The sequence below is a fragment of the Salinibacter altiplanensis genome (assembly GCF_002894645.1).
Taxonomy (GTDB): Bacteria; Bacteroidota; Rhodothermia; order Rhodothermales; family Salinibacteraceae; genus Salinibacter; species Salinibacter altiplanensis.
In genome coordinates this window covers 33,360-80,166 of sequence record NZ_NCQY01000013.1, presented here as the reverse complement: position 1 = coordinate 80,166, position 46,807 = coordinate 33,360, and the positions used below count along the sequence as shown (strand labels likewise).

Sequence of the window (46,807 nt, the reverse complement as noted above, 5' to 3'; positions counted from 1 at the left end):
TGCCGCAGTGTGAAAGCGGTCACCTGTCCGTTATATCGGGTTCACTCCACAGTCTGAGTATCGGACATGAGCTTGACTGAGGATGTCTGTTTGAGCGTAGGCGAACTGTCCCTCCCTTCGTGCGCCCTCTGTAATGGGTAAATATGTAACGTATTTCCTTATATTGTATAATTTACCCATTTAATGGCTCAAGGGGTGGTGATTGACACTTTCCTCACAAAAGGGTGCCACGTATCCTATCGAGGACATGGAGGCCCGGACACCCTTCAATCCGCCTCTCACATGTCTCCTCCGCTGCGAGTGTACAAAACTTGACAGCGGATAAGACCGCCGCAATAGCCCCTATGCGCCGCTGCCTCGGGTGTGCTGGAGAATTCAGGTCCTCGATTGCAGAGGAGCGTTTTACAGACGCGGGTCTAATTTGACAGCTGAGATGTGTAAAACCTCAGCCTGCGCAGTGCGGAGCGAAACGGCGGGCTGCTCAATTACGGTGGCTTGGAACGACTCAGGTAGTTGAGCGAACTGGAGAAGGACAACTTGGTCCCCTTTTGGAAGCGCGCGAAAAAATTGCTGCTTGGGATGGAGGCGGCTGTCAGGTGTCCAGCTTGAGGATCGTTCATGTTCTAATCTTCTGTCGGCCGGAAGTGCGCACGGCGTCAACTCGGATACTGGAACCATCCGCGTGAGGTCAGCGATGACCTTAAAGAGAGGACGGATTCCTACCTGAGTCCTTCGTTGGCCCCCGCGTGAAAATCTTCTTGCAAGGGACGGGGGTAGCGGCCACCTCTGAGTTGACAGATTTACCCGGTTTTTATGTGACTGTAGAGCCTTGGATATTGACCGGCCAATAGTTATATATAGGTCATCATACCCTGTAGCGCGGCAGTGTGAGCGGCAAGGCGTTTGAGGGGAGTTGCATGGAAGTGATACCTAAAAAGTGCATCAGGGCATCTTGGAACGCATGTCGACACTAACTGGTGGCCTACAAAAATACTACAGGTATCTGAAATCAGAGAGCCAGGCAAATTGATACTTAAAAATTTACTACGTGTACTTCTAAGTCCATTTTGTCAATAAATTTAACTATGAGAACATGAAAATCGTATCAGTTGTTAACATGAAGGGAGGTGTAGCGAAGACCACACTCGCCGTCAATATTGCTGACTGTTTGGCGAGAGAACACGACAAAAGTGTTCTTTTAGTGGACATAGACCCACAGTTTAATGCTACTCAGTGTCTCGTATCTGGTGAGGACTACATCGAGAAATTGAGGTCGGGAGGATCAACAGTTGTAGATGTTTTTGACGATAAATCTCGACCAATTGAGAGTGCAGTGGGGGAACAGGAAGTAGAGACACCCAAATCGCTCGATGATATTCATCCATGGAGCATAAAAGATGGGCTTGACCTAATGCCAGGAAATTTAGAACTATATAAACTTGAAATGGCGAGCGGACAGGGACGGGAAAATAGGTTAGACAGGTATATGGAGGAGATTCCAGACGGCGAAAAGTACGACTATGTTATGATAGATACTCCTCCTACGCCTTCAGCCTGGATGGCGAGCGCATTAATCTGTTCCGACGAATATCTCATCCCAGTAAAACCAGACCCTATATCTAAGACTGGTATAGAGCTTCTAAATGGAGTAGTAAACACAATAAAAAATAATCATGGTCTGAACATTTCACTCATGGGATTAGTAATAACAATAGCCAGAAAAGATACCATAGTTTACGAAGAAACACTTGAGTACTTTGAGGATAACCAAAAATGGGAAGACAAACTGTTCAAAAACTCAATTCCCAAAAGAACAGAGGTTGCCAGACGACAAGAGGATCAAGAGACTATTTTAGACTCAGACGATAACGATCTGCAGCAATCCCTCAGGTTTATAACACGAGAATTCATATCGAGGAGCTAACCACCATGGCCAAGCAAGATAAACTAAAGGAGGCACTTGACTTCATTGAAGAACTTAGCTGGCTCCTGTCTTCCTATGGCGGTGAAAATCTCAGCGAAGGTGTTAAGGAGTTGCGCAACCGCCTCGTACACGCAACTGAAGCTGATCGAGCAGTTGGCGACTACACAGCCTCCAATCCGAATAAACATTTTTTGGTCGGTGTACTACCAAGGGTGCTTTCCGATGAGTCCGTATTTCGGCATAATAAAGATGTCGCTCATTTTGCAGAAGACATAATGGATCTAAAGATACCTAGGCACCGAAAGAAGTCGAGGTACGAGATAATAGGCCACATAGTCTGCAAGACGAACAGTCTCGACGATCACGAACTGGGGAATCTCGTAAAAGCACTATCGAAAGTTACTAAAGAAATTGAAGGTGAAAGTGAAATATTTGATGGCAAAAAAGACGAGAACACAGGGTGGAATGAAATAATAAGGAGAATAGCCAACGAATCAGAATAATGAGTCGAAGAATCAAAAAAGACTTCGAACTAAGAGGGTATTATCTATAGACAAGTCAGTCGACAAAAAGTTCAATGTATACCTCAAGGAGCTTATATCTGACCTAAGCTCTTTCGTCTTTTCTTGGATTAATGGTGCTTATAAGTCTGCCTACTGTGTATTACGAAGAAGTATAGAAAGCTTTTTGACTCTTATAACTATTCCTTTTGATCCCACTGTATACTCTACGCCATCAGTAACAAATCTCTTCAGTAGGTGTGAAAACACCAATTTTTACCACGAAGATAAAAACAGGGAGTTGATAAGTGATATAAAATCCGACTATTCTTACCTTTGTGGATTCGTTCACGTCAATCAAAGTAAGGGGACTAGAAACTTGTCGAGCGTTTCCAACTTTCCATCTTTCAACCGTGAAGAATCCGAGAGCATCTGCAACCTTTTCCTTCGACTCTCAAAATATTATATATTCTTAATACTCAGATTAATTACTTCATCTTTTTACGACTTTCACCATACTAACAGAGAGATAATACTGAACTCCCTCGATAAAGAACTTACAAATGAGTTCCAGAGGACAATAGTTGAGCATTCATCTCTTCGCGCTCAGCTGTAAGCGACCCAGTCACGGGAAAAAACCCTGTGGGAGGCAACCAAGACTCCACACACACACCATGGAGCAGTGCATGAGGGGGACCCGGGGAGGCCAATCACCCGGGAGGACAAGTCCCCAGAATAGTAAACTTGACCCAGGTCAGTACTTCCAGAGTCGTGTATGCTTCAATCGTGTATAGGTGAGTCTCCTATACATCAGTTGAACAGGTTGAATACAGTCGTTGATCGGGAAAGCAGGTACAGACGTAAACCATTGGGAGTTCTGGCCTTAGGTTACCATGAAATGGCTCGCAGAAGGAACGTCTCTGGTGCTAAACAGTGTCTTCAGGCGCACTATGATCTTGCACGAAGGCCCCGATTTCTGCTGTGTACAGCGACTGTACACAAGAGTGACAGTCTCGTGGCACGCAGCCCTACGCAGGAACCTCTGAATCCGTCTGAACCGGCTTGAATGACCGGCTGCGCGGATTCAAAATCCGTTGTCCGCAAGGACGTGAGGGTTCAAGTCCCTCCTCGGGCACATTCTCACACACCGTGCAAAGCTACGCCTGTGGGCCGTTTCGCAGCGGCTCGGGAAGCAGGCTCCCCGTTCTGGGAACTTCATACGTGGAACTGCACTGAGCCCCCCTGAGGAGAGCCTGGAGCAAGATACCGTGCGGGTCGCCACGGCCTGGAGAGAGCTCTCTTCCGATTGCGTCGACCAGAGGAGTCGTCTTTGTCCCTCTAGATGGTCGCGGACCTCCCTGCCAACGCTGGTTCCCTCTCTCGGCGAACAAGAGCCCTAGCGCAGAGCAGTACCCCCGGTGCCGCCTTGCCCCATGCATCTTTATCTGGGCAGGGCGTCGACGTTGACGGACGGCGGCTGACGGCCGGAGGCGGGGTCCCCAAACGTCTGGCCAAGCGACACGGAGTCGTCGAAAAACCCGCAGTGTCGCAGGTAAAAGCCCTCCTCTTCCACGCCCCCGGCGAAGTCTTGTCGCAAACCGGACCTCGCCGTTCCATCCCCTGTGAAGGTGGCCTGCTCAATGGCGTGCCAGGTCCCGTCGGTGTCGTGGGCCCAGTGGTCGTGGTAGTATGCCTTCCGCTCAACGTGCCCCGTGCTGGGATTAAAGTTTTCCAGAAAGGAGTACCACCCCTTGTACCACGTGTCTGTCTGGGGGCGCTTGAAACTCGCGATGAGTCGCCATTTTCCCTCCTCCGGGGGGTAGAAGTAGGCCGTGTAGATCGTGCTTCCTTCCCCGTCTGGTGCAGCGCGCGTCAGAAAGCGGTACGTCGTTCCTGCCTCCCAGGAGTACGTCAGATACGACTGTCCCCCCGATCCTTCGCTCCCAAACTCATCGGCCGTCACGTTGTCCCCCTTGGCCACCAACTGCACGCGCAGCGAGTCCGGAATGGACGAGGGATCGTCTGTATCGTGCGGGCTCCAGACGGAAAACAGCACGCGCCGCTCCGCTTCGGCGTTCACCTGGATGCCGAAGTAGCCCTCATTGAACCCGTTGGCCATGTAGTAGGCCCCCACCGGATCTTTTCCCTCCGGCACCGTGATCGCGCTGTGCACCCATTCTACAGTGGCGTCCGGCATGTCATAGTTCAGGTGAACCGAGGGACCGCGCCGAGACCAATAAAAGGCGTTGTCCTCGTTCGACCGCACGGCGTGCACCGTCGTGCCGCGAGGAACCTCCAGCTTCAAATCGGTCGCCTCTACAAACTCGTCTCCCGTTTTCTCTACCCCCGTCAGATCAAAGCGGACGTAGCCGCTTTCCTCAATCTCCGTGTCCCCGAAGGCAACACTGGAGTAGTCGGAATGGGTGACTCGGGCTTCTTCTTCGTGCCCGTCCACACGGAGTCGTACGGTGCTCTCCTCCCCCTCAGGAGCCCGAGCGCGTAGACGAGGCGTCACGACCGTTGGCGTGCGGAGCTTTACAAACACGCTGAACGTGCTCCCACTATTTTTCCACGTCGTGATTCCCTCTTGGCTGACCGCGTCCGGCCCGCTGCCACTCGTCCGATACGCATTGCCCCCCAACGGCACCGACACCGTCTCGGTGCGGTCCAACGACTCTCCTCCCCCGCTCCCCTTCTCGGTGGAGGAATCACACCCGAGAGATGCGAGAGCAAGAAGACCCGTGACCGCGAGAACAGTCCGTTTGTGAGCGAAACGTCTCATGGCGGTAACCCAAAATTAGAAATTCGAGTATGCGTCGGTTCTGATCCCCACGGACAGGGGCAACAAGGTCAGAATGAATCGTCGACATCGCCGGGGCAAACGGCGTCCAGCGCTCGATAGTCGACGTCGAGGGCGTCGAGCCGACGGAGGTGGGCCGACAGGCGCGCCCTCTGCTCAGCGGCCACAGAGCGGTGTGCCATGGCCTAATCGGCGGACTCCATCGGCGACCGTGGGTTCGTACTGTTCTCCGACGCAGTGCCCCCGAACACGTGTGCCTTCCGTGGGCCGCATACGGACGTTCTGATTGTTGCTCCCTTACACAACTGCGCTGCAAAACGGGCGCCCCACGAGGGACGCCCGCCGTCGCTGTTAAAATTCAGCGTCCGGGTCAAAGGAGCGCTCGTCGGTCAGCCAGCGGCCATCCGTGAAGTCCGGAATGCTTACCGGCTCGCCCCCTCGCTCGATGGACCGCTCGGACAGCGGACTCAGCACGCTCCACGTCGCGGCGTCGTAGACGTCGATCGGCGGCGCCACGTCCCGCTTGATCGACTCTACGAGGGCGTTCCGGACGAAGTAGTCCATGCCCCCGTGTCCGGCGCCTTCCGCCTCCTCCTCATGCCGCCGCCAGAGGGCCGCGTCGAACTCCTGCTGGTAGCTTTCCCAGTCCTCCCATCGGTGGGCAGGGCTCCGTCCTTCAATGTGCACGCTCTGGTTGTCGACGGTCCAGAGCCCATCGGTGCCCTGCATCCGAAACCCCAAGGAATACGGCCGGGGCAGGCTGGTGTCGTGCGTCATGATGATGGACTCCCCATTGGCCGTCGTGATCGTGCTCGTCACGATGTCGCCCTGCGCGAAGTCGACGTCGGCCTTCGGGTGATCCGCCCCGTCCTCCTCAACGATGTGGTCGTGCATGCCCCGGGCCTTCGTGGCGGTCGAGGTGAGCCGCTCGAACCGGTTGCCACTGTTGATGTCGAGCCAGTGGGCCACCGGCCCGATGCCGTGCGTGGTGTACAGGTCTCCGTTCCGCTTCGTGTAGTGCTCGGTGCGCCAGCTGGACACCGCCCCCGTGCCCGGCCCGAACGAGGTGGTTTCGTCGAACAGGTACGGAAGGAGGCTGTGCTGATACCCGCAGCGACAATGGATGGGCTCTCCGAACAGTCCCTCCCGGACCATCTTCAGCACGGCCATCACGTCGCGCCGGTAGCACACGTTCTCGAGGAACATGCAGTGCGAACCGGTGCGCTCGGCGGTTCGCACGAGGTCCCAGCACCCGTCCACGGTCGTGGCGGCCGGCACCTCGAGCCCCACGAACAAGCCGGCCTCCATCGCGTCGACGGCCATGGGGACGTGCCAGAGCCACGGCGTGGAAATGACAACCCCGTCGAGGTCGCCCCGAGAAAGAAGGTCCCGGTAGGCGTGCTCCCCATCCCCGTAGCCCTCTGGGCGCGACCGGCCGGACTGCTGAACAAGGTCGAGGGCCCGATCAAGGTTCTCTGACTTGACGTCGCACACCGCCGGAATTTCGACATCGTCGCGCTGAATGAGGCCCCGCAGATGGGACGTCCCCCGCGCTCCCACCCCAATGAGGCCGAGACGGACGGATGGGTCGGGCCCGGGCCGGAAGCCGTGGAGGGGAGACAGGGACACCCCCAGGCCGGCCGCGGCGGTCGTCTGCAAAAATGATCGTCGATCCATGGAGTCAGGCATTGGCGGGGAGTCGTCTTGGTGGGAAGGAATGCGAAGAAAATCGGCAGGGGGCTCTCTCGGGAATTCGGGGATCAGGTTGTTCCCCCGTAGAGGAACGCCGCGTTGTCGTGGTACACCGCCTGTAGCACACTCGGTGGGAGATCGAGGCCAGGGACCCGAACGGGCTCGACCAGTTTGTCCTGGACCGTGATGGACTGCCCGCTGGTCAGATAGGCCCAGTGATCGGCGAGCATCGATTCGTATTCTCTTTTTTCCTGGGCACGCTGTGTCTCGGACACCTGATCGGCCGGGTGCTCAAGGATGACGTCGGTGCCATAGACGATGCGGTCGGCGTGCGTCTTAAAGAAGGAGCGAACCTTCTGACTCGGTTGCGTGACGAGATCCCCAAAGCGTTCGGCGGTGTCGACGAAAAAGTTGTCGTACCGCTCCAGCCGGTCACTGACCATCTCCACGTCGTGGGCCATGCTTCCGAGGTGCGCCCCCACGACGGTGAGGTCCGGATTCTGTTCGAGCCACCGATCCCGGGCGTCCATGACGGTTGTCCAGTCGGGGACGTCGTCCCGCCCGTGCGTGTGGTACGCCGGGTTCTCGTTGTAGAAGCGGTAGTGGGGACTCTCTTTGTCCAGGGGCTGCCAGGCAGCCCGTGGCTCTCCCGTGTGGGCGATCACGGGCACGTCCCGGTCCGCAAGAAACGCCCAAATCGGCTGAAACCGAGGATCGTCGATCTGCACAAACCCCCCGTCTTCGGCTCGCACCTCCAGCCCGATGTCCTTCCATACCTTCACGGCCGTCGCTCCGGCCTGGATGTCTCGGGCAAGCCGGTCGATCACCCGGTCGGCAAAGCCGGGGGCCGTAACGGAGGACGGATCGAAGGTTGTGCACAGATGAAAGCGCTCCGGGTACCGCGCCTTCATGTCCGTCATCGCCTCCCAGCGCTGGTCCATGGGCCGGTCGAAGAGGCCCTCGCCGGTGACGTTGATGACCAGGACCTTCAGGCGCTTCTCCTTCAGGATTCTTTCCAGGAATGCCCGGTCGTGAAACAGGTGGGTGTGGGCATCAAACCTCGGAATGGGTGGAGAGTCGACCATGGGGGATGCGCAAGCAACGTGATCGTCGAACAGCGGTGGTTGCGGGGCGGACGGGCGTCCGTCGATGATCAATCGGAGCTGGGCTGCCCTACTCATTTAGGCCTGACTGGAGACCTCCTTTCGCTCCCTCGTCTGGTCGGCCGGGGGGGGCTCTTCTTCGGGGTCAGAGAAGGACAGATGCGGCCAGAGGGCCCCGATGCCCCCGAGTGCAGCCGTGGCAATGACGGCACAGACGCCCCCGAGAAGGAAGCGGCCGTAGAGGACAAACCCCGTCGCGAAGAGGAGGCCGTAGATCCCAATTGAGCCGAGCAGGACGCAGCTTAGTGCGTAGGGCAGATCCGAAGGCGCGTCCAGGTCCATCTCCGGTTCTTGTTCGCGGAGCGCATCGACGACAGGTCCCCAGCCCGGGCCGCCGGGCCGGACGGTGGTGTAGAATTCGATCAGCGTGTCCTCGTCGGTCGGGCGTGTCAGGAAGGTCACCGCCACCCAGGCACCGGTCGTGATTGCCACAATTGCCAGGAGCCGTTCCCAGTCGGCCAGCCCGCCCCCCATCCAGCCGAAGCGCCCGGCGGCCTGAAGGTAGACCGCGAGGCCGAAGGACACGGCCATGGCCGTCAGCTCGGTCGCGGCGTTGATGCGCCACCAGAACCAGCGCAGCAGAAACAGAAGCCCCGTGCCCGCCCCAATTTGAAGAATGATGTTGAAGGCCTGCAGGGCATTCCGGAGGAGCAGGGCCAGCGCACAGGCCGCAGTCATGAGTACCGCCGTCGCGATGCGGCCGACCCAGACCTGCTGCCGTTCCGTGGCGTCGGGCTCGATGAATCGGGTGTAGAGGTCGTTGACGACGACGGACGCCCCCCAGTTGACCTGCGAGGACATCGTCGACATGTACGCCGCCGCCAGCGAGGTCACGACCAGTCCCAGAAGCCCGGGGGGCAGCAGCGTCATCATGGCCGGGTAGGCCATGTCGTTCTGGACGACCCGGTCGGGGAGGTGCGAAAACTGCGCTCGAAGGGCTTCCAGGTCCGGAAAGACAACCAGCGACGCCAGCGCGACCAGGATCCAGGGCCAGGGGCGGAGGGCGTAGTGGGTCGCCGTAAACAGCAGCGTGGCGCTGACGGCATGTTCTTCGTCCTTCGCCGACAGCATGCGCTGGACGATGTATCCCCCACCGCCCGGCTCGGCCCCCGGATAGTAGGAGGCCCACCACTGCACGGAAATTGGAATGATGAAGGCCGGCATTATCTGCTGCCAGGTCATGGTCTCAAAGGAGGGCCAAAAGGCCATCGCGTCCTGCACCGACGCGTGCGCCAGGAGCCCGTCGAGCCCCCCCACCTCGGGCATCGTGAGCACGTACCAGGCGGCGCCCACGGACCCGATCATCGCCATCGCAAACTGAATGAGATCGGTCAGCAGCACGCCGGTCAGACCACCGAGTGTACTGTAGACCATCGTGACCGACGCGGCGACCACGACGACCGCCACCGGGGAGAGCCCGAGCAGCGCCCCTCCGATCTTGATGGCCGCCAGCGTGACGGTCGCCATGATGACGACATTGAACACGATTCCGAGATAGGCCGCCCGGAACCCTCGGAGCAGCGCCGCCAGACGCCCGGAGTAGCGCAGCTCGTAAAACTCGACGTCGGTGAACACCCCCGAGCGGCGCCAGAGCTTCGCGTAGAGGAAAACGGTGAACATCCCCGTCAGAAGAAACGCCCACCAGGTCCAGTTCCCGACCGTTCCCGTCGAGCGGACGATGTCGGCGACCAGATTCGGCGTGTCCGTCGAGAAGGTCGTCGCGACCATTGAGATGCCCAGCAGCCACCACGGCATCTGCTGCTTCCCGAGGAAGAAGCTGCTGAAGCCCTCTCCGGCCTGCTGGTACACCGCCACCCCGATCCCGAGGGAGACGGCGAAATAGCCGGCCATGATGGCCCAGTCCACGAACGCGAGCTCCATGTCGTACGCGATTTGTTTTAGGGAAGCAGAACGCGCTCGAGGCGATCGTTGAAGTCGATCAGGTTGAACGCGTGGTAATACTTCATCATGGCCTGCTTCACTGTCCAGAGCACGTAGGCCTCCGCGTCACGGTGGCCCTCAAGGTTTTCGTAGAGACGCTGCCGTGCGGCCTGCACCTCGGGGTCCGTCCATATGTACCGGCTTCCCGTACGCACCAGCCATTCTTGGCGATCGTCCTCTAGTTCGTCGAAGGCGCGTCCCTCCTCGTCGGCGTGGAGCCACTTCTTCCATCGTCCGCTTTCGACGACGGCCGTTCGGAGTGCCTCTTTCAGCCCGGACGACGTTCCGATCTTCGCCTCCAGCTCGACCAGATCCATCAGGGCCGCATACTCCTCTTCGGTAAACTCCGGCCCCACGTTGGCCCCGCCCATGCCCGCCAGCGGGTAGTCGTCCGGGTTGTCGACGTAATCGGTGTAGTGCCCCTTTACCAATGCCCCGTAGGACGTTGTGCGCACCGTCAGGTCCCGTGCCGTGTCGGGCTCGAAGTACGAGGTATCGAGGTCGGTCCCCACCTTGCCCACCACAAAGCAGGGCCAGGCGTCCTCGAGCCCACGTGCCCGGAGCCCCGCGTCGAGATCGTCGAGGAAACGCTCGAACTTGTCAAGGTTCGCCAGCCCCCCGTGCACCTCTTCGGTCCCGACCTCGTAACTAATCGGGGGCCGTCCCTCCTGGCGCCGGTACGTCTCGGCGTGCTCGATGAGCTCGAGGGTATGCTCCACGACCCAGTCGATGGGCACCGGCTCGCCGTCCGGGCGGCGCGTGTCCACCGTGGGGTCGATGTGAAGGAGCTCGTAGCCGGCGTCAATGCACGACTCGAGGGACTGCTTCACGGCGCCCATCGTCTCCTCGAACGTGTAGTCTTCAAGGACGTGACGGTCCTTCAGCCAGGGACCGCCGTGGTCCAGGCAGGGAAGGATCGGAACGTCGACGTTGAGGCGGTCGGCCTCCCCATCAACAAACTCGATGAGCTCGTCGTGCGTCCAGCCGGTGTAGCCGCCGTCGCGGTCCACTTGATTCAGCGTGGAGGTAAACAAAAGCGGGGCATTGGCCTCCTGGGCGGCCAGAAGGGCCGCCTTCGTCACGGCCTCCGAGTTGGGACAGATCGCCAGCAGGGAGACCTGTCGCTCGAAGTGGTCGGTCAGCACCTGAATGAGGGCCTTTACCACAGGGGTGTCCGTCGTCTTTAATGTCTGCACAAGCGGGTGCGCAGACCGTGATGTCGAGTGTGCTGTGTCCACTGTTGGGGTACGTCGTGTGTATTCGAAAGAAACGCGTCGGTAGGTCAGCAAGACTCCTCGTCTTTTCCAAAGGCGGATTCCGGATCGTAGACCCGAACCCCCTGCACCGTCCGGTTGTAGAGCGCTTTCTCTTCGGAGGGCTCATCCACGTTGACCCCGCGCCGGTAGGCGGCCACGAGCCCCGCGAGCTGCCCGAAGAGCACCGCGATGTTGTTCTGCTGCAGGGCGGGGACGGCCCCCTCCGGGTCGTAGGCAAAGACCGACAGGTTCTCGGTGGCCCGGAGGTCTGGGCGTTGGGGCGAGACAACGGCGATTTGGGCCCCAATCTCATCGAATGCCTCCTGGTACTGGCGGATGACGTCCACCTCGTACCGCCGCGTGTGCCTGCGGGCGGAGAGATAGAACACAACTACGGAGCGGTCGTCCACGGCCGAGATCGGCCCGTGCCGAAAGGCGAGGGTGTCGTCCGCCCCGGCGAGAATGCCCCCCGCGGTGAGCTCCTGTACTTTGAGCGCGGATTCGGTCGCCGCCCCGTACAGGTCGTTGTTGCCCAAAAAGAATGCGCGCCGCACGTCCCCGGTCATGAACTCATCGATAGAGTCGGGATAGTCGGCGAGAACGGACGCCCCGAGTGCGGCCGTGCGGTCGATCTGGTCGATGAAGGCGTCCATCTCGTTGAGGCGAGCAAGGGCCTGGCTGGCGACCACCATGCTGGTGTACGAGCTGGTCATGGCCAGTCCCTGGTCGTTGGTTTCGTCGGGCAACACGAGCAGGTACACCCGCTCGGGATGGGCCCGGGCAAGTTCTGCGAGGGTCCCGTCCCGGTTGCACGTGATCACCAGATGGCGTCCGTCCGCGTCCATGCACTCCAGCGCCCCCTCGAGCACCGCTTTGCTCTCCGGGCTGTTGCCGGACCGGGCAAAGTGGATCATCAAGGACGGCGCCCCGTCCTGGAAGAAGAGATCTGGGTTGGGGGTTACTCGGGTGGTCGGCCGACTCTCGCAGGCGGCGCCGAACTGCTGACGGAGCAGGTCCACGACCGAGAGCCCCACGTAGTGCGACGTGCCCGCCCCCGTGAGAAGAACACGAGGCGGCGGGTCGTCGGAATAGAGGCCCACCGTCGCCAGAAAACGTTTCAGGGACGGTGCGTGCTCGCGAACCAGGCGGGCGGTCCGTCGCCACATGTCGGGCTGCTGGGCAATTTCACCGGGGGTATGGACCGTGCCCCGGTCCGGATTGGGATGATCGACCATGTGCCGAAGCACACTGCCCGTCGAGACTTCATCCTGTGACTCTGAGACGACCGATGGGGAATTTTCACTCACGTAAGTTTAGGTTCTCACTTGTGGATAGGGATGTCGCGGGTGCGCTCTGTGACGGGCCGGCTGGGGACCGGTCCGGCTATTCTGTCGTGGGCACTTTCGTCCCAGACTGTGTCTCTTGTTGTCGGTGCCCAGGATGGTCCGTCCAGGCGCGTGCGCCCTCGTTTGCCGTCAGCAGGCGATCGACCCTGGGTTTCCCCACCTCCTCCATGAACCGAGTCATCTCGTCGGTGTCCGGGGCGTGCTCGACAATTTCCTTCCACACGGCACGCCCACACAGAAAGCCGCTGGCCCCGGCCTCGTTGGCGAGCCTAAGGGTTTCGACGAACTCATCAATTCCGACCCCTGAGCTGAGGATCACCCAGGGCACCGCAGCGGCCTGGTCGAGGCGCTCACAGGCGCCCTCAACGGCCCGGCGGTCGTAGACGGCCTCCCCCGCCCCGAACGATGCATCCTGGTAGTCCGCCACAAACTTCAGGTCCGCCGGGAACTCCAGCTTCAGAACGTCCACCTGGTATTGCGGATCGGAAAACGTCCGGGCGGCGTCCACGACGAGCTCGGGCCTGCGGCGTGCCTGCACGGCGGCCTCCTGTGCGCCCTCCCCCATCGGGTACGTGACGACCTCCAGGATGAAGGGCAGCCCTGCGTCCTCGCAGCCCGCCCCCACCGACGCCACAAGGTCCTGCTCGTGCTCGTGCGTCTCGGCCGACGCGTCCGGGTGGTGGTAGATCAACAGCTTGAGCGCGTCGGCGCCGCTCGCCAGAAGTCGCTGTGGCGCCCAGTCCGCCAGCAACCGGGAACGCCGCTCCTGTCCCTCCGCCGCCACGTAGCCGGTCTGCTCTCGGGAAAGGAGCACCCCGGTGCACGGCGGCAGCAGGCCTGCGGACGCGGGGTAGCCGTACAGCGGATCGGTGAGCAGGCCGCTGGCCATCGGCGCCACGGCCCGGGTCACAATGCGCTTCACCTGTCGCAACTGCGCCGGACTCACCTCGGACGGATCGATGCCGTGCTGCCGGCCGAACATCCGGCGCAGTGACCCTCGTTGGTCGACCGCGAGCATGGAGAAGCGACCGTCAGAGTCACTGAGGCGCTGGAGGCGCCGATATTTCCCGTGGGATGGGGGAGTTGAGTGCTGCACAATGGGGTCGAGTATGGAAGAACAGTAGCGAACAATGGGCGCGGGGTCGGGGGCCCCAAACCGCGTCGCCCGTTTGGGAAGCGTGAGTCAAGAAGGAGGCGGGACGCTCTCAAGGTGCTCCGCGGCGAAGGACCAGAAGGCGTCTGGGGGATCGAAGGCCGCCGTCCCTCCGGCCGCCTGGGTGGAGTACGCGCCCGTTACGAGCCCAAACCGGACGCATTCCGCGAGGGCCTCGCCCTCCACGTAGCGTCGCAGAAATCCGGCGTTGAAGCTGTCCCCGGCCCCCACGGCATCGACGGGATCCACCCGCGGCGGCGAGAACGACTGGGTGGACGCGTTCGCGCGAACCGTGGCCCCCGCACTGCCACGCGTCGCGACGACCACGTTCGCGCGCTGCCCAAGGCGAGCCAGGGCCGGACCGAGATGCTCCTCGCCCGCGATGCGCCGGGCCTCATCGTCGTTCGGCAGAAACACATCCACGGCCTCGAGCACGTCGAGAATGCCTCCGTCCCACTGTTCGTCGGGATCCCAATTCGTATCGAGGGAGGTCGTCAGGCCGTGCGCCTTGGCACGCCGAAACAGGACGTCCACATCCGACCGAAGGCCCTTCTGGAGATAAAAGGACGACAGGTGCACGTGATTGGCCTGTGCGACGTAGTCCCAGGGGATGTCGTCAATGGTCAGCGCCTCCATGGCCCCGGGGTACGTCATCATTCCCCGATCGTCCCCGTGAGTGTAGATGACGGTCAGGCCCGTGGCGTCGTCCGGGGTGTCGAGCACGTGACGCACATCGATGCCGCGGTCGTCCAGGGCTTCACGGACACGTTCCCCAACGACATCGTCGCCCGTTCGTCCCACGAACCCGACGTCGACCCCGAGCGCCCCTGCGTTGGACGCCAGAATGGCGGAGGAACTTCCCAGGGTGAGGGTCATCCCTTCGGCAAGCTGCTCCTTGCCAAGCTCAGGGAGCGCCTGCACCGACGTTAGAATCAGATCGGCGTTAAGCTCTCCGACCACCACGAGAGAGGGGGAATCCACGTTCGAGCGAGAAGTTTGCATACAAAATGAAAGAGACCCACGAGGCCCTCGACACAACCCCAACGGGCACACATCCCCTTAGGGCCCTTAGGGATTCTGCTGCATGTCGGTCAGCTCAATTTCACGTTCCGGAATGAAGTGCACCACGCGCGGATGATCCGGCGGGATCGTCTGTGTTGCCGGGGTAGTGGAGGCATTCAGGCCGGGGGCGATGTTGGTTTCGGTATGGATGCCCGGGTACGACCGAACCATGTCCCGCCCATTGCGCCAAAGGTCAAGGGGCCGGTGGCCCTCGAAGGCCAGCTCGAGACGACGCTCGCGCAGGACAATGTCTAGGGCCGTCTGGGACCCGCCGAGCTCACTCACCTCGTAGAGCGCATCTCCACTCAGCCCCGCTCGCTTTCGGATCTTGTTCACGTCGCTGAGGGCTTTTTGGTCTCGGTCGAGCTTTGCCCGCGCCTCCGCCCGATTGAGGTACATCTCAGCCAGCCGCAAGATTACGGGAGAGGAAAGCGTCACGTTGCCTCCCTGGCCCGTAAACTTCTTGACGTAATGGATGGGATAGCCATTTCGCTGTTCGACATCGCCCGTGTCGTCGCGCTTCGCTTCGATAAACCCGCGGCGATTGTCGTCGGGATGCTGGTCCAGCAGGTCGCGGTACTCCTTTGAGGCATACATTTCGCCCCACCCCTTTCCCGATGGGCTCGTGTAGTACATCGACCCGATCGCCCCGAAGTCTTTGTTGTCTTCTTCGGTAAACTTGTAGGCAAAGATGGTCTGATCATTTTCCTCCGGCGACCGGGTGGGCCACGTCACGTACTGCGTGGAGTCCTGAATGAGGGCGTATCGCCCGGAGGTGATAACCTCATTCGCATATTCGATGGCCTTCTGATTCTCCTCCCGGTAGAGATGCACGCGCGAGAGCAATGCCTGCGCAACCTCTTCCGAGCCGTAGACATTGGACTTTTTCTGCGTCATAAGGCCCGCCGCCCGCTTCAGATCCTCGACGACAAAGTCGTACACCTCCCCAACGGTATTGCGGGGGGCTTGGGCGTCGGGATCGGGGGACTTGGCAATGGGAATGCCGAGGTTGTCTCGCCCCTGTGCGTAGGGCCGTCCGAAGATATTCACGAGCTGAAAGTGCGCCAGGGCACGCAGGAAATAATTCTCTCCTAGCAGTTGGTCCCGCTCCGCAGATTGTCCCGGCTCCACCTCGTCGATCACCCGATTGGCCCCGTAAATCACCTCGTACCCCAGGGTCCAGACGTTGTCCGCACTCGTCTGATTCTTTTTGTGCCCGAGGGTGTGCGAGTAAAACAGAGGGTCCGTCGTCGCGCCACTCAACGAGACGTTGTCCCCCGGAAATTCTTTCATGTAAAAGAGGTGACGGGCGTAGTGATAGTACCCTCCGCTCACAAAGCGGTTGTAGTTGCCCTGTGTGGCCGCCGTTAAGCCGTCGATCGAGTTCACCGCGTCTTCTGGGGGAAGCCGGTCGCTCGGGTCGACGCCCCCCGGCCCGTCGCAGCCGGTAACGACCGCAAGGAGGATGAGACAGAACAGCATGCGAGGGAGTCGTTGGCCCTGAGGAATCATATCCAGCGTGTCTCTTGGTTGTCTAGGTTCACCGAAGGGGCTTCGGGGATGAAGGGCACCGCGAAGCCCCCTCATCGCAGGATTTGGGCTATGCCCAGCAGGTGCAGTCACAGTGTAGCGTCAGAAGCTGACCCCAAGCCCGAAGATCACCTTCCTACTGATCGGATACTTTGTGCCGGCAACGCCGTCGAGCCCCACCTCCGGGTCCATCCCCGAGAAGTCGGTGAGGGTAAGCAGATTGTCGCCGCTCACGTACACACTCGCCGACTGCAGACTCACCGAGCGGGTCCAGGCGCTCGGGAGATTGTACGACAGCCGCACATTCTTCAGGCGGAGGTAGGTCCCGTCCTCGATGTACCGGGACGATACGTCGTTTGAGTTTCTGTTCCCCCCCGCGACCGGCTTGGGATGGGTGGCCTCATCGCCCGGCTCTTGCCAGCGGCTCCAATCATCCTCGAGCTCCATGTAGTTGTAGGTCAGGTATCCCCCGTCGGAGTCGAAGAGCTCACGGGCACTGTGGTAGACCTTGTTGCCGTACACGAAGTTGAAGAACGTGCTCAGCGTGACGCCCCTGTACTCAAGCGTGTTGCGCAGCCCACCGGTAAAGTCAGGGCTAGCGCTACCGAGCATCTGCAGGGTGGCGTCGTTGTAGTTGCTGGTCAGTTCGGTGTCGACCACGGTCCCCTGATCGTTCGTAATCTTCTTCTCCCACAGGGGCGCTCCGGTCTCCGGATCCACGCCTGCCCACTTGCGCATGTACCAGGTCCGGAGTTCTTCTCCCTCCTCCAGTCGCTGATTGGCATTGGGCGCGTCGGGCACGGGCGCGCCCCCCGCCAGCTCAAGCACCTCGTTGCTGTTGAACCCAATGTTGAAATCCGTCGTCCACCGAAACCCCTCTTGGAAATTGATTGTGGAGAGCGACACCTCAAGCCCTTGATTTCGAACCTTCCCGACGTTTTGAATCTGGCTGGTGTACCCGGTTAAGGAGGACTGCGGGACGTTCTGGAGCAAATCGTCGTTCACTCGTCGGTAGGCGTCAACACTGAGGTCGACGCGGTCGAAGACGCTCACATCCACACCGACATTGGTCTTTCGGGCGATCTCCCAGGTAAGGTCGGGGTTCCCCTGCTGGGTCGGTCGCGCGCCGATTTCCTCGTTGTAGGGCGTCCCGAAGTTGTAGAGCTCGCGCGTGATGAAGTCGCCAATGCTCGCGTTTCCCGTGGTCCCGTAACTGGCCCGGAGCTTCAGCTCTTGAACCTCTTCCCACCCATCGGCAAAAGGCTCATTGTCGAGCGCCCAGGAGCCGGCAATCGAGTAGAAGTTTCCGTACCGGTTGTTTTCCCCGAACTTCGAGGATCCGTCCCGACGAATGGAAACGGATGCGAAATAGGTGCGATCGTAGTTGTAGTTGAACTGACTGAACCCGGAGACGAAGTTGCTTTTTGTGATCGTCCCCTGAACGTCGAGGGCCTCGGCCGACACGTCGAGGGCACGGAGATTGGGAAAGACGCCCCCACCCTCGGCGTCGAACCCGCTGTAGTGGTTGCTCTCGTACTCAAAGCCGACGATCCCGCCTGCATTGTGCTTTCCGACGCTCTGATCGAACGAAAATTGACTGGACGACAGGAGCGTCGTGCTTTCGGCATAGGAATTAAAGAGCTCTCCCTCATTCTCACTGCCGGGCTGGGTCCGGATGTCCCGGTACTGGTCCGCGTCGTCTCGTTGGAGGGTGACCTGATTCGTGGTCTCGAACGACAGCCAGGACAAAAGGCTGTAGTCGAGCTTTAGCGTCCCGTTGAAGTCGTACTGCCGACTCTTGTCCTCATTGTATTGGAGCGGGTAGAGAAAATTCGTGTTGTCCCGCCCCACCCAGTCACTTTCCCGTCCGGTGCGGAGAGAGCCGTCCTCCGATCGGGGTGCGTCCCACGGAAGGTTCGTGTACGCTTCGTAGAGGGCCCCCGTTGGGTTGTTCGTCTCGTCGGTATACCGTCCGTTGAGACGAGTGTCGACGGTGAAGTCCTCCGTGACGGAGTGGCTAACGTTGACTCGTCCGCCGAATTGAGTCAGGGCGTCCTCTTCGAGAGTCCCCTCTTCACGGTACATGTTTCCGGACAGGTAGAACGACGTGTTCTCACTTCCCCCCGTGACGGACGCTTCGACGTTGTTGGTCATGGCCGTCCGGAAGGCAAGGTCTTGCCAGTCCGTGTCTTGACTGAAGTCTTCGCCTGCGTAGGACGATCCGTCCATCTGGTCGTGAAGCCCTTCCAGCTGCGAGCCATCCAGAACGCCAAAGTTGCCCGTCGTCTGCTCGTTGAAGCCAGTGCGTGCCTGAATGCTCACTTCGGTCTCACTCCCCCGCTCCCCCTGCTTGGTGTTGATGAGCACCACCCCGTTGGCGGCCCGGGACCCGTAGAGGGCACTTGCGGCCGCGTCCTTCAGAACCGTCACCGACTCGATGGTATTGGGGTCGGGCAGCACCCCTCCAGAAATGGTTCCGTCGACCACGTAGAGCGGGTCGGCACCAGCACTGATGGACCCCGTCCCGCGAATGCGGATCGAGGGATCGGCCCCAGGGTCTCCAGACCCCGTCGTCACGTACAGCCCTGAGCTCTTGCCCTGCAGCAGACTCGTTACGTCCCCGGCCGTTATGTCTTTCAGGTCGGCTTCGTCGACCGTTTCGACCGAGGTCGTTAGTTCACGGCGCGATTTCTCCGTGTACCCGACGACGACCGTTTCCTCAAGGTTGGCCACCGAGGGCTGAAGGGCAAACTCCACCCGTGTCGTCTCGCCCTCGCTGACCGTGACGTCGCGGGCTTGGGCCTGGAACCCGACGAACGTTGCCTCCAGCGTATACGGGCCCGGCTCCACGTCCGCAATGGTGAACCTGCCGTCCGCTCCGGCGGCCGTCCCCTCGTCCGTACCTGCAAGCAGGACGTTTGCCCCAGGGAGCGGTTCGTCCGTCTCCGCGTCCGCAATCACTCCTTCAATGCGCCCCGTCTTCTGCCCGGCAACGGTGCCCGGCGTTCCGAAAAGAAGACTCAGAGCGACAAGGGCCCCGACCACGAGAGGCGCCCCACTCCTTCGAAAAACCCGTCCGTAGCTGAGACATCGGGGCAGTCCCTGAAGACATTGCGCGGCACAATCCATCATGATTAGCTGCTTCGGTTATGAGTTCAGCAGGCGTTTGTGGTGAAGGCCCCGATGTCTGCCAACCCGAAACGCACCGCGTTGAATCGGCTCCGGGGCACTCTTGCCCGGGGCACATTTCTGCCATCGGACACGAGCACAACCGTAACTTCACAAGTCATTTTTAACGCAAATATTATGGATCATCAACTTTTTGATTTCGAAATAGCCTGTATTAACGTTTTCTTTACAAAAACGAAAGGAATAGGGAGTTTCAGAAAGCATGAGCTGGACAATGGTGTTGATGCGAAAGCATTCAGTTCGTGCCCCTGAGCCGGGGAAAAAGTCCTTCCTCCTCCCTCGACCACGGTCGAGACAAGCCGAGTGGGCTTCGGGCCTGTGAGGGAGCTGCTCCCCTGTGCGTTCCTCCCCCCGGCATTATTCTCTTCCCTCCGGGGGTATCGGTGTGGATGGAGTCGCCCTCTGATCAGGCGGAGATGCAAATCAGAACCCCCGGACGCTGAAGCCTGCGGTCTTTGGAGGTCCGGCCGGAGAGACACGGCCCCGAGGACAAAGCTGCGTTCGGCAACATGCCCCACAGAGCCGAGCAGCCCAGATGGCACGGGGCAGTGGGTGTGCGTCGTCGGGGGGCGCGTTTAGTAGATTGGACGGACGGGGCTCGTGGCGAAGCCCTGCGGGAGTGGCCCACGACACGTCACTTCACTCAGAATTGAGCCCACGCCTCTCAGAGTTGGGATCAGGCCCGGCCCGCCGCCCGCCGCGCCCTTTGTGGCTGGACTCGTCGGAGAGCCCATCAATGGCACAGCCACGACGTTCAGGTACAGGCGCAGTGACGATCCGACCGTCACGGACAGTGTCCCCCTAGCGCATCAGGATTCAGCGGAGGCTCCCTTCGGAAAGGGCGGATCGACGCGGGCGTGCAATGGGCTCCTACAGACGCGGCGCGTGACCAACTTGGGGACGCGGCCAACAGGGTCGGGGCCGAGTCATCAGGATCTACGCGGGGCTCTGGTGATTTTCTCATCGCCCGAAGCCTCGGCCGGTCCCGGCCGGAATGGCCCCGATCACGCAATGACAACTCGCACGTTGTTTTCCGTCAGTCTCCGGTCAATGTCGTCGGGCACCGCATCGGTAATCAGGACATCGATCGGTTCGATCTCACAGATTCGACACAGCCCGCGGCGTCCAAACTTTGAGGAGTCCGCGACGACAATGGTCTGGTCGGCGGACTCGATCATCAACCGGTTCAGGTATGCTTCCTGGTCGTCAGTGGTCGTCAGCCCATGTCCGATGTCAATTCCGTCCCCGGCAAGGAAAAGCTTGCTAAACGAGTGGTCCCGGAGCATCTGCTCGGCGTACGGCCCCACCACGGAGGCCGACTTGGACCGAACGGTACCGCCGAGAAGCAAGACATCGATCTCGGGCGTGCTGGTCGTCTCCAGTGCGATGTGAACCGAGTTGGTTGAGACCGTCACGCCTTCGATGTCTCGATCTTTCAGGCCACGGAGGACTTGGAGGGTGGTGGTTCCTGAATCAAGGATCACGGTGTCCTGATTTTTGACCATCCCGGCCGCCTTCTTTCCAATCCGCTGCTTCTCCTCCTTTTGGCGCTGGGCTTTTTTTTCGAAGGGAACGTCATACGCAAACTGATCGGCCGAGATGGCACCGCCGTGCGTTCGGATGACGAGGTTCTGATCCTCTAAAAATTGGAGGTCCTTTCGGATTGTTACGTCGGACACGTCGAGGGCACTGCTCAGTGCGTTCACTGACACATGTCCCTTCTCATCGAGTTGATCGAGGGCGTAGCTACGGCGTTCGGCGGGACCAGGAGAAGACACGGGGCAAAGAGAACTGTTGAATTTCGATCTAGAAACCTCATTCGTCCCTCCCGGAAGGCTTTCAGGGAGAAACGACACGAGAAGGCCGAGGCACGTGGAATCGACGCCTCCTTCTCAGCGGCCGGGTGAGTGCGCAGTCAGGCCGGGGCGCCTGTCTCGGCATCACTCTGGAACTGGGAATGCGTTTGCTAGAACGGTGGCCTTTACGCTGCAATGCATTTTACAGTTCTACCGGGATTCCCATTCCTCCGGGTCGATCGTTGACACTGCCGGTGATGGGCCACGTGGGGGCAATGGAGGATCGGGGCAATCAAGCAGGAAGTGATCAAGTAGGAAGTGGGGGATGAATCGCTCGGGCCATGCGTGGTTGCGTCGTGCCGACATCGGTACTCGTCCGGCGGTGGCTGCCCAACGACCAAGTCGAAGAGACCTTCGGGCATCTCAAAAACTCAGTCCCCCGCCAGTTATCCGCTGCACGGTGCCCAGTCCCCACGGGTGTCGCTCCGCAAGAACGCCCAGGCCGAGGGGCCTTCCCTGAGCGCTCTGCACCTCCCGTCCACACGCGGCCTTCGTGCCTGCGCCGGCCCCTCCCAAACCTTTCTCTTCAGCACGGGTAGGACGGAAGGACAGTCGGGCGATAATCCTGCCTCTTCCCATCTCGGCACGTCGTCCACTGCAACAGGGTCTTCTTCTGGTCCTCTGTTACTGATGCCATCTCCACCGTCCGCCACGTCTCCTCCGTCTACGGATGACGATCCGGCCCAGGAGCCGACCCGGCCCCGAACCGCCAGCTCTGCCCGGAACATTGTCGCTTCTCTCCTGCTGAGCGCGCTGGTGCTGGCAGGAGTGGGGTACGTCACGTTTGACGCGGAGGCCTTCCGTCGCCTCATTCAGCACCTCCGTCCGGGACTTCTTGTGGCGGCGGGCGTCGTCGCGTTTGCCCGCCTTGGGCTTGGGGGATGGCGCCTGAGCCAGGTGTCAGAGGGACGGCTCAGCGTCTGGAGCGGCACCCGGGGACAGCTGGCCTGGGACTTCTTCTCCAGCGTCACGCCATCGGTGGTCGGCGGTGGCCCAGTGGCCGCCTTCTACGTGGCTCGCGACGAGGACATGGCGGTCGGCGACTCGGCCGCCCTCATGTTCTTTTGCGTGCTGCTGGACCAGCTGTGGTTTCTGGTGGCAATCCCACTGCTGGTCCTCGCCACCGTTACGATCGACCTACTGCCGGACGTGGCCGGTGTGATCGGGGGGTGGAGCCTGCTTGCCTACTTCGGGGGACTGTTGGTGTGGGCGGGCCTCTACGCCTACGCCACACTGGTGCGCCCCCGTCTGCTCGTGGAGGTCACGGACTGGTGCTTCCGGTGGCGCTACCTGCGCCGCTTTCGCGGGACGGTAATGCCGGAGCTGCGGTCCTACTTCCGTCGGGCACGTCACCTTCGAAGCCGGTCGCTCGCCTTCTACGCCTCCGGCTTCGTCCTCACGGCCCTCGCCTGGATTGCTCGCTACGCCCTGGTCTTCTTCATCGTCCGCAGCGTCCATGCGGCCGACGCGCTCCTTCTCTTTGCCCGAGCGGCAGCGATGATGCTCGTGGGCCTTGTCATGCCTACCCCCGGCGGCTCTGGTGGCCTCGAAGGCCTGTACGCCCTCTTCATCGGCCCCCTGATGCCGGACGCGCTCGTGGCCCCCACACTCCTGACCTGGCGCCTCCTCGGCTATTACCTCTTCATCGCACTTGGGGCGTACCTCTTTCTCCACCAGCTGCAGCGACTACGGACTGCCGAGTCGACCACCCGGCACTGAAACAACCCGTACCGAACAGCCCGTGCGCCCCCGAGACGCACGCGCTAGAACTGGACCGAGAGTCCCACCCGGTCCGTCGAGAGGATCGGGGTGTACGTAACGTCCTGCGATGCCGACGAGGATGAGGCCACCACCCGCCCGATGGCGTAGCCCAGCGCGCCGCCCACCGCCACGTCGGTCAACCAGTGGTCCCCGCTCCGAATGCGCTCCGCCCCCACAGAGGCCGCGAGCCCGTAGGCCGGCACCGAAACGTACCACCGGTTGGCCTGGTGGGCCAGCACCGACGCAATTGCAAAGGCACGGGCCGTGTGTCCCGAGGGCATGGAGGTCTGGGGGTGGGCGCCGTCGAACGTGCCCGGCGCCCCCGCAAACGGCCCGTCCCCCACGAAGGGACGCGACCGACTCGCGAGGCCCTTGGCAACCCCCGTTACGACCTTGGTGTACGCCACCGCCTCAAGCACCCGCACCGAGGTGCGGGTCCAGGACCGGCGGCCCAGCACGAGGCCGCTGGCCGCAAGGAGGCCCGCCGTTCCGAGAGCAGCCCGGTCGGGCCCGATGCGGTCGTACCACTGGCCGGGAGTGGCCAGTCCTGCCGTGGTGGCCCTGGCAGGTCCCGACGGCTCCTGCAGGCGTCGATAGACGGGCCGGTCGAGGGTAGACATGACACTGAGCATCACCCCCGAGGCCCCCAAGGTGAGAAGTTGTTCGGAACGCGAGAGCGCAAAGGGGGCCTCCGCAATCGTCAGTGCATTCCGGCCCATGCTTCGGAACGACGGGACCCATCCATCCGGGCGCTGGTCCAGGGATGCTGAGGGGGCGGAGGACGTCGGCTGCGCCTGCGCACAGGGCATGCCCGCGAGGAACCCCAAAAAGCAGGCAAGCCCGATGAGACGGCCCCAACACTCGCACGGGGCCCGATCAGAACGCGAGGCTACAGCGTCAGCCAGAGGAGTCATGAGGCGCTGGTGGTCACATTCACGTCGCGACGGACCATCGTGGCACACGGTCGGCACCGGCTTCCGGAAGCCCCAATCCGGGAACGCCCATTTGCACATCCCGTGTTGCTGACCAATGGCCCGCATTTTGCGGGGGAACAGCCCAAAGACTGGACATGCGGCGCATGTTCCCAAGGGGGAATATTCTTCTCGTCGGCCCCGTCCCGTGAAGACCTGTAGGGCCCTTGCCCAATGAACGAAGACACCACGCACGGCAGCGTTCTGTGGCCGCTCCGCGAACGGCTTCGGGACGGCATTCACGGTCGTTCAGCACGTTCACATCGAAGGGCGGTGTACCTGCACCGGACGCCGGTACGAGACGTCGGCCATCGGGCACATCGTTTTCGTAACGTCCCCCCGATGCCCCACACGAAGCGCCGGTGCACCGGGGCCGAGGGCCTGAAGGCGACTGAACGAACCAAGTGCGGCCAAACGAACCACACCGACTTTGTGTCTCCGAACGAACCGATTGACTGGACAATGCGATCTGCAGAGGGCATGCTTCGGGCCGTCTCTGGGGGACTTCTTGCGATGGTTCTCGTGGCGATCCCCCCCGCGTTTGCCCAACCTGCCCCGTCCGATTCGAGGGGGCCCGCGGCGACGGACACGAGCAACGCCGCACCGGAGCCTTACACGACCTCTCGCAGCGTGGCGTACCATGTGCTGGCCGCGCCCGCGTACCTCCTTCACGGAGCGACCCGGCCGCTGGGCTGGGGCGTCCAGTATCTAGAACAGGGGTTCCCCGACCTCTTCGCGTCCCGCCGCCCGCCGCGCGGGGCCCTTCCCATCGTCGAACTCGGAGGGCCCACGGGATTTCTCGCCGGGCTGGCCTTCTACGACAACCATCTGCTCGGAAGCGACCACGCGGCCCGGATTGAAGGCCTGTACGGAGGCCCCGATACGTTCGAAGGGGAGGTCTCGTACTCCACTCCCCCCCCGCTCGGGTCGGGCTCCAGCTTTGAGTTTGAAGCCAACCTGCTGTCCGATCCGGAGAGTGAGTTCTACTTGGGCGGCAACGACAGCGCCCGGGAGGCGGACGAGACCTTCTTCTCGCAGGACCAGGTGGACATCACCGCCGGTCTCCGGATCGCCCCCCCAGACCGCGCGGTGCGGGGGCAGTTTGATCTCATGTACGAGCACGTGGAAACCGACGAGGAGGAGCCCCAACTTTCAAATGCCGCTCCGCCGGGCCTCGGCACGGTTGATCTCTTGACCTCCCGGCTCATTTTCGGCCTAGACCGCACCAACGAGCCGCCCCGCGTCTCGCGCGGCACGGAGGTCTTGCTTCAGCTCGACTATAGCCACGACCTTACCGGCGACCGCTTCCAGTACGGGCGCTACGTGGCGGAGGTGCGGCAGTACCTCCCCGTCGGATTCTTCCCAAGCTCCCGCCGCCTGGCGCTCCGGGGCCGGCTTGAGCAGGTGGAGCCTCTGTTCGACGGGTCGGCGGTCCCGTTCTTCCAGCTGCCGGACCTGGGCGGGCAGAGCACACTCCGTGGGTTTCGGTCCCGACGGTTCCAAAACGACGGGTCGCTAATTTTCAACGCCGAGTACCGGTATCCCATCTGGTCGAACGTCGACGCGCTCGTCTTCGTCGATACCGGGCAGGTGTTCGACGCCTTCTCGGACGTGGCCGCCGATCGGTTTCACTGGAGTTACGGCGGCGGCCTGCACCTGCTGAACCAAAAAGGGCTTAGCGTCCGGTTCGAGGTGGCCGGTAGCTCGGAGGGCCTCCGCACCATTCTCACGGTGGACCCCAGCTTTCGACGCGTCGTTCGGTAGCCCTCTTTCTTTCGTCTCCTCCTGTTGCTTCGTTCGTCGACAGTCGTGTCCCCCCATGCGCATTGCTACCCACTCGCGTTCGTCTCTCCCCCTGGTCCTTTCCGTCTGGACGGGCCTGCTCGTCCTGCTCGTCCTGCTCGTCGTGAGTGGATGCGGGAGCAGCAGGCCCTACACCCTCGGGGCGGTCCAGACAACCGATCCGGACGACCGCCCCACGGACCGCCCGGCGGAGACGCTCGAGAGCATGTACTGGGACCGGATTGACATGAGCATTTTTCACCAGCTCGAAAAGCCGCTCAACCTAAACTGGACGGGGCGCACGGTGGGTCGCACACTGGGGATTACGGACGCCAACCCGGCCGACAACGTAAACGTGCTGGACGAGCCCCCGACCTCGAGCTGGTACACGCGCCGCCACTTCTACGACGAGATGTCGCCCCGCGAGCTGGCCATCGGGCCCAATGAGCGTGACACGACGGGCGTGGCCGCCGGGCCGTCGCAGCAGGGCCCCTGGACCGTCACGAGCGGCAAGTTTCAGGGGGCCGCCCGCGGCTTCGAAATCGAAGACCCTCGGGGCGACCGGTATCTGATTAAGCTGGACGGGCCCGACTGGCCCGAGCTTACGACCTCGGCGGAGGTGATCTCGACGAAAATCTTCTACGGGGCCGGGTATCACGTGCCCCAGAATACAATCACACGCTTTACTCCCGACCAGCTCCGCATTGCCGACGACGCGATGGTCAACGGCCAAGACGGGCGCCGCCCCATGGCCCAGGAGGACCTGCGGGCTCTTCTGAAGCCCTACGACCGGGGCCCCGACGGGACCATTCGGGGCCTTGCCAGCAAGTTCGTGGAGGGCGAGCCGCTGGGCCCGATCTTCTTTCAGGGCACCCGCGACGGCGACCCCAACGATCGGGTTCGTCACGAGCAGCGACGCGAACTGCGGGGCCTGCGCATCCTGTCCGCGTGGTTGAACGACGCCGACCGGCGCCACGCGAACACGTTGGCGGTCTACACCGATGAGCAGTACGTGAAGCACTACCTGCTGGATATGGGATCGACCCTCGGCGCCAACGCCTCCCAGCCCCACCAGCCCATCTATGGCCAGGCCTATATCATCGACCAGCGCAAAATTCTGACGGCCCTTCCGGCCCTCGGCGCCTATCGCTTTCCCTGGTGGCATTACGAGGGCGACATTTCGTATTCGGCGGTGGGCTACTTTCCCGCCGACGTGTTTCGGCCCGGAGAGTGGGTGCCCACCTACCCCAACCCCGCGTTTGAGAAGATGACGGAGCGCGACGGCTACTGGGGCGCCAAGCTCGTGATGAGCTTTAGCGACGAAGACATCGAGGCCATTGTCGAAACCGCTCGGATTAGCAGCCCGGACGCCGAGGCGCACCTGGTCGACGTGCTCCAAAAACGGCGCGACAAGGTAGGGCGATACTGGTTCGACCGGGTCAACCCGCTGGACCGCTTCTCCGTGGCCGCTTCCCCTCCTGTGGCCGAGACCGGCTCTTCCCCCTCGGCCGAGCCGCCGCGGCTCCAGTTCGACGATCTCGCTGTGGAGGGAAACCTTGCCCGGGCCGACGCCCGCACCTACACATACCGAATGCACCTCGACGGCACGGCGCTGGGCCCGCGCGACACCACGGCGTCTTCCCGGCTTCCGCTCACGGTGGACGGCACGGCCCTCGACACCGTGCTCGACAATCGCGGTCGCTCGGATCCCCATGCGCGCGTCGTTCGGGTGGAGCTTCGGACGCGCCACGACGGATCGATCAGCGACCCGACGCGCGTGTACCTTCACGTTCCCTCGTCCGGCCCGCCACGGGTCGTGGGCCTGGAGCGGGAGTAGCACGTGGTGGATAGCACACGTTGAAGACGGAGACGAACGCCGTCCTCTCATAGAAACCGGGCCGTGCCCCGTGTGCATAAACTTATCCCGAGCCCGATGCGTTGAGAAAAAGTGATCGATGTCTCTTCCGTAGCCGATCCCTGTCTGTATGGGGCGCCTTTTGGGCTCACTGTTTGGGCTTCGCCGTGACGAGCGCACACTGGCCCTCTGGATGGCCGTCTACCACGTGCTCCTGCTGGTCTCGCTGTACCTCCTGAAGCCAGTCCGCGACAGTCTCTTCCTCTCGTCCCGAGGGGCCGCCGAGCTGCCGTTCGTCTTCATTCTCACGACGGTCGTCGTCGTGCCCGTTGCCGCCCTTCACACCCGGGCAGGCGATCGGTTTCGCCTCGGGGGGCTGATTGACGGCGGCTCCCTGCTGCTCGTCCTGAGCCTGGTGGGCCTTCGCGGCCTCCTCGGCGTGAGTGGCGAGTGGTCCGCGTACGTCCTCTACGCGTGGGTCAGCATCTACGGGCTGCTGATCACGTCCCAGTTCTGGCTGATGGCGAACGCCCTGTTTACCTCCTCGCAGTCCAAGCGCGTGTTCACCGTCCTGAGTGCAGGGGCCATTCTCGGGGCCATCGTGGGGGGACAGGTGACGAGCCTGCTCGTGGAGACCGTCGGCATGAGCAGCACAAACCTGCTGTGGGTCGCCAGTGGCGTGCTGTTTGTCGCCACGGGGCTCGCCCGCTGGATTCGGACCCGCCACGTCCCGCTCGACGAACCGCAAGACGCCCCCGAAGAGGCGGCGAAGAGCGAGGCGTCCGCCCTGTCGATCATCCGCGACTCGCGCCACATCCAGCTGATCGTTGGCATCCTCGCGTTGACAGTGGTCGTCACGACACTCGTGGACTACCAGTTCAAAACCGTGGCGGCCCGCGCCTACCCCACAGAGGCGGGCCTGACGTCCTTCATGGGGCAGTTTTACGGAGGGGTGAGCGTCATCGCGCTGATCGTGCAGTTTCTACTCGCCCCACGGCTGATGCGCGTGGTCGGGATCGGCGGGGCGTTGTCGGTCCTGCCCGGCATTCTGGCCCTCGGGAGCCTGGGCATGTTGGTCGTTCCGGGCCTGCTGGCGGGCATCTTCCTGCGCGGATCCGGCCAGAGCCTGAAGCACTCGATCGACAAGACCGGACGGGAGCTTCTGTTCGTGCCCGTCCCCCTGCCGAAGAAAAAGCGGGTCAAGGTCTTTATCGATGTCTTCGTGGACCAGGGCGCACAGGGACTGGGCGGTGTGCTCCTCCTGGGACTGGTCACGAGCCTCGGGCTCAGCGTCCAGATGCTGAGTCTCGTGATCCTGGCGCTCATTGCGGTGTGGGGGACGCTGGCGTACCGGGCCCGCCAGTCCTACGTCGATCAGTTCCGCACCCAGTTGCGGAACCAAGAGGCCTCCTACGAGGCGCCCGACGAGGCAGAAGAAACAGCGGTGGACACCGACGAGCTGCTCGACTCGCTCTGTAGCCGCACCGAGACCGACGCCCTCCAGGCCCTGGATCAGCTCGAGGAGGGATCCGCTCCTGTTCCCGTCGACGCGCTGCTCTGCCTGCTCGACCACCCCGCTCCCGCCGTCCGGGCCCAGACGCTCCGCGTGCTCCGGGCGCGCCGGGTGGAGGGGGTCGGGGAGGCGGTCGCGGAGGCCCTTCGGGACCCAGACCCCGACGTACAGGTGGCGGCGGCCCGCTACCTCTACTGCCAGGCCACGGACCGCCACACGGAGCGAATCCGTCAGGGACTGAACCACGAGGACCCCCAGATCCAGGCCGCCACGCTCGGCCTCATTGCTACAGACGGCGATCCGGACGAGTACGAACTCGTTTCCGAGTCGCTCCTGCGGCGGCTCATTGACCTGGAGGGCGAGACAGGGACACAGACCCGCACCCACGTGGCTCGCATCCTCGGGGTGCTCGACCGCTCGTACCGCAACGACTTCCTCCACCGCCTTTTGCGAGACGATACTCCCGAGGTGGTGCGAACTGCGATCGAGGCCGCCGGCAACACGAACGACCGTTCTTTTCTCTTTCCGCTGATCCGGCAGCTCGGAGAGGACGCCTATGCCTCGACCGCCCGGCAGGCCCTTTCAGCCTTCGACCCCCCAGTGCTGGGCACCCTGTACGACTACCTCGTGGACCCTCAGACCGACCCGGACGCTCGGGTTCGAATCCCGTCCATCTTCGTAAACCAGTCCGGGTCCTTCGCGGTGGCGAGTCTGGTACGGGGCCTCCGGAAGGTGGAGGTGCCAGTGCGGCACGCCATCGCCCAGGCCCTCAGCAAGCTGCACCAGGCCGTCGACGCCTCGCCCTCGGATCCCGACGTGCTCGACGCGGTGATCAAGCAGGAGGCTGCGCACTACGCTGCACTCGGCCAAATTCAGCGCCTCCTCCAGCAGAGCGCCGAGCACCCAGTCCCCATCGATCCGGCCACACTGCAGCCTCTCCGGCAGGAGGGCCTCGAACGCATTTTCCGCCTGCTGGGCCTCCGGTACAACCAGCGTGACATCTACGACGCCTACCTGGGCGTTACCAGTCCCGATCCCACCCTTCGTGACAGCGCCATCGAGTTCGTCGATAACCTCGTCGACTACAACACGCGTCGCTTCTTGCTTCCACTCCTGGACGATCCGGAGGGAAGGCACGTCGTGGAGGTGGGGGCCAAGTTCTTCGACCGTTCGCTCCGGGACTGGGACGCGGCAACGGACTATCTCCGCACGGCGGACGACCCGCGCCTCACCGATCTCCTCGAAGAAGGCCCCGACGCGGACGTCGACACGATGCTAGACCCTGACGACGCCCCGAGCGCATCCGTAGCCGCCCCGGGGTCTTCTTAGAACCTGTTTTGATTTTGGATCGGATGGTAGGAGCGAGCATCGATGAGCCGAGAATCGGCTCATGGTCGAGGGCTGTAGTGGGCTACCGCCTGAGACCGGAGGCGATTTGCAGGCCATCACTGCCGCTCGGATCCCCGAGACAGAAAGTGAAACAGGTTCTTAGTCGTAACGGCAGAGGTGCCCCCGAGACAAATGCCACTCCCAGCCCCCGGCACGTCGGCCCTCGCCCGTACTCAAGGGGGCAGTCGATCGTCCGTCTGATCGACTGATCCGGTTTTTCTTCCACCACGGCACGGACCCGCTATGATCGAGCGCCTCCGCCGAGAGTTCCTTGACATCCGGCCCGGAGAGTGGCCACTGGCGTTGGGGCTCTCCACCTACTTCTTTCTCGTCATCGCCATTTTCTGGGTGCTCAAGCCCATCAAGCGCGGCCTCGTGATCAGCTACTTCGGCGACAACCCGATCCACCTCGCCGGCTGGGTGTTGTCCGGCGCACAGGCGGAGCAGCTAGGGAAGGTCCTGAACATGATCGTGGCGTTTGCCGTGGTGGGCTTTTTCACGTGGCTCGTCCGGCGATACGCCCGGCACTACCTGATCGTCATCTTTTGCGGGATATTCGGGACGCTCTTTCTCCTCTTTGGAAGCATCATCAACCAGATCGAGGCGCTGGGGGACACGGCCGTCTGGGCATTCTACGTGACGGGCGACATTTGGACGACGGTCATGGTGGCCACCTTTTGGGCGTTCGCGAATGACTTGAACACAGGCGACGAGGCGGAGCGCCTGTACGGCATCGTGGGGCTCGGCGGCGTCGTGGGCGGCTTCGTCGGGGCAACGGTGGTGAGTGGCCTCGTGGAGCAGGCGGGCCGGTCCACGCTCGTGTTTGCCTGCATCCTCCCCACGGCCGTCATTGGCGCCCTGGCCGTCTGGATCCACCGGCGCGAGTGTGGGAAGTGCGGGGACGACCCCGAGGCGCCCTGCTGCCCAGAAGACGATGCCGTGCTCGAGGAGGAGCAGGGGAGTGTGTTTCTGGAAGGGGGCAGGCTCGTGGTGCAGTCCAAATACCTGCTCAGCATCGCCGCCGTCCTGGGGCTCTACGAGATGGTCTCCAACATCGTCGACTTTCAGCTGGCCGTCCTGGTCGAGCAGCAGATCACAGACGGGGCGGAGCGGGACGCGTTCTTCGGCCTCGTGGGGCAGGCCACCAGCCTCGTGTCAATCGGGGTGCAGTTGTTTTTGACGTCGCTCGTGATGAAGCGGTACAGCGTGAAGGTGGCCCTGCTGTTCCTTCCGCTTGCCATCCTGGGCGGCACCATCGGGTTTGTGATGCTCCCCACCCTTGCGTTTGTCGGGTTCATGTCCGTGAGCGACAACGCCCTCAACTACTCGATCAACCAGTCGGCCAAGGAGGCACTCTACACGCCCACCACCCAGGACGAGAAATACAAGGCGAAGTCGTTCATCGACATGTTCGTGCAGCGGGCCGCCAAGGTGGCCTCGGTGGCCCTCAACCTGGGGCTCACCGCGCTTGTGATTACGGACGCCCGCTGGCTGTCGCTGGCCGTCGCCATCCTGCTCGTGGCCTGGATCTTCGTCATCCGCTTCCTGGGCCGCCAGTACGAGGCGCGCAAAGACGCCGACGAGGCTGCGTTCGTGGGGGCCTGACCGGTCGCGGCCCCATCCTCCTCCCTTTCTATTCACCTCAGGGCGCGGGAAAGCAGCGGCGCCAGTCGAGGAGGGTCACGAGGCGTTCCGTATCGGCCTGGTATCGCTTGCCGGTCCAGGTGATGCATACCTCCTCCCCCCCGTCGTCCTGCACGTCCATGAGGACAAACTGCCCATCGTTTTGCCCGAAGAGCCGGATGGGAGTCGGATACGGCCCGTGGGTATATGGTCCACCCTTCACCGACCCACGTCGGCCCAGGGAGGCCACCTGCACGACCGGGAAGCCCCCGCCGTCCTCTTGTCCGTACCGGTTGTGCGTGCCGTCGTCGAGCGCCACCATGTGGGCGTCCCCGGAGAGCGTGACCAGTTGGTCGGCGACCCCGAGCGAATCGATGTAGGTGGCCAGCTCACGCCGCTCCGCCGCAAACCCGCCCCAGTGGTCATTGGAGTCGCCCGGCGCTCCGATCCAGGGCACGCTGCTGCCCCAGGCAATCACCGGGTACTGGTCCTTGGCCTGCGCCAGCTGGCGCTTGAACCACGCTTTCTGGGCCGTCCCCATCATTGTTTTTGTGGAGTCGGGGGCCTGGTTGGGCGTACGGGCCGAGCGCAGGTCGGTCAGTATGATCCGCACGCGTCCCACCGTGAAGGCTTGGTAGATGGGGCGTCGTTGCTCCTTCGGGGCGAGGGGATAATGCGGCACGTATTCCCGGTACGCTTGGCGAGAGGCGTTTTGCCCCGGGGCCTGGCGCGAGCTGTTGTTCGGCCCATAGTCGTGGTCGTCCCACATGTACGCCAGCGCCATGGACCGGAACAGGCGAGCCTGGGGCGACGAGGCATGGACGCGTCGATACGCCGTCCGAAAGGCCGTCGGGGCGGGAACACGAATGTCCTCGTAGTGCAGATCCCCCAGGTGCAGAAACAGATCCGGCTGCGTCCGCCAAAGGGCCCCGAAGACGGGATGCTGCGAACCGGTCTCCGCACAGGCCCCCAGCGCCACCCGAAACGAGAAGGCTCCCGTTCCAAACGTCTGAAACTGACCCTGCTCGGTGGTGTCGATCGCCCCCCCGCGGTGGAGCGCGTAGTGGTACGTGGTGCGGGGCGCGAGGTCGTCGAGATGAAAATGCCGCACGTCGGAATTGGTGGCGGGGACGGTGCCCTCGAAGATCATCGGATCGGCCCAGGTGCCGGTCGTGTCCACTGCCAGGCGGACTTCCCCCTCCGGCGTCGCCGGACGCGCCACCACGCGGGCGGACGAGTCCGTCACGCCCCCGGCCCACAAGACCGTCCCCGAGTCCGCGTCGGCCGGCGAGGACCCCGCCAGACCGAGGGAACGGCAGGCCCCTCCCAGCCCGAGGATTGCCAGTCCCATGGCGAGCGCGCCGGCAAAAAGTCTTGTTCGTACTGAAATCACAGGCATCCCATAAACAGATTCATCGGACGTCTGGCGGCCTCTCTCCATTTGGGAGTCTGAAGGTCTACCTCAATTCCGTCCTCGCTGTATTGTTTGTCGACGGGTTCCGTCGCCCCCAAATCACCGCTTGGCATGGGAAAGCAGTCGCGCATCCCGTTCGCCTTCGGACTGCCAGCCAGGCCCCCGATTTACAGGAGCCCCCAGGCCCCCGCGACGAGGAGGCTCCCGGCCAGGGTACTCCACACGGCATGGTAACGCACGTTCCCGAGTCCCTCATACATGGGGGCCGATCTAAGGTCGGATGGCAGGTTGGCCGCACGGCGTAGCTCACTGCCCCATCCGCACCGCGGCAGGAAGTCGACGGCCACGTGCAGAAACAGCCCCGTAGCGGCCCCGAACACGACGGCGTGAAACACGTCGCTCGTCGGCGGGTCGACCAGGCCAACGGGCACCGCGGCGACGCAGACGGCCGCGGCGGGCCAGAGCAAGAGCGAGACGGAGGCGCCCCGTCGCTGCAGCCGGCGGGCGGCGGCGTACCCGGCCGGACCCTTGTGGGACACGATGGCGAGCCCGAGGAGGGCCCCGAGGGCCGGCATGGTGGCGTAGACGGCCCCAATGACGAGCCCCGCCCCCAGCGAATGCATCGACAGCACCCAAACGACCGGACTCGCAGAATCATCCGTGCCGGGCTTCCCGCGGTGCAGGATCGTATGGACCGTGAAGCCGCCAATGATCCCGAGCGCGATGCCGAGCCCGCCCAGGGACGCGTCGCGCGACACGGCATTCGGCACCAAGAAAAGGGCAGTGCTCGTGACCATGGCCCCGCTCGACAGCCCGTACGCCCACGCCAGGCGACGAAGCCGCTGTGCCGGCGCACCGACGACCTGCCTCTCCGCCCGGCGCCCTAGCTTTGCCCCCACCATCATCACGAGAAAGGCCGTCCAGCCAATCGCGAGCAGCTTCGTGAGGCCCGCCGCGAGGCCAAGGAGGGTCACGAGGCCCATGCCACCGCCACCGAGGGCGACGGCCCACCGGGCGCGCCGGTCTCGGGGCATCAACGTTGAGGGGAAAGAAAACGTCGAGGAGGAAGAAGGCATTGCTGGTGTTTGTCGTTGCTGTTTGGGGTGCGGACGTTGGAAAACACGCGAGCAGGCGCCACCTACGCCAGTGCTTAATCCCACGACGGAAACGGGTCGGAAATCGACGACGCGTCGTCCAGACACGCCTGCGCCAGCTCGCCGACGACGATTGAATTTCATCACTACATGCCCGGCATCATGTGCTCAGGTCACCGGCGGTAAACCCGGCGGCGCCGGCGAGGCGCGTATTGAAGATAGACTGCACCTCCGCGTCGCTCGGGCCGTCCGGCAATCCGAGAATGGCGAGGGCCGTCCGTGGCGGGCTGGACCATTCCCCATCGAAGGAAAAGGCGGCCCGGCGCCCGGCCATCTGCAGCAGCACGCGCTCGTCTCGGGTCTCTTCGGTAAACAAAAACCCCTTCACCCGGAGAATCGTGTCGGGCAGTTCGCGCAAGGCCCGCCGCACGTCGTCGAGGGTTGTGAAGGGCACGTCGGAGCGGTATGACCAGCGCCGGAACGTGTCCTCGTGATCGGGGCCGGGGTGTTCATGGTCGTGGTGTTCATGGTCGCTGTGCTCGTGGTCACTGTGTTCATGGTCGTGGCCCGCGTGGCCCTGACTGTGATCGTGCGCGTCGTCGTCGCGGCCGTGCACGTGGCGTGTCGGTTCGGCGTGCCGGTCCACGAGCAGCGGCACGGGCACGTCGGCATGAACGGTTTCCAGGATGCGTGCGTCGGGCGTCCAGTCCTTGATCCACGCGCGCACTTCGCGAAGACGTGCGGCATCGACCAGATCGCTCTTGTTGAGCAGAACGATGTTGGCCGACTTGATCTGCGATTCCACGAGGTCCTGGATCTGGGCGGCATCGTCCTCATCGTACGGGGCACGCTCCGCGTCGATGACCGTCAGCACACTGTCGAGGCGCAGATGCGATTGCAAGTCCGGCATCATGAGCTGCACTGCGATGGACGCAGGGTCCGAGATGCCGCTGGCCTCAATGAGGATGTGCTCCGGCGGCGTGTCGCGCCCGATCAGGTAGGTCAGTGCCGTCGTGACGCCCCCTTGCATCGTGCAGCAGATGCAGCCGCCTTCCAGGCGGAGCACGTCCTCATCCTGACTGGCGACGAGGTCGGCGTCCACGTTCAGGTCGCCGAAGTCGTTGACGAGGATGGCGACCCGCCGCTCCGACAGGCCGTCCAGCAGGTGGTTGAGCAGGGTCGTCTTGCCGCTTCCCAAAAATCCGGCGAGCACCGTGACGGGAACGGGACGTTGGGGCGATGTGGCCATGGGCGATCGTAGCGATGAGCAGAAGCGATGTCGAATGCGAACGGCGTCGGCGTGCGATTGCCGCGCGATTGGGGAGCCCCGACGGGCTGGTTCTCCTCTCGCGCCTTTCCCGCTACCGATGGACCCCTGCTACCGATGTGCTACCGGCGAGTCTTGTCGGAGGCGGAAGGACTGCCTCCGGTCCGTACAGGGACCCGTCCATGAAGGGGAACCCACAGCGGGCGATCCGCCGCACCGTCAGCGACTGGATGCGGCATCCGGGCCATCCGAAACGACCTCCCCGTTCGGGGTAATGCGCTCTCCCTCCTCCGGCGGTTGCGTCGGAAAGCGGCTGATCGGCACGTCCCCCTTCCAGTCCTTTGGGACGTAGTGTACGTGATCGCCATGCGGTACTTTCTCGTACGGCTGATTTCGGTACGGATTCACCACCTGCCAGGTCAGGTACGAAAAGAACAGGAGCAGCACCGCTCCCAGAATCCACCTGCGGGACGAGCCCCCACGCGCAGATCGCTCGTCATTTGGAGATTGATCGTTTGAGAAGTGATTGCTCATCGGTCTGCCGGAACGTCGCGAGGGAAAGACGAACGGCCCCTAAACTGATACCAATTGCTCGGAATCATAGTACATTTGCCGCCTCCAGCAGGTCATCGTATCGAGTTCGGGAAGCGACCGCCTCATCGGCATGGCGAGAGACGACCGTCGGGCCTTCTGCCGGGAGCGGATTGCTGAACAAATATGTAGCAGGCACTGGGGTAGCAGGCATTGGCTTCACGGAACCGACTACCCACCGACTTTTCAGAAAGCGCGTAAAGCGTCGCCTGCGAATTCCTTTGCAACTCGATGAGATGTTTGTCCGGGTGGACCAAACATCCGTGGGCGGTTTCATGGAATGATCTCCGCAACCTCGACCCCACGCGCAATCGGGAGGTCAAAATACGAGGCCACATTTCGTAAATACTGCGCGTACTCGGGCCCCGACGGGTGCTCGTGTTGAAGGGCGTGTACCGGCGAGGTCTCCAGGACGATCGAGTTGAGATCGAGGTGACCAAACGCCTCGCCCGTAAACGAGGGCGTGATAAACCGCATCTGCTCGGGCCATTGCTCGAAGGAGGCTTCCACCTCGTCCCGTTCCAGAATAGCGAAGCAATCCAGACCGAGATCGCGAAGAACAACCCCGAAGCCCACTCCGGCTGCACCGGCCCCTACGATCGCTACATCTACCGATTGTTATTGCATGGTAGCTTGTATGGTAGCTGATTAAAGCGTAATGACTTGATCGAGCGGACGATCGGACAGAGCAGCATACAGATCCGGAAAGCAGCCCACGCGCACTCCGTCCACCGTTCCCAGCGGTTGACACTCGCCGTCCGGTCCCACATCCCCCTCCGCCAAGCCGCGCGACAGCGCGCAGCGGTCGCACATCATCAACAGGATTTCTTTCTTCTGCGCAACCGCGGCGAGGCGTTCGCCGAGAGGATCGCCCTGGCGCAGGACATACGTGTTGTCGTCGAAGAAAAACATGCCGGCCACGTCTACGCCGTGGCGATCCGCTTCCAGCTGCGGTAGGATCATTTCTCCCAGCTTATAATCAGCGGTGTGGCCCGAGGTACTGAATACGTAAGCAACAGTCATAGCACAGAGGAAAGAAGGTCGGGAGAGAACCTGAGATCAAAACGGCACCGACAGGCTAAGCTGCACGTCGCGGCCCGGCGAGAGCGCGTAGCCCTTGTAGGTGTCCAGGAAGTTGCGGTATGTGGTGTCGAACACGTTCCGCATCGCCACGCGGAGGGACGGTTCGCCCCCGAGGCCAAGTGCGAATCGGCTCTCGATGGAAGCGTCGACGGTGGTGTAGGCCTTCGTGGAGGCCGTTCCGAAAGGAGGCTTTCCCGACGTATTATCGAACTGCGAGAACGGCTCCAACGTGCCGGCGGCGTCTTTGTCGAAGCCGTGCTTGAGGTGAAGCTCAACACGCGGGCTCCGCAGCGGACCGCGATCGTCCGGCGTAAGGTGCACGAAGCCCTCGACGTTGTCGGTGGGCAAGAGGGGCAGGTCTCCATCTCCCCTGCTATCGCCGAGCCCGTCGCCGGTGCCCCCGAGGACCGCCGCCTGGCCGCCCACATGGAGCCACGGCCGCACCTGCGTCTCTACCTTTGCCTCGATGCCGGGAATCACGGTATCGGTCTGGCTCGCCTCGTATATTGGGCGACCGTTTCCATTCGGCCCCCGGTTTTCATTTGTGTTCTCCAGGAAGATGTAGTCGTTGATGGCGTTGACGTAGCCGGTCACCTCGGCGGTCAGTCGGTCGCGCCGGACCCGCACCGACACGTCGGCGCTGTAGGCCCGCTCCGGATCGAGGTCCGGATCGCCCACCTGAAAGGCCGCCACGCCGCCATGCACTCCATTGGTATACAGCTCAAAGATCGAGGGCGCGCGGAAGCCGCTGCTCAGATTCGTAGCCAGGGCAATCCCGTCGGCCACCTTCACGTTCGCCCCCAGCGCGCCGGACAGCGTAACGTACTCGTTCTCCAGCGCATCCGAATCGGTCGTCCGATCGTTCGGCTCCGCGTCGATGGTGCGAACGTCGCCCCGGATGCCTGCATTCAGGGTCCATGGCGCCAGGTCAATCTCCTCGAACGCGAAGAGCCCTACGTTCCAGGTGTCGGCGGTCGGCTGCAGTTCGGCCAGGCCGCGTGTATTCGCGTCTTGACGCTGCACCTCCGCCCCGAGGGTGCCGCCCACAGGCCCGATCTCGGGGTGGACCACCTCCAGGCGGCCGGTGTAGATGTCGGTCTTCAGGTCCACATCGTAGTTGAAGTCGTCGAAGCCCCCGCTGTCCTCGATGACGTCGAGCGTCTGATCGCCGGCCCCATTTCCGGACTGCCGGATGGAGGTCTGGACACTGAGACGCGGCCGCACGACGAAGTCGCCGGCGATGAGATTGCCCTTCGCCACGAGGTTTCCGTGCTCCAGGTTCTGCCCGAGACCGTTCGCATTTTCCGCTCCAGGCCCACCGGTGGGCAGCAGAAAATTGTGGCGGTTCACCCAGTAGTCGCCGTAGAGCTGCACGTTGCCGAAGTCGCCCTGCGTCCCGACCTGGGCGTATCCGTTCCACTGCTCGAAATTCGTGAACGGAATCTCATCAGTATACTTGGGATCGTTGAACGGACCAGGACTCTTGTCCGCAGCCTCGAAGAAGGTCTCCTCCTCAGGGGCGGTGTAGTTGTCGGCGATCCGCCGCTCGAACCCGGCACGGACGCCCACAGGGCCCCGGGCGCCCTGAAGGTCGAGCCCCACGGCCCGCTCGTCGTTGTTCGTGAAGTACTGCGAGCGGAATTTGCCGCCAACCCGAGATTCGCCCAGGTCGGCGGTCGGCGCGTCCTTGGTGAGGACATTGATCGCGCCGCCGAGGGCGTCGGAGCCGTACTGGATGCTGCTGGGGCCCCGCACCACCTCAATGCGCTCTGCCTCGTTCGAGGAGGTGGTGGGGAAGTGGCGCACGCCGAACTGGTAGTACTCCTGCGCGATGCCGTCTTTCAGCACGCGGATGCGGTTGCCCGAGAGGCCCCGTAGGACCGGCTTGCCCGCCTGCGAGCCCGTTTTGATGGACGAAACGCCCGCCACGCTGTTGGACAGAAGGTCGCCGAGGGAGGCGCTGCGATTCACGTCGAGGTCCTCCTCATTGAGTACATCGACGCTCTGGGGGGTGGTGAGGGTACTGCGAGCGCGGGCCGTGCCCGTCACGGTCACCCCCTCGGTTTCCAGCACACGTGTCTTGAGCGACACGTCGACCGTGGCCGTTTCGCCGGCGTTGAGCGTGATTTCTCGGACGACCGTCTGGTGGCCGACGAATCGGATTTCGAGGGTGTGGTCGCCGGGCGGGAGGCCCTCAAGCCGGTACCGGCCATCGGGCCCGGCGGTGGTGCCCCGCTGGAACGCCACGTCGGCAATCTGGGCACCGGGCAGGGGCGCCCCGTCCGCATCCGTGACGGTACCGGTCACCGTGCCTCGGGAGGACTGGGCCTCGGCGGGGAGAATGAAAGCAAAGGACAAAACGAGAAAAGCAGTAAGAATACGGGTCGACATAGAGCGGGATACACTGGTGCAACGGAGCAAACAAGACCATCCCTGCCGTATAGACGGGATGAGGAGACGAGAGGGAGACCCGACCACTGCAGCCACAGAGACACCAGGCATGCACGAGCCCTGTGCCGCGTCAGGTCTGCTGCTATGCAGACAGACGCCGAGCCTGTACGGGCGAGACGCAGACACGCGACTCACCAACAGGGTCTGAGGGGGCAGAGCAATGCCAGAGGCAACAGGACTACGCGAGGCGGGCCCCAGAGAGAGATGGAGGCCCGCGGATAAACCGAACGGATGCCACGGGAGCAACCGCAGCGTGCGACCGGACCTCGACGGACAGCCCCCCTACCACGCGTGGGGCCGTGTCCGGCATGAGCGCCGGCGGCACCAGCAGAAGACGGGTGGCGCAGAGGTCGCACTCCGGCACAATCTGTCCGTCGGTCGCGTCTGTCCAGAGCGCTGCGTCCGACGCGTGGACGTCCGCCGTGTGGCAGGACGACTCCGTCTGTGTGCTCCGTTGTGCCTCCCCATGCTGAACAAGGTGTACAGCCGGCCCAATCACCCCACCCGTGGCGAACGCCACGAGCAGAAGTGCGACCAGAATGGGATGACGGCCTTGCATGGGATAGCGGAGGACTGTCAAAAGACACTCTGTCTATTGACAGGCACCTGCCGGGGTTCCACGTCTAAAAACGACCACACATGCACATTCATTCAGACGATTCGCTACGGCATCACGGTCCCTCCGAATCGACACTCTCGACGCCGGTGCCTACATTGACGGATCCGTGATCGGTGACCCGACTGCCGCCCGTCATGCCCAACTCCGCCCCCCGCGTCGTCGACGTGTACCCGTACCGCGAGTCGTCCGTGAACCCCGAGTTTTTGCTCCTCCACCGCGCCCCCGGCACCCTGTACGCCGGACAGTGGCGCATGGTGGGCGGAAAAATTGACACGGGAGAGGCTGCATGGGAGACGGCCCTCCGTGAGGTGGACGAAGAAACCGGCCACTCCCCCGACCGGCTCTGGACAATTCCCTCCGTCAACGCGTTCTACGAATGGCAAGCGGACCGCATGAACCTCATCCCCGCGTTCGCCGCGGCCCTTCCGGCCGACCCGACACTCGACGACGAGCACGACGCCTTCACCTGGCTCCCCGCCGAGGAAGCCGCCGCCCGTCTGGCGTGGCCTGAACAGCAGCGCCTTCTCCGCCTCGCGGATCGGACGCTCCGGAATGGGATCCCGCCCCGCCTCGTCGTGCAGCCGGCCCCCGAGTGACCGTCGCGCCACAGGTCCACACGACCGGCGCCCATTCCCTCGTGCCCTCCGATGGCGACCTTGCCCTCCCACGAGGCGCACGGAAATGCCCGACGACAGGGCTCCGGTGCAGAGGCGTTCAGAGCCTCGACTACACCATGTAGTCGTCCGTGGGCACGTCGAGGAAGTCCATGAGCCAGTCGAGCGCCCAGGTTTGGTTGTCCTCCCCGCTCCACTCGTACCCGGCCTGCACCTCGTCGGCCACCTGTGGCCAATCGACGGTCCAGTCCTTGTAGACGTGGAAGGAGAACTGGCTCACGTCCGTCTCGAAGTAGACACAGCCCTCGTCGGGGTCGTAGATGGAGGTGGCGGTGTCGTCCTCGCGGGCCCGCTCGGCGGCCCACACCACGAGCGGCACCTTAAAGCGGTAGTCCATCTCATGAACCCGCTTGGCCTCGCTGTTGAGGTAGTTGGCCAGGACGACGCTTCCATCGCCGTGCTCGATGGCCGCTTCGGCGGCGTCGCGGGTCGACGGGTCGGCGTCGATCTTGTCGAGGGCCACCTCTACGAGCGGCCACACGTCTACGGGCTCGGGGTCGTTGGCGGCGTCTTCTTCGCGGGGGATCGTGACGGTGCAGGATTCGAGGTCCACGGGGGGATCGGATTGGTGAGAGAGACGAAAAGAACCGATTCAGCGACGCTCCCGCTGCGGTACAGTCATCGTATGCGCCGCGCCCCCAGAAGATCGCGGGGGCATCAGTCGATCGCATTCACGTTTCCGCTCCCCGTGATGTTCGTCGACACCGCGGGCCGGCCCCGGTACCCCACGTCCCCGGAGCCGAAGATAGAAGCCTCCAGCTGCTCAGTCACGTGCACGTCCGCGCCGCCGGACCCGGCAATGCGTACCTCTGTCGTCCGTGTCTCCAACTCCGCGGCCCGCAGGTCCCCCGAGCCGGCGATGTTGAGGGAGAGCGCCCCGGCTCGCCCTCGCAGCGTCGTCGTTCCCGAGCCGGCCACCTGCACGTCGAGCCGGTCGGTGCTCACGTCCAGGGTCGTGCGGCCCGACCCCGTCACGTTGAGCGAAAATGTCTCCGCCTCGATCTGATTCTCGCCCACGATCTCGCCCGATCCGGCCAGCGAGGCGGACTCGATCGCTGGGGCCGTCACGTAGATGTCTACCTCCGCGTCGTAGGACTCCTCGTCCCCGAACAGGCGGTCGAGAATGCCCGTGTCCTGATCCGTCGGCAGCGTGAGGGTTCCGTTCTCGACGACGGCCTCGAACTCGTCGAGGACCGTTCGGGGGGCCTCAATCTCGACGGACCGGGCGTCGCCCTGCCGCAGGTGAAGGGTGCCGGGCACGTGAAACGCAACGGCTGTAAAGGCCTCCACAGAGCGGGCCTCCCGGACGCGCTCTTGGGCGACGGTGTTGTGAAGCGGCAGGACGAGGAGGCCGAGGAATAGCGCGGTTCGCCAGACGGACGGTTGGGGGAGCATGAGTGGACAGGGGGGTGATGGGACATGCAAGTGAGTGTCACGCATGTTCATCACGGTGGGGACTCCTTCGGTGTTACACCCCCGATCCACCTACCGCGATGGACGAACGTGGGACGGCACCACGCAGTCCTGCCGCCGGGTGTCCATGAGCTGAAGAATCCGCCAGCCATCGGCCTGCCGCACCAGTTGCACAGCGTTCACACCACAGTGCGACCGCTCGTCGCCGAGATAGAAGGCATACGGGACCCAGGCGCTCGCGAGCGGTCCATCCACGCGGACTTCGACCGCCCACGTGCGCTCGTCCCACGCCTGTTCGTGGAGCTGCCCGACGGCCTCGACGAACGCATCGACGGGGGTACGGCGAACAGCTGCCGTGTCGCTCGGGCCCACCGCGGTGTGTAGGCGGGCGCCGTCGTGAAAGAGGCCCCGCACCGCGGTGCTGTCTCCAGCCCGCATGCCATCGAAGAGGGCCTCAATCGTGCGTCGAACGGCCTCTTCTTCGGCCGGCACCGACTCGGGGCCGGACTGGGCCAGCGCCGCGGGCCCCAGGAGGCCCGTCAGGAGAAGAACGCACAAACCACGACGTGCCATGGGCATCCAGTCATTCGTCGGCGCGGCGCATCGACAACTCCGCAAGGAGATCCGTGTTGGGGTCGAGCCGTACGGACGACGGCACGTGGGGACAGTCGACCCGGGCCTGCGCGTCTCGTCCCTGCAAGAAGAGCGTCGTGGTGCGCGAGGGGGCGTCCCCAACCGCCACCTCCACCGGCACCTCGAACGGCGGCTCGTCCTGCGTTTGTCGCAGCGTCACGACACACTCGTTCGCGGTGGCGTCGTGGCGCCAGGTGCCCTCAATGACCGGGTGGCCGGGGCGGCGCGTCCACTGGTCGAAGAACGCCTCCAGGTCCTGCCCCGACACGTCCTCCATCACGGCCCGGAAGTCACGGGTGCTCGCGTTGCGGTCGCGGTAGCGCTCGTAGTAGGCCCGCAGGCCCGCCCAAAACGGCTCGGTCCCCACCTCCCGGCGCAGCATGTGCAGCACCCAGGCCCCCTTCTGGTAAGGATTCGTGTTGAGAAGCTCGTTGGGATCGCTGTAGGTCGTGTCCACGAGCGGCTCGTCCGGGGTTTGTTCGTGAAATCGGACGGCCTGCTCCCGGGCACGGGTCATGTAGCGTCGGAGCGCCGCCTCGCCCCGGGCGTGCTCCAGGTAGAGGCCCGTCAGGTACGTGGCGAAGCCTTCACTGAGCCAAAGGTGCGGCCAGTCCGCCTCCGTGACCGTGTTGCCGTACCACTGGTGCGCAATCTCGTGGGCGAGCAGCGGCGTGTCGTCCTCGCCGTCGGCCACCGCCGTCTCGCTGTAAAAGATGGCCGCCGCGTTCTCCATCCCCCCGTACCGCGTGGTGGACTGCACGTTGGCGAGCTTCTCATACGGGTACGGCCCCAGCTTGTCCTCAAAGAAGCGGAGGATGGGCGGGGCCTGTCCCAGGTCCTCAAAGCCGCGCCCCCGGTCTTCTGGATAGACCCAGCTCTGCACGGGCACCCCATCGACGGTCCCCGCCGTGTCCACCGCGAAGTCGGCGGCCCCAATCACCATCACCTTCGGCGGCAGGGGCACGTCGGTCCGCCAGTGCGTGTGGCGCACGTCCCCCGACGTGGAGTCGGCCACGAGCGCGCCGTTGCTCACGACCTCGTACTGCGCCGGGGCCGTCACCCGAAACGCCACGGTCGCCTTGTCGGAGAGGTGGTCCACCACCGGGAGCCAGTGGCGGGCCCGGTTCGGCCAGTTGTCCCCGAAGAAGGTGCGGGCGCCGTGCTGGTTGGTGCCAATGATGAGGCCATCGGCGGGCACGCCCGCGTACTCGATACGGAACGTGCGCGTCTGCCCCTCACGGAGGACGGACGGGGCAATGCGCAGGAGGTCCTCGGTGTGGTGGTACGACACCGTCGCTCCCTCTTCGAACACGGAGGCAACCCGCATTCCGGTATCCTCCCCGGCCGAGCGCCCGACGAGGTCGAGCCGCACGGCCGTGAGCGTGTCGGTTTCGACCCGCAGGCGCACGGTGGCCGTGCCCTCAATCCGATCCGTGGTGTCGGAGAGCGTGAGGGAGAAGTCGTAGTCCTGCACGTCGATGCCGGGCTGGGGCTGGGCGGCGGGGCCCGGCGCGGGCTGCGCACAGGCCCCACGGCCCCACAGCAGGACGCTTCCCCCTACGAGAAGCACGAGCACCCAGCGCCAAGACGAAACACCAAGATTCATTGTGAAGACCTCTGGTCGGCAAGCATTAATTTCCAGGGCGAACCTCAATCTCTCGGGTCGTGTCGTTGAACGGACCGGGCACGACGTTGCCGTCGCTCCCAATGAGCTGCAGGGTGACTTCGTAGGTGCCCCCCTCCAGTCCAGTTACGAAGGCCGGGGCCCACTCGGTCAGCGTCGTCGATGCGACCTCGCCGCCCTCCGCGTCCCGGATGGTGTAGCGGGCCTGGTAGCCGTCGGGGCCCAGTTCCACATTGTGGAGATAGAAGTCCAGCATGATCCGGTCGGCGCCGTCGCCACTGTACGTCCCCTTCGGCCGGCTGTAGATGATGGCCGGCTCCCTCGCGCCGAGCATGAACTCGCCGGACTCCTCCCCGACGTAGAAGTTGACCAGGTCGTACGCCTCTCCTCCCTTCACGCTCTCGTGGTAGGAGCGACTCGGAAAGGCGATGAGGGTGTGCGCTCCGGGCTCCAGATCGCCGAGGTCGAACAGCGTTCCGGCCTCGTAGTTGGCCATGTAGGGCTGGTTGTCCAGGATGACGTGGAAGTGCTGCCCGTTTCCGGAGTTGGCAATTTCGTCGGCCCGCTCCGTGTCCGTCTGGATGCCAGCCTCAAAGTTTTCGGCCTCGATCGTGATGGCGGCACTGTCATCGTCCACGACCGCACTGTCGGCCGGGGCCGTCACGCGGGCCGTGGCGCCATCGATGGCCGGCGAGCGATCGCCCGCCTGAATCTGCACGCCGTCCCCGCCGCCTCCGCCGCCACAGCCGGCAAGAAGCAGAAGACCGCCACACACGAGAGAGAGCACGGAAAGAGAGGCGCGGGGGGACTGTGGCATAAGAAACACGGAGCGTGGGTCGTAAGAACGTGAGCGAAAGGGGGACAACGTTTTGGGATTCATAGTAAGAATAGGCAGCAGGGCCCCGTCTGTCAACGCATCTGTTCGGCGGCGCTGCTTTTCCTCCTCCCTTCCGGACGCGTCTTCGCGGGGTTCATCAGGCGTGGAGGCCCCACCAAGCGACAAAGACAACCACGCCCCCAGCGAAAGCACTTGTCACGGCGTGGAGGCGGAGACGGTCGAGCAGATGATGCTGCGCGTCAAACTCCCCGGCGGTCGTCTCGGGATCGGTCAGGCCGGCCGCCTCCGACACCTCGCCTCCAATCTCACACCGCGGGAGGAAGTCGAGCGCGACGTGCAAGAAGACGCCCGTTGCGACGCCAAACACGAGGGCGTGGACCACATCGCTGCCGGGAGGAGACACAAACCCGACGGGCACCGCCGCGGCGGCCACCGCAGCCGCCGGCACCAGGAGCACCGAGACGGACCGGCCCGCCCGGTACAGTCGTCGTGCGGCCGCGTAGCCTGCCGGGGCTTTGTGCGACACGATCGCGACGCCGAGCGCGGGGCCCAGGGCCGGCATCGTCGCGTAGACGGCCCCGATGACGAAGCCGGCGGCCAGCGAATGGGCCGTCAGCTCTAGCGTCGTGGCGTCGAACGGAAGGTGCAGATGCGCCAACTGGTGTTGGGCCGCGTGCAGCACGAACCCTGCGAACACGCCGGCCGCAATCCCAAATCCGCCCACGACCGGGTCGTGGCCGATGGCCGTCGGGATAAGAAACGCCCCCGTACTCGTGACCATGGCCCCGCTTGCTCCTCCG

Annotated in this window: 35 protein-coding genes and 1 tRNA gene; 9 read left to right on the top strand and 27 right to left on the bottom strand. The window is 63.1% G+C overall.

Annotated features, from left to right (window positions below; genetic code table 11):
* Positions 1–1,093 precede the first annotated feature (1,093 nt).
* The 3 genes from B7R93_RS07005 (at position 1,094) to B7R93_RS15240 (ending at position 3,559) form a co-directional block, all read left to right on the top strand.
* Positions 1,094–1,924 (top strand): ParA family protein, encoded by an 831-nt coding sequence (locus tag B7R93_RS07005; protein WP_103020098.1) that lies wholly within the window; start codon positions 1,094–1,096, stop codon positions 1,922–1,924.
* A gap of 5 nt (positions 1,925–1,929) precedes the next feature.
* Complete coding sequence (locus B7R93_RS15245; RefSeq protein ID WP_157942229.1) at positions 1,930–2,427, top strand: hypothetical protein; 498 nt, start codon at positions 1,930–1,932, stop codon at positions 2,425–2,427.
* A gap of 1,057 nt (positions 2,428–3,484) precedes the next feature.
* Positions 3,485–3,559: transfer RNA gene (locus tag B7R93_RS15240), tRNA-OTHER, on the top strand.
* 306 nt (positions 3,560–3,865) lie between these two features.
* Here B7R93_RS15240 and B7R93_RS06995 read toward each other — a convergent pair.
* The 12 genes from B7R93_RS06995 to B7R93_RS06940 all read right to left on the bottom strand — a co-directional run bounded on the left by B7R93_RS06995 (position 3,866) and on the right by B7R93_RS06940 (position 21,334).
* A complete protein-coding gene (locus B7R93_RS06995; RefSeq protein ID WP_103020096.1) occupies positions 3,866–5,206 on the bottom strand; it encodes a DUF3472 domain-containing protein in 1,341 nt (446 codons plus the stop codon).
* A 68-nt stretch (positions 5,207–5,274) separates the two neighbouring features.
* Entirely contained in the window at positions 5,275–5,406 is a 132-nt protein-coding gene (locus B7R93_RS16020) for a hypothetical protein (RefSeq protein ID WP_262507555.1), read from the bottom strand.
* Positions 5,407–5,575: 169 nt separating this feature from the next.
* Positions 5,576–6,913: a Gfo/Idh/MocA family protein gene (locus B7R93_RS06990; RefSeq protein WP_103020095.1), complete on the bottom strand. Its 1,338-nt coding sequence runs from the start codon at positions 6,911–6,913 to the stop codon at positions 5,576–5,578.
* Positions 6,914–6,984: 71 nt separating this feature from the next.
* A complete protein-coding gene (locus B7R93_RS06985) occupies positions 6,985–8,001 on the bottom strand; it encodes an amidohydrolase family protein (protein WP_157942228.1) in 1,017 nt (338 codons plus the stop codon).
* 96 nt (positions 8,002–8,097) lie between these two features.
* The gene (locus tag B7R93_RS15795; RefSeq protein WP_103020093.1) at positions 8,098–9,960 is read right to left on the bottom strand and encodes a sodium:solute symporter family protein; all 1,863 of its coding nucleotides are present in this window, start codon (positions 9,958–9,960) and stop codon (positions 8,098–8,100) included.
* A gap of 17 nt (positions 9,961–9,977) precedes the next feature.
* Positions 9,978–11,216 (bottom strand): class II D-tagatose-bisphosphate aldolase non-catalytic subunit, encoded by a 1,239-nt coding sequence (locus tag B7R93_RS06975; RefSeq protein WP_232798138.1) that lies wholly within the window; start codon positions 11,214–11,216, stop codon positions 9,978–9,980.
* Positions 11,217–11,302: 86 nt separating this feature from the next.
* Complete coding sequence (locus tag B7R93_RS15790) at positions 11,303–12,583, bottom strand: AgaS family sugar isomerase (RefSeq protein WP_232798136.1); 1,281 nt, start codon at positions 12,581–12,583, stop codon at positions 11,303–11,305.
* Between the two features lie 76 nt (positions 12,584–12,659).
* The gene (locus B7R93_RS06960; RefSeq protein WP_103020091.1) at positions 12,660–13,718 is read right to left on the bottom strand and encodes a tagatose 1,6-diphosphate aldolase; all 1,059 of its coding nucleotides are present in this window, start codon (positions 13,716–13,718) and stop codon (positions 12,660–12,662) included.
* A gap of 87 nt (positions 13,719–13,805) precedes the next feature.
* Positions 13,806–14,756 carry a carbohydrate kinase family protein gene (locus B7R93_RS06955; RefSeq protein WP_157942227.1) on the bottom strand — a complete coding sequence of 317 codons (951 nt, stop codon included), beginning with the start codon at positions 14,754–14,756 and terminating at the stop codon, positions 13,806–13,808.
* Positions 14,757–14,843: 87 nt separating this feature from the next.
* The gene (locus tag B7R93_RS06950; RefSeq protein WP_198598609.1) at positions 14,844–16,319 is read right to left on the bottom strand and encodes a RagB/SusD family nutrient uptake outer membrane protein; all 1,476 of its coding nucleotides are present in this window, start codon (positions 16,317–16,319) and stop codon (positions 14,844–14,846) included.
* A gap of 150 nt (positions 16,320–16,469) precedes the next feature.
* Positions 16,470–19,412 carry a SusC/RagA family TonB-linked outer membrane protein gene (locus B7R93_RS06945; RefSeq protein ID WP_157942226.1) on the bottom strand — a complete coding sequence of 981 codons (2,943 nt, stop codon included), beginning with the start codon at positions 19,410–19,412 and terminating at the stop codon, positions 16,470–16,472.
* A 1,148-nt stretch (positions 19,413–20,560) separates the two neighbouring features.
* Positions 20,561–21,334 (bottom strand): DeoR/GlpR family DNA-binding transcription regulator, encoded by a 774-nt coding sequence (locus tag B7R93_RS06940; protein ID WP_198598608.1) that lies wholly within the window; start codon positions 21,332–21,334, stop codon positions 20,561–20,563.
* A 708-nt stretch (positions 21,335–22,042) separates the two neighbouring features.
* Between B7R93_RS06940 and B7R93_RS06935 the strand changes: the two genes are divergently transcribed.
* Positions 22,043–23,131, top strand: a complete 1,089-nt coding sequence (locus B7R93_RS06935) for a lysylphosphatidylglycerol synthase transmembrane domain-containing protein (protein ID WP_103020086.1) — start codon at positions 22,043–22,045, stop codon at positions 23,129–23,131.
* Positions 23,132–23,175: 44 nt separating this feature from the next.
* On the opposite strand, the gene B7R93_RS06930 is transcribed toward B7R93_RS06935, so the two are convergent.
* Entirely contained in the window at positions 23,176–23,982 is an 807-nt protein-coding gene (locus B7R93_RS06930) for a phosphatase PAP2 family protein (protein WP_157942225.1), read from the bottom strand.
* Positions 23,983–24,606: 624 nt separating this feature from the next.
* Between B7R93_RS06930 and B7R93_RS06925 the strand changes: the two genes are divergently transcribed.
* From B7R93_RS06925 to B7R93_RS06910, 4 genes are all read left to right on the top strand, one after another.
* Positions 24,607–25,908 carry a BamA/TamA family outer membrane protein gene (locus tag B7R93_RS06925; protein ID WP_157942224.1) on the top strand — a complete coding sequence of 434 codons (1,302 nt, stop codon included), beginning with the start codon at positions 24,607–24,609 and terminating at the stop codon, positions 25,906–25,908.
* A 55-nt stretch (positions 25,909–25,963) separates the two neighbouring features.
* The gene (locus B7R93_RS06920) at positions 25,964–27,763 is read left to right on the top strand and encodes a hypothetical protein (RefSeq protein WP_103020083.1); all 1,800 of its coding nucleotides are present in this window, start codon (positions 25,964–25,966) and stop codon (positions 27,761–27,763) included.
* A gap of 148 nt (positions 27,764–27,911) precedes the next feature.
* The gene (locus tag B7R93_RS06915) at positions 27,912–30,623 is read left to right on the top strand and encodes an Npt1/Npt2 family nucleotide transporter (protein ID WP_103020082.1); all 2,712 of its coding nucleotides are present in this window, start codon (positions 27,912–27,914) and stop codon (positions 30,621–30,623) included.
* Between the two features lie 303 nt (positions 30,624–30,926).
* Entirely contained in the window at positions 30,927–32,288 is a 1,362-nt protein-coding gene (locus B7R93_RS06910; protein WP_103020081.1) for an NTP/NDP exchange transporter, read from the top strand.
* A 37-nt stretch (positions 32,289–32,325) separates the two neighbouring features.
* Here B7R93_RS06910 and B7R93_RS06905 read toward each other — a convergent pair whose 3' ends face one another.
* The 8 genes from B7R93_RS06905 to B7R93_RS06870 all read right to left on the bottom strand — a co-directional run bounded on the left by B7R93_RS06905 (position 32,326) and on the right by B7R93_RS06870 (position 40,765).
* Positions 32,326–33,705, bottom strand: a complete 1,380-nt coding sequence (locus B7R93_RS06905; protein ID WP_232798133.1) for an alkaline phosphatase D family protein — start codon at positions 33,703–33,705, stop codon at positions 32,326–32,328.
* A gap of 182 nt (positions 33,706–33,887) precedes the next feature.
* The gene (locus B7R93_RS15785) at positions 33,888–34,796 is read right to left on the bottom strand and encodes a ZIP family metal transporter (RefSeq protein WP_232798132.1); all 909 of its coding nucleotides are present in this window, start codon (positions 34,794–34,796) and stop codon (positions 33,888–33,890) included.
* A gap of 178 nt (positions 34,797–34,974) precedes the next feature.
* Positions 34,975–36,063 (bottom strand): CobW family GTP-binding protein, encoded by a 1,089-nt coding sequence (locus B7R93_RS06895; RefSeq protein ID WP_103020079.1) that lies wholly within the window; start codon positions 36,061–36,063, stop codon positions 34,975–34,977.
* 237 nt (positions 36,064–36,300) lie between these two features.
* Positions 36,301–36,615: a hypothetical protein gene (locus B7R93_RS06890; protein ID WP_103020078.1), complete on the bottom strand. Its 315-nt coding sequence runs from the start codon at positions 36,613–36,615 to the stop codon at positions 36,301–36,303.
* Positions 36,616–36,945: 330 nt separating this feature from the next.
* Entirely contained in the window at positions 36,946–37,272 is a 327-nt protein-coding gene (locus B7R93_RS06885; RefSeq protein ID WP_103020077.1) for an NAD(P)-binding domain-containing protein, read from the bottom strand.
* A 48-nt stretch (positions 37,273–37,320) separates the two neighbouring features.
* Positions 37,321–37,695, bottom strand: coding sequence for a SaoD/DsrE family protein (locus tag B7R93_RS06880; RefSeq protein ID WP_103020076.1), 375 nt, complete (start codon positions 37,693–37,695; stop codon positions 37,321–37,323).
* Between the two features lie 36 nt (positions 37,696–37,731).
* The gene (locus tag B7R93_RS06875) at positions 37,732–40,146 is read right to left on the bottom strand and encodes a TonB-dependent receptor (protein WP_103020075.1); all 2,415 of its coding nucleotides are present in this window, start codon (positions 40,144–40,146) and stop codon (positions 37,732–37,734) included.
* Positions 40,147–40,384: 238 nt separating this feature from the next.
* Positions 40,385–40,765: a hypothetical protein gene (locus tag B7R93_RS06870; protein ID WP_103020074.1), complete on the bottom strand. Its 381-nt coding sequence runs from the start codon at positions 40,763–40,765 to the stop codon at positions 40,385–40,387.
* Between the two features lie 194 nt (positions 40,766–40,959).
* On the opposite strand from B7R93_RS06870, the gene B7R93_RS06865 reads away from it, so the two are divergent.
* Positions 40,960–41,421, top strand: coding sequence for an NUDIX hydrolase (locus tag B7R93_RS06865; protein ID WP_232798131.1), 462 nt, complete (start codon positions 40,960–40,962; stop codon positions 41,419–41,421).
* Positions 41,422–41,551: 130 nt separating this feature from the next.
* On the opposite strand, the gene B7R93_RS06860 is transcribed toward B7R93_RS06865, so the two are convergent.
* The 6 genes from B7R93_RS06860 to B7R93_RS15480 form a co-directional block, all read right to left on the bottom strand.
* The gene (locus B7R93_RS06860) at positions 41,552–42,052 is read right to left on the bottom strand and encodes a hypothetical protein (RefSeq protein ID WP_103020073.1); all 501 of its coding nucleotides are present in this window, start codon (positions 42,050–42,052) and stop codon (positions 41,552–41,554) included.
* 104 nt (positions 42,053–42,156) lie between these two features.
* Positions 42,157–42,894: a head GIN domain-containing protein gene (locus B7R93_RS06855; protein WP_103020072.1), complete on the bottom strand. Its 738-nt coding sequence runs from the start codon at positions 42,892–42,894 to the stop codon at positions 42,157–42,159.
* 90 nt (positions 42,895–42,984) lie between these two features.
* On the bottom strand, positions 42,985–43,485 hold the full coding sequence (locus B7R93_RS06850) for a nuclear transport factor 2 family protein (protein ID WP_232798130.1): 501 nt from the start codon (positions 43,483–43,485) through the stop codon (positions 42,985–42,987).
* Positions 43,486–43,495: 10 nt separating this feature from the next.
* Positions 43,496–45,151 (bottom strand): M1 family metallopeptidase, encoded by a 1,656-nt coding sequence (locus tag B7R93_RS06845; protein WP_103020071.1) that lies wholly within the window; start codon positions 45,149–45,151, stop codon positions 43,496–43,498.
* A 25-nt stretch (positions 45,152–45,176) separates the two neighbouring features.
* Positions 45,177–45,986 (bottom strand): hypothetical protein, encoded by an 810-nt coding sequence (locus tag B7R93_RS06840; protein ID WP_232798129.1) that lies wholly within the window; start codon positions 45,984–45,986, stop codon positions 45,177–45,179.
* 157 nt (positions 45,987–46,143) lie between these two features.
* Positions 46,144–46,807 (bottom strand): ZIP family metal transporter (locus B7R93_RS15480; RefSeq protein WP_272482663.1); only part of this gene is annotated, 664 nt, incomplete at its 5' end.

Bases quoted from the DNA above. Each gene is read 5' to 3' on its own strand.
- B7R93_RS06930 (WP_157942225.1), bottom strand. From the start codon at position 23,982: ATGCCCTGTGCGCAGGCGCAGCCGACGTCCTCCGCCCCCTCAGCATCC.
- B7R93_RS06995 (WP_103020096.1), bottom strand. From the start codon at position 5,206: ATGAGACGTTTCGCTCACAAACGGACTGTTCTCGCGGTCACGGGTCTT.
- B7R93_RS07005 (WP_103020098.1), top strand. From the start codon at position 1,094: ATGAAAATCGTATCAGTTGTTAACATGAAGGGAGGTGTAGCGAAGACC.
- B7R93_RS06855 (WP_103020072.1), bottom strand. From the start codon at position 42,894: ATGCTCCCCCAACCGTCCGTCTGGCGAACCGCGCTATTCCTCGGCCTC.
- B7R93_RS06875 (WP_103020075.1), bottom strand. From the start codon at position 40,146: ATGTCGACCCGTATTCTTACTGCTTTTCTCGTTTTGTCCTTTGCTTTC.
- B7R93_RS06925 (WP_157942224.1), top strand. From the start codon at position 24,607: ATGCGATCTGCAGAGGGCATGCTTCGGGCCGTCTCTGGGGGACTTCTT.
- B7R93_RS16020 (WP_262507555.1), bottom strand. From the start codon at position 5,406: ATGGCACACCGCTCTGTGGCCGCTGAGCAGAGGGCGCGCCTGTCGGCC.
- B7R93_RS15785 (WP_232798132.1), bottom strand. From the start codon at position 34,796: ATGCCTTCTTCCTCCTCGACGTTTTCTTTCCCCTCAACGTTGATGCCC.
- B7R93_RS06845 (WP_103020071.1), bottom strand. From the start codon at position 45,151: ATGAATCTTGGTGTTTCGTCTTGGCGCTGGGTGCTCGTGCTTCTCGTA.
- B7R93_RS06950 (WP_198598609.1), bottom strand. From the start codon at position 16,319: ATGCTGTTCTGTCTCATCCTCCTTGCGGTCGTTACCGGCTGCGACGGG.
- B7R93_RS15795 (WP_103020093.1), bottom strand. From the start codon at position 9,960: ATGGAGCTCGCGTTCGTGGACTGGGCCATCATGGCCGGCTATTTCGCC.
- B7R93_RS06870 (WP_103020074.1), bottom strand. From the start codon at position 40,765: ATGCAAGGCCGTCATCCCATTCTGGTCGCACTTCTGCTCGTGGCGTTC.
- B7R93_RS06890 (WP_103020078.1), bottom strand. From the start codon at position 36,615: ATGAGCAATCACTTCTCAAACGATCAATCTCCAAATGACGAGCGATCT.
- B7R93_RS06910 (WP_103020081.1), top strand. From the start codon at position 30,927: ATGATCGAGCGCCTCCGCCGAGAGTTCCTTGACATCCGGCCCGGAGAG.
- B7R93_RS06920 (WP_103020083.1), top strand. From the start codon at position 25,964: ATGCGCATTGCTACCCACTCGCGTTCGTCTCTCCCCCTGGTCCTTTCC.
- B7R93_RS06905 (WP_232798133.1), bottom strand. From the start codon at position 33,705: ATGCCTGTGATTTCAGTACGAACAAGACTTTTTGCCGGCGCGCTCGCC.
- B7R93_RS06850 (WP_232798130.1), bottom strand. From the start codon at position 43,485: ATGGCACGTCGTGGTTTGTGCGTTCTTCTCCTGACGGGCCTCCTGGGG.
- B7R93_RS15245 (WP_157942229.1), top strand. From the start codon at position 1,930: ATGGCCAAGCAAGATAAACTAAAGGAGGCACTTGACTTCATTGAAGAA.
- B7R93_RS06880 (WP_103020076.1), bottom strand. From the start codon at position 37,695: ATGACTGTTGCTTACGTATTCAGTACCTCGGGCCACACCGCTGATTAT.
- B7R93_RS06915 (WP_103020082.1), top strand. From the start codon at position 27,912: ATGGGGCGCCTTTTGGGCTCACTGTTTGGGCTTCGCCGTGACGAGCGC.
- B7R93_RS06840 (WP_232798129.1), bottom strand. From the start codon at position 45,986: ATGCCACAGTCCCCCCGCGCCTCTCTTTCCGTGCTCTCTCTCGTGTGT.
- B7R93_RS06935 (WP_103020086.1), top strand. From the start codon at position 22,043: ATGCCATCTCCACCGTCCGCCACGTCTCCTCCGTCTACGGATGACGAT.
- B7R93_RS06895 (WP_103020079.1), bottom strand. From the start codon at position 36,063: ATGGCCACATCGCCCCAACGTCCCGTTCCCGTCACGGTGCTCGCCGGA.
- B7R93_RS06990 (WP_103020095.1), bottom strand. From the start codon at position 6,913: ATGCCTGACTCCATGGATCGACGATCATTTTTGCAGACGACCGCCGCG.
- B7R93_RS06985 (WP_157942228.1), bottom strand. From the start codon at position 8,001: ATGGTCGACTCTCCACCCATTCCGAGGTTTGATGCCCACACCCACCTG.
- B7R93_RS06865 (WP_232798131.1), top strand. From the start codon at position 40,960: ATGCCCAACTCCGCCCCCCGCGTCGTCGACGTGTACCCGTACCGCGAG.